The organism is Collinsella sp. LCP19S3_H3 (genome assembly GCF_052119145.1).
GTDB lineage: Bacteria > Actinomycetota > Coriobacteriia > Coriobacteriales > Coriobacteriaceae > Collinsella.
The window spans coordinates 1-57,671 of sequence record NZ_JBQKFW010000011.1 but is presented as its reverse complement, the minus strand read 5'-3'; the positions used below and the strand labels follow the sequence as shown (position 1 = coordinate 57,671).

The 57,671-nt window shown below is 59.2% G+C and carries 40 protein-coding genes, 4 tRNA genes and 1 pseudogene (1 of these 45 running past the window's edge); 15 read left to right on the top strand and 30 right to left on the bottom strand.

What is annotated here, in order from left to right; translation table 11 throughout:
* The 4 genes and pseudogenes from ACTQZF_RS07000 to dinD all read left to right on the top strand — a co-directional run.
* Positions 1-180 carry the 3' end of a GGGtGRT protein gene (locus tag ACTQZF_RS07000; RefSeq protein WP_154518278.1) on the top strand. 825 nt of this gene lie to the left of the window's left edge, so only the last 180 of its 1,005 coding nucleotides appear in the window; the start codon falls outside the window, past its left edge; its stop codon occupies positions 178-180.
* Between the two features lie 256 nt (positions 181-436).
* Entirely contained in the window at positions 437-1,963 is a 1,527-nt protein-coding gene (locus ACTQZF_RS06995) for an FAD-dependent oxidoreductase (protein ID WP_441554906.1), read from the top strand.
* Positions 1,964-2,124: 161 nt separating this feature from the next.
* Complete coding sequence (locus ACTQZF_RS06990; RefSeq protein ID WP_441554905.1) at positions 2,125-2,268, top strand: hypothetical protein; 144 nt, start codon at positions 2,125-2,127, stop codon at positions 2,266-2,268.
* A 60-nt stretch (positions 2,269-2,328) separates the two neighbouring features.
* Positions 2,329-3,051 (top strand): annotated as a pseudogene (gene dinD / locus ACTQZF_RS06985) (DNA damage-inducible protein D); the annotation flags it as partial.
* 193 nt (positions 3,052-3,244) lie between these two features.
* Here dinD and ACTQZF_RS06980 read toward each other — a convergent pair.
* The 3 genes from ACTQZF_RS06980 to ACTQZF_RS06970 all read right to left on the bottom strand — a co-directional run bounded on the left by ACTQZF_RS06980 (position 3,245) and on the right by ACTQZF_RS06970 (position 3,538).
* Positions 3,245-3,320, bottom strand: a tRNA-Lys gene (locus ACTQZF_RS06980).
* A 43-nt stretch (positions 3,321-3,363) separates the two neighbouring features.
* Positions 3,364-3,439: transfer RNA gene (locus ACTQZF_RS06975), tRNA-Lys, on the bottom strand.
* Positions 3,440-3,461: 22 nt separating this feature from the next.
* Positions 3,462-3,538 (bottom strand) — tRNA-His (locus tag ACTQZF_RS06970).
* Positions 3,539-3,703: 165 nt separating this feature from the next.
* On the opposite strand from ACTQZF_RS06970, the gene ACTQZF_RS06965 reads away from it, so the two are divergent.
* Positions 3,704-4,885: a pyridoxal phosphate-dependent aminotransferase gene (locus ACTQZF_RS06965; protein WP_441554904.1), complete on the top strand. Its 1,182-nt coding sequence runs from the start codon at positions 3,704-3,706 to the stop codon at positions 4,883-4,885.
* Between the two features lie 140 nt (positions 4,886-5,025).
* Positions 5,026-5,916, top strand: a complete 891-nt coding sequence (locus tag ACTQZF_RS06960) for an ROK family protein (protein WP_441554903.1) — start codon at positions 5,026-5,028, stop codon at positions 5,914-5,916.
* A 113-nt stretch (positions 5,917-6,029) separates the two neighbouring features.
* Here the strand turns inward: ACTQZF_RS06960 and ACTQZF_RS06955 are convergent, their stop codons facing one another.
* From ACTQZF_RS06955 to argS, 4 genes are all read right to left on the bottom strand, one after another.
* Entirely contained in the window at positions 6,030-6,479 is a 450-nt protein-coding gene (locus tag ACTQZF_RS06955) for a VanZ family protein (protein WP_427794116.1), read from the bottom strand.
* A gap of 6 nt (positions 6,480-6,485) precedes the next feature.
* The gene (locus ACTQZF_RS06950) at positions 6,486-7,934 is read right to left on the bottom strand and encodes a hypothetical protein (RefSeq protein ID WP_441554902.1); all 1,449 of its coding nucleotides are present in this window, start codon (positions 7,932-7,934) and stop codon (positions 6,486-6,488) included.
* A gap of 312 nt (positions 7,935-8,246) precedes the next feature.
* The gene (gene rho, locus ACTQZF_RS06945) at positions 8,247-10,817 is read right to left on the bottom strand and encodes a transcription termination factor Rho (protein ID WP_441554901.1); all 2,571 of its coding nucleotides are present in this window, start codon (positions 10,815-10,817) and stop codon (positions 8,247-8,249) included.
* Positions 10,818-11,605: 788 nt separating this feature from the next.
* On the bottom strand, positions 11,606-13,459 hold the full coding sequence (argS, locus tag ACTQZF_RS06940) for an arginine--tRNA ligase (protein WP_427796045.1): 1,854 nt from the start codon (positions 13,457-13,459) through the stop codon (positions 11,606-11,608).
* A 342-nt stretch (positions 13,460-13,801) separates the two neighbouring features.
* Between argS and ACTQZF_RS06935 the strand changes: the two genes are divergently transcribed.
* Complete coding sequence (locus tag ACTQZF_RS06935; protein WP_154518254.1) at positions 13,802-14,287, top strand: CarD family transcriptional regulator; 486 nt, start codon at positions 13,802-13,804, stop codon at positions 14,285-14,287.
* Positions 14,288-14,642: 355 nt separating this feature from the next.
* On the top strand, positions 14,643-15,401 hold the full coding sequence (locus tag ACTQZF_RS06930) for a transposase (RefSeq protein WP_441554900.1): 759 nt from the start codon (positions 14,643-14,645) through the stop codon (positions 15,399-15,401).
* Positions 15,402-15,571: 170 nt separating this feature from the next.
* Here ACTQZF_RS06930 and ACTQZF_RS06925 read toward each other — a convergent pair whose 3' ends face one another.
* Positions 15,572-16,171 carry an HD domain-containing protein gene (locus ACTQZF_RS06925; RefSeq protein WP_427747469.1) on the bottom strand — a complete coding sequence of 200 codons (600 nt, stop codon included), beginning with the start codon at positions 16,169-16,171 and terminating at the stop codon, positions 15,572-15,574.
* 171 nt (positions 16,172-16,342) lie between these two features.
* Positions 16,343-17,629 (bottom strand): glutamate-5-semialdehyde dehydrogenase, encoded by a 1,287-nt coding sequence (locus tag ACTQZF_RS06920; protein ID WP_441554899.1) that lies wholly within the window; start codon positions 17,627-17,629, stop codon positions 16,343-16,345.
* A 113-nt stretch (positions 17,630-17,742) separates the two neighbouring features.
* Here ACTQZF_RS06920 and ACTQZF_RS06915 point away from each other — a divergent pair, with 113 nt between their 5' ends.
* Positions 17,743-19,161: an alpha/beta fold hydrolase gene (locus ACTQZF_RS06915; RefSeq protein WP_441554898.1), complete on the top strand. Its 1,419-nt coding sequence runs from the start codon at positions 17,743-17,745 to the stop codon at positions 19,159-19,161.
* A 99-nt stretch (positions 19,162-19,260) separates the two neighbouring features.
* On the opposite strand, the gene proB is transcribed toward ACTQZF_RS06915, so the two are convergent.
* From proB to ACTQZF_RS06890, 5 genes are all read right to left on the bottom strand, one after another.
* The gene (proB, locus tag ACTQZF_RS06910) at positions 19,261-20,388 is read right to left on the bottom strand and encodes a glutamate 5-kinase (protein ID WP_441554897.1); all 1,128 of its coding nucleotides are present in this window, start codon (positions 20,386-20,388) and stop codon (positions 19,261-19,263) included.
* Positions 20,389-20,467: 79 nt separating this feature from the next.
* Complete coding sequence (locus tag ACTQZF_RS06905; RefSeq protein ID WP_441554896.1) at positions 20,468-21,973, bottom strand: nicotinate phosphoribosyltransferase; 1,506 nt, start codon at positions 21,971-21,973, stop codon at positions 20,468-20,470.
* An 84-nt stretch (positions 21,974-22,057) separates the two neighbouring features.
* Complete coding sequence (locus ACTQZF_RS06900) at positions 22,058-22,516, bottom strand: hypothetical protein (RefSeq protein ID WP_441554895.1); 459 nt, start codon at positions 22,514-22,516, stop codon at positions 22,058-22,060.
* A 65-nt stretch (positions 22,517-22,581) separates the two neighbouring features.
* A tRNA-Ala gene (locus ACTQZF_RS06895) sits at positions 22,582-22,654 on the bottom strand.
* Between the two features lie 232 nt (positions 22,655-22,886).
* On the bottom strand, positions 22,887-23,825 hold the full coding sequence (locus ACTQZF_RS06890) for a radical SAM protein (protein ID WP_441554894.1): 939 nt from the start codon (positions 23,823-23,825) through the stop codon (positions 22,887-22,889).
* Between the two features lie 533 nt (positions 23,826-24,358).
* Here ACTQZF_RS06890 and ACTQZF_RS06885 point away from each other — a divergent pair.
* From ACTQZF_RS06885 to ACTQZF_RS06875, 3 genes are all read left to right on the top strand, one after another.
* Positions 24,359-25,558: an MraY family glycosyltransferase gene (locus ACTQZF_RS06885; protein WP_441554893.1), complete on the top strand. Its 1,200-nt coding sequence runs from the start codon at positions 24,359-24,361 to the stop codon at positions 25,556-25,558.
* A gap of 159 nt (positions 25,559-25,717) precedes the next feature.
* Positions 25,718-26,767 carry a tryptophan--tRNA ligase gene (trpS, locus tag ACTQZF_RS06880; protein ID WP_441056267.1) on the top strand — a complete coding sequence of 350 codons (1,050 nt, stop codon included), beginning with the start codon at positions 25,718-25,720 and terminating at the stop codon, positions 26,765-26,767.
* Between the two features lie 221 nt (positions 26,768-26,988).
* Positions 26,989-27,282 (top strand): DUF6485 family protein, encoded by a 294-nt coding sequence (locus tag ACTQZF_RS06875; protein ID WP_195838532.1) that lies wholly within the window; start codon positions 26,989-26,991, stop codon positions 27,280-27,282.
* Positions 27,283-27,702: 420 nt separating this feature from the next.
* Here the strand turns inward: ACTQZF_RS06875 and ACTQZF_RS06870 are convergent, their stop codons facing one another.
* From ACTQZF_RS06870 to ACTQZF_RS06845, 6 genes are all read right to left on the bottom strand, one after another.
* A complete protein-coding gene (locus tag ACTQZF_RS06870) occupies positions 27,703-28,023 on the bottom strand; it encodes an MGMT family protein (protein WP_154515649.1) in 321 nt (106 codons plus the stop codon).
* Between the two features lie 193 nt (positions 28,024-28,216).
* Positions 28,217-29,071, bottom strand: coding sequence for a DegV family protein (locus tag ACTQZF_RS06865; protein WP_441554892.1), 855 nt, complete (start codon positions 29,069-29,071; stop codon positions 28,217-28,219).
* A gap of 119 nt (positions 29,072-29,190) precedes the next feature.
* Entirely contained in the window at positions 29,191-29,640 is a 450-nt protein-coding gene (locus ACTQZF_RS06860) for a MarR family winged helix-turn-helix transcriptional regulator (protein ID WP_154515655.1), read from the bottom strand.
* A 163-nt stretch (positions 29,641-29,803) separates the two neighbouring features.
* Positions 29,804-30,523, bottom strand: a complete 720-nt coding sequence (locus ACTQZF_RS06855) for a B3/B4 domain-containing protein (protein WP_441554891.1) — start codon at positions 30,521-30,523, stop codon at positions 29,804-29,806.
* Positions 30,524-30,747: 224 nt separating this feature from the next.
* Positions 30,748-32,418 carry a phosphoenolpyruvate carboxykinase (ATP) gene (pckA, locus tag ACTQZF_RS06850; RefSeq protein WP_441554890.1) on the bottom strand — a complete coding sequence of 557 codons (1,671 nt, stop codon included), beginning with the start codon at positions 32,416-32,418 and terminating at the stop codon, positions 30,748-30,750.
* Positions 32,419-32,680: 262 nt separating this feature from the next.
* The gene (locus ACTQZF_RS06845) at positions 32,681-34,252 is read right to left on the bottom strand and encodes an L-lactate permease (RefSeq protein WP_441554889.1); all 1,572 of its coding nucleotides are present in this window, start codon (positions 34,250-34,252) and stop codon (positions 32,681-32,683) included.
* 178 nt (positions 34,253-34,430) lie between these two features.
* Here ACTQZF_RS06845 and ACTQZF_RS06840 point away from each other — a divergent pair, with 178 nt between their 5' ends.
* A complete protein-coding gene (locus ACTQZF_RS06840; RefSeq protein ID WP_441554888.1) occupies positions 34,431-36,011 on the top strand; it encodes a lipopolysaccharide biosynthesis protein in 1,581 nt (526 codons plus the stop codon).
* 317 nt (positions 36,012-36,328) lie between these two features.
* On the opposite strand, the gene ACTQZF_RS06835 is transcribed toward ACTQZF_RS06840, so the two are convergent.
* Positions 36,329-37,168 carry a metallophosphoesterase gene (locus ACTQZF_RS06835; protein WP_441554887.1) on the bottom strand — a complete coding sequence of 280 codons (840 nt, stop codon included), beginning with the start codon at positions 37,166-37,168 and terminating at the stop codon, positions 36,329-36,331.
* A 325-nt stretch (positions 37,169-37,493) separates the two neighbouring features.
* On the opposite strand from ACTQZF_RS06835, the gene ACTQZF_RS06830 reads away from it, so the two are divergent.
* Positions 37,494-39,095: a potassium/proton antiporter gene (locus ACTQZF_RS06830; RefSeq protein WP_441554886.1), complete on the top strand. Its 1,602-nt coding sequence runs from the start codon at positions 37,494-37,496 to the stop codon at positions 39,093-39,095.
* A 114-nt stretch (positions 39,096-39,209) separates the two neighbouring features.
* Here ACTQZF_RS06830 and ACTQZF_RS06825 read toward each other — a convergent pair whose 3' ends face one another.
* From ACTQZF_RS06825 to ACTQZF_RS06800, 6 genes are all read right to left on the bottom strand, one after another.
* Positions 39,210-40,784, bottom strand: a complete 1,575-nt coding sequence (locus ACTQZF_RS06825; protein WP_441554885.1) for a hypothetical protein — start codon at positions 40,782-40,784, stop codon at positions 39,210-39,212.
* A gap of 349 nt (positions 40,785-41,133) precedes the next feature.
* Positions 41,134-41,358 carry a hypothetical protein gene (locus tag ACTQZF_RS06820; RefSeq protein WP_441554884.1) on the bottom strand — a complete coding sequence of 75 codons (225 nt, stop codon included), beginning with the start codon at positions 41,356-41,358 and terminating at the stop codon, positions 41,134-41,136.
* A 27-nt stretch (positions 41,359-41,385) separates the two neighbouring features.
* Positions 41,386-42,750 carry a hypothetical protein gene (locus ACTQZF_RS06815; RefSeq protein WP_441554883.1) on the bottom strand — a complete coding sequence of 455 codons (1,365 nt, stop codon included), beginning with the start codon at positions 42,748-42,750 and terminating at the stop codon, positions 41,386-41,388.
* 78 nt (positions 42,751-42,828) lie between these two features.
* Complete coding sequence (gene brxL / locus ACTQZF_RS06810) at positions 42,829-45,165, bottom strand: protease Lon-related BREX system protein BrxL (protein ID WP_441554882.1); 2,337 nt, start codon at positions 45,163-45,165, stop codon at positions 42,829-42,831.
* 11 nt (positions 45,166-45,176) lie between these two features.
* Positions 45,177-47,858 carry a BREX-1 system phosphatase PglZ type A gene (gene pglZ, locus ACTQZF_RS06805; protein WP_441554881.1) on the bottom strand — a complete coding sequence of 894 codons (2,682 nt, stop codon included), beginning with the start codon at positions 47,856-47,858 and terminating at the stop codon, positions 45,177-45,179.
* A gap of 60 nt (positions 47,859-47,918) precedes the next feature.
* Positions 47,919-48,887: a hypothetical protein gene (locus ACTQZF_RS06800; protein ID WP_441554880.1), complete on the bottom strand. Its 969-nt coding sequence runs from the start codon at positions 48,885-48,887 to the stop codon at positions 47,919-47,921.
* Between the two features lie 322 nt (positions 48,888-49,209).
* Between ACTQZF_RS06800 and ACTQZF_RS06795 the strand changes: the two genes are divergently transcribed.
* Positions 49,210-50,520 carry an AAA family ATPase gene (locus ACTQZF_RS06795; protein ID WP_441554879.1) on the top strand — a complete coding sequence of 437 codons (1,311 nt, stop codon included), beginning with the start codon at positions 49,210-49,212 and terminating at the stop codon, positions 50,518-50,520.
* A 143-nt stretch (positions 50,521-50,663) separates the two neighbouring features.
* On the opposite strand, the gene ACTQZF_RS06790 is transcribed toward ACTQZF_RS06795, so the two are convergent.
* The 3 genes from ACTQZF_RS06790 to ACTQZF_RS06780 form a co-directional block, all read right to left on the bottom strand.
* Positions 50,664-54,356, bottom strand: a complete 3,693-nt coding sequence (locus tag ACTQZF_RS06790) for a helicase-related protein (RefSeq protein WP_441554878.1) — start codon at positions 54,354-54,356, stop codon at positions 50,664-50,666.
* A gap of 320 nt (positions 54,357-54,676) precedes the next feature.
* A complete protein-coding gene (locus ACTQZF_RS06785) occupies positions 54,677-56,884 on the bottom strand; it encodes an AAA family ATPase (RefSeq protein WP_441554877.1) in 2,208 nt (735 codons plus the stop codon).
* Positions 56,885-56,893: 9 nt separating this feature from the next.
* On the bottom strand, positions 56,894-57,671 hold a 778-nt coding region (locus ACTQZF_RS06780; RefSeq protein ID WP_441554876.1), incomplete at its 5' end, for a hypothetical protein.

The following is a 57,671-nucleotide window of genomic DNA, read 5'->3' as shown; positions in this document are numbered from 1 at the left end:
CCTGCCTCTTACGGCATGACCGACACCATGGGCCGTATGCACTCCGACGCCCAGTTCGCCGGTTCTTCCTCCGTGCCTGCGCACGTCGACATGATGGGTCTCATCGGCATGGGCAACAACCCCATGGTCGGTGCCACCGTCGCCTGCGCTGTCGCCGTCGAGGAGGCCCTCAAGGCCTAATCGCGCCCGCGCGATGCTCATATAGTTGAGCTTTGGAGCCGCTATCCACCCGGGTAGCGGCTCTTTTTGTTTGCACTGCCGCAGGGTTGTTAATGCCGATATATCAGTTGGGACGAAATACGAGATGTGATGAGATGGAGCGTCAGAGCGTCCATAACGCCCATCTGCCATATTTGCCCTTTACCGATTTACCGAGTCTTTTCGGCCTCATTGCCGATCACCCGTGCGACAATGCGCCGGACGAGAAAGGAATCCGATGGAATCGACTGATGTACTGGTAATTGGATCTGGCATTGCGGGCCTTTGTGCCGCCATAGAAGCGGCACGCGCGGGCGCGACCGTTGCCGTCGCAAGCGCCGGCAAGACCATGAGCGGATCGAGCTTTTTCCCGGGCACCTGGGGCCTTGGCCTTATTGGCCCCATCGACGAAGACGACGAACAGGACCTCATCGACACCATCCAAGCCGTCGGCGGCGGCGTCGCCGACCCTACGCTCGTCCAGACGTTCGTCCACGGTATTCCCCAGGCCATCCAATGGCTCGAACAGGATCTAGGTGTTGAGCTCCAACGCCCGCAAAGCGCCGAGAGCGCCCAGCAAAAGCAATTTATCCCCTGCTTTGACCATAAGACACGCAATTGGCGCGGCCTCACCCGCAAGCCCCTTGAGGACGCGTGTACGGCCCAGATCAAGTCTCTCGGCATTCGCCTGTTCCCCCGCCACGAGCTAATCGATCTTGTTGAGGACACGACCGGAAAGATTATCGGCGCCGTACTCTACGACCGCACAAACAAGCATCTCGTACCTATGGCAGCCAAGGCCACCATCATCGCTGCGGGCGGCACGGGTGGCCTGTTCGAGCGAAGCCTCACTTCCGCCGACGTGCTCAGCTCCTCGCAGGCCATCGCGCTGGCACACGGCGCAACGCTCACTAATATAGAGTTCATGCAGATGATGCCGGGCTTCATCGAGCCCAAGCGCAACCTTGTCTTTAACGAGAAGACCTGGCGCTACGTACATGTAGACCAGCCGGTCGATATCGCCGACGACAAGCTGGACGATCTACTTGAGCAACGCTCCGAATATGGTCCCTTCACCTCGCGCTTGGCCTCCCGCGCCATCGATCTTGCCATCGATCAAGCGGGTGCTGAAGGTCTGGCGCTCCACTACGACTTCCCCCGCGAGGACGTCCCCGAGTTTGTGCAGACCTTTGCCACCTGGCTACAAGACGAGCACGGCATCGCGCCGACCGACGAGATGCGTGTGGCGATGTATGCCCACGCCGCCAATGGCGGCATCAAAATCGACAAGACCGCATACACGGGCGTTGAGGGCCTCTATGCCTGCGGCGAGGCGACAGGCGGCATGCACGGGGCCGATCGCATTGGTGGCCTGTCAAGCGCCAACGGCATCGTGTTTGGGCGCATCGCGGGCGCCTCGGCAGCCCAAGCAGCACAGAATGCACCTGAGGTGGCCCCAAAGGCGGATGTCGCCCTCCCCCAGCATGGCATTGCCACAACAGACGCCGAGCGCCTGACCCGCGGCCTTAAGCACACGATGAGTACCTATTGCATGATCAACCGCACCGAAGCAGGCCTCTCCAAGGCGCTGCGAGAGCTTGAAAGCCTGCAAGACGAGGCCACCATGCTGAGCAAGCCATATGTCAATGACAGCGAAATCGCGGCTTACGCCCGCCTGCACTCGCAGATTCAGCTGGCAGTTGAGATGGCCAAAGCCATGCGCAAGCGAACCGAAAGCCTCGGATCGCACTATCGAGCGGACTAAACTGGACACCCGTCTAAAGCAGAACACAACTAATCGATATCTATGGGCCCCGTGAGCTCGAGGTGGCACGGGGTCCATTCGTGTCCGCACGGCAGCGTATCCTTATTCTGAATACAGAGCAGGCAAAGCCCGCACAGACAATAGACCAGCGGGGAGGAGATATGGACAGTCGTGATATCGAGAAGTGGCGTGTCAAACTTGATAGCTCCGCCAATGTGGAAGACGGCGTTGAGTATTGGCTCGCACGCGATTTAATGGAACCCATGGGATACACTCGATGGGAGAACTTCGCCGAAGTTGTTTAGAGGGCAAAAGTCTCGTGCGAAACAAACAAAACTCCAGTTGATTCCCATTTTCGTGATACCACGAAAATGGTAACAGCCGGTGTCGCCGCTCGCGCGGTTAAAGACTACAAACTTACTCGCTATGCATGCTATTTAATCGCACAGAACGGAGATTCAAACAAGCCAGAGATCGCGCTCGCCCAGGCATACTTTGCCGTGCAGACGCGCCGCCAAGAGCTCATAGAACAGCGCTTCGCAGAGATTCAGCGCTTGCAGGCGCGCCACTCGCTATCCGATTCAGAGAAACAGCTCTCGAGTATTGCGTTCAAACGCGGCGTGGACTCCAAAGGATTCGCGATCATCAAGTCGAAGGGCGATGAAGCGTTATTCGGCGGCAGAAGCACGGCGGAAATGAAGCAGCAGCTCGGCGTACCCAAGAGCGCGGCATTGGCGGACAGATTAGCCGATGTCCTCATCAAAGCAAAGGACCTTACGAACTCGATGACGCCCTTCAACGCCGAGGAACACGACCTGTACGGTCTGGACCAGATCAAGCAAGAGCACGTCGAGAACAACACAAGCGTACGTGGCAGCCTCATCGACCGTGGAATTGTCCCCGAGAATCTACCGCCTGCCGAGGATACAAAGAAGCTCGAACGTCGCGTGAAAGCAGACGAGAAAAAACTCAAGGAGGCACAGACGGATTCACCGACCCCCAGGGCAGGCTCGACTTGTAAAGCGTCTGTGCCCTTTCGGGTTCGATCCCATGCGAGGTCAACAAAAAAGACGGCCAACTTTCGCTGACCGTCTTAACATGCTTTGGTGGGCCGTCAGGGGGTCAGCCTGCTGCGCAGGCGGCCGCTGCGGCGCTTCGCGCCTTGCGCGCTGCGCTGGCAAACGCTTACGCGTTTCCTCAGCTCCGCGCCCTTTCGGGTTCGACCCCATGCGAGGTCAACAAAAAAGACGGCCAACTTTCGCTGACCGTCTTAACATGCTTTGGTGGGCCGTCAGGGGGTCGAACCCTGGACCTTGGGATTAAGAGTCCCCTGCTCTACCAACTGAGCTAACGACCCAAAGCTAAAGTCCGTAGTAGCGGACTTTAGAGGAGATATCGTGTGGTGGGCCGTCAGGGGGTCGAACCCTGGACCTTGGGATTAAGAGTCCCCTGCTCTACCAACTGAGCTAACGACCCGATATCAACACGAAGCAAGAACTGGGGTGGGTAAAGGGACTCGAACCCTCGACCTACGGGACCACAACCCGTCGCTCTAGCCAACTGAGCTACACCCACCGTGTCCTGTGCGCTTCGCGCTCGACTATTATTGCAAGGAACGCCACGCGACGCAAGCCCCAATTTTCAAGAATTTTGAAAAGAGTTTTTCGGATCCATTTCGAACAAATCCCACCGGTTCCATAGGAGTAAACTTGCCCCACCCCGATGTTCGAAAGGACAAGCATGAAAGAACTCTCCAATCGCACGGCAACGTTTACCGATTCGGTCATCCGCCGCATGACGCGCATCTCCGATATGTACGGCGCCGTCAACCTCTCGCAGGGCTTCCCCGACTTTGATCCCCCAGCGCAGCTGTTCAAGAGCCTGAACACCATCGCCACCGATCCCAAACCGCTCTACCACCAGTACTCCATCACCTGGGGCTCCCAGGCCATGCGCGAGGCGCTTGCCGCCAAACAGGAGCACTTTATGGGCATGCCGATCGACCCCAACCAGAACATCGTGGTCACTTGCGGCTCCACCGAGGCCATGATGGCTGCCATGATGACGGCCACCAACCCCGGCGACAAGGTCGTCATCTTCTCGCCGTTCTACGAGAACTACGGCGCCGACACAATCCTTTCGGGTGCCGAGCCCATCTACGTGCCGCTCAACCCGCCCACATTCGACTTTGACCGCGAGACACTCGAGGCGGCCTTCCGCGACAACGACCCCAAGGCTATCGTCCTGTGCAACCCTTCCAATCCCTGCGGCAAGGTCTTTACGCGCGATGAGCTCACCTTTATCGCCGACCTCTGCAAAAAGTACGACGCCTACTGCATCACCGACGAGGTGTACGAGCACATCGTCTACGCGCCCCACGAGCACGTCTATATGGCCACGCTGCCCGGCATGTTCGAGCGCACCATCAGCTGCAGTTCGCTATCCAAGACGTACTCCATCACCGGCTGGCGTCTGGGTTACACCATCGCCCCGGCCCAGATTAGCGAGCGCATCAAGAAGGTCCACGACTTCCTCACCGTGGGTGCCGCCGCTCCCCTGCAGGAAGCCGTCGTCACCGCCCTCAACTTCGACGACAGCTATTACCAGGAGGTCCTCGATCTCTACACAGCCAAGCGCGATCTTTTCTGTCAGGGGCTCGATAGCATCGGTCTTGAGCATAACGTGCCGCAGGGCGCCTACTACGTCATGATGGACATCTCTGAGTTTGGCTATGACAGCGACCTCGACTTCTGCGAGGACCTCGCGTCTAAGGTGGGCGTGGGCGCCGTGCCCGGATCGAGCTTCTTCCGGGAGCCCGTCAACCATCTGATTCGCCTCCACTTTGCCAAGCGAGACGAGACGCTTAACGCGGCACTGGAGAACCTCAAGTCGCTACGCGATAAAATCAAGCCGCGCGGGTAAGGACGGCCCGGCAACTAAAGCACCCAAAGAAGCCCCGCACCGCACGCGCGTTGCGGGGCTTCTTTTTATAGCGCTTTCTTAATTTGTTTAAAGCGCTATACTTTAGTCACGGAGCAACTCGTCCCAGGGGGAGGAATACTATGGCAGAGCAGCAGCTTATCGGAGCGCTCGAGGCCGGCGGCACCAAGATGGTCTGTGCCACGGGCTATGCAGACGGTACGGTTCTGGAGCGTGAGCAGATCGCAACCACGACCCCGCAGGAGACCGTTGAGGCCGTCAACGCATGGTTTGCAAACAAGGGCATCGCCGCGCTGGGCATCGGCGCCTTTGGCCCCACCGCAGTCAACCCTGCCTCGCCCCAATACGGCAAGATCTTGGAGACGCCCAAGACGGCATGGCGCTACTTTGACCTGCTGGGCACCATCCAAAACGAGCTCAATATTCCCTGTGGCTACGACACCGACGTCAACGTCGCCTGCCTGGGCGAGGTCACCTTTGGTTGCGCCCAGGGCCTCACCGACGTGGTGTATCTGACCATCGGCACCGGTGTGGGCGCCGGCGTGCTCTCGGGCGGCCAGCTCGTTCATGGCATGATGCATCCCGAGGCAGGGCACATCCTGGTCACACGCGATCCGCGCGACACCATCGGCGAGCACAGCGGCTGTCCTTTCCACGACAACTGCCTCGAGGGCCTCATCGCAGGCCCCGGCATTAAAAAGCGCTGGGATGGCAAAAGCGCCGGAGACATGGCCGATGACCCGGAGGCCATGGACCTGCTCGCAGGCTACCTGGCACAGGCGCTCATGACCTACACGCTGTGCTATGCGCCGCAAAAGATCATCATCAGCGGCGGCGTGGCCGACCACACCCCCATCGTGCCTCTCGCCCGCAAAAAGTGCGCCGAGATGCTCAACGGCTATATCGTCACGCCCGAGGTCAACGACATCGATACCTACATTGTCAACAACAGCCTCGAGGGTAAGCAGGGCATCATGGGCTGTCTGGCCCTTGGCGCACAGGCGCTCCAGTAAAGGGTGCACCAACGACACACGGTATTGCCGGGCTCGTATAACGCGCAGACAACGCTATCGCGCCCTGCAGGGCCCCCAAACGCACAAGGCCGTCTAGGACCAAGCAAAACATCCTAGGCGGCCTTTTTGGTGCATACAAGCGATCGGAGGAGATATCGGAGCACGACGCCGGTAGCCGCTCCGCAGCAGTCAATCATCACGTCGGTGATCATGCCGGCGCGCCCCGGCACAAATAACTGAATCGTCTCGTCGATTGAGGGGACCAGCAACAGAAAAACCACCGTGGGAAGCAGTCTGTCAAAAGTGCGTCGACCCTCGATATCAAAGGCATGTGTCACCAAAACACCGAGCACCATATACTCGGTAAAGTGTGCGCACTTGCGGACGACAAAGTTGGTTACCCATTCATACGGCAGGCTCAAGCTATGCAAAAACCCGCGGACGTCCTCCATGATCGCCAAGCTCAGTGAGCCGGACCCCGTGCCGGGAACCAGTGAATTGCCCCAGATCAGCAACACCATGGCGCAGGCCGCAACCGCCCACTTACGATCGATCTTAATCATGCAGAACTAGGCCTCGGCACGAAGCGGCGTAAAACTGGCGGTACCGCCCTCGATAACACTCAAATAGGCACGGCCCGTACGCTTGGCGGTAGAGGACTGCAGGCGCTCGATCTCTTCCTCGAGGATCTGATTGACGCGCTCGTGGCGACGGTTTTCCATAACGCCGGCGGCGATAGCCTCGGCGCGCTCGATACTCTCGCGCGAGATACGCGCGGTATCCTCGGGAAACACGGAGCTGTGGCGGCCGACATAGACGGGAGCAACCGAGACAGGTGAGGCTGCAGGCGTGGGCATCGGCGCGGGGGCGGGCTCGGCGACCTCGGCCATGATCGCCATAGCGGCGGCCCACATGTTCTCGTGGCCCGAATAATCGGCCATGGGGATATCTTCCTCGAGGGAGGCATCGGGGAGACTGTCGGTATCCACGCGATTCTGGGCATCGATAGAGGCAGTGATGGCGGCGGGCTCGTCCAAATCGGCGAGATCCACACCCTTGCCATCGGAAATGATGGGCATGCTGGCGAGCTTGGCGTTGTACGGCACCGCCTCCGCGGCCTGCATTTGGGCCGAAGCGCCCCAAAGCGAGCTTTCGGCAGCACGACGAGCGGCGATGGTCTCCTCGTCGACAACCAGGGGCTCATCGGCAAAGGGGTCGGCGACAGGAGCCGGCTGAGCCGCGCCCTGCTGGCCGGTCGAAGCGGCCGCCGCGGCAGAGTCGTACGCAGCCGAAGAAGCACCGTTATAGGCGGCATTGTTGGCAGCGTTGGCCACAAGCGCCACGAAAGCTGCAGTGCTGCCCGCAGGGGCGGCATGAGAGCCCGAGACGGCACGTGCGGCAGCAGCGATGTCGTCGCGGTTATAGGAGCCAGTCTTTTCACCGTTTGTGAGCTCGTCAATTGCGACCTGGTAGACATCGCGCGAGCGAGCGGGATCGCAGCTAACCGGCGAATCGTCGTCGAGCATGCTATCGATCATAGCCCAGGCATCGGCCTCGTCCATGGCGTTGGCGGCACGGGCGATGGTCGGAACGCCATCATCGGCATGACGGCGCTGAAACGCGCCGGTCAGACCGGAAAGAAGCGAAGAGGATTGACCCTGCTCGTCCAAAGTGACAGGCGCAGCAGCCCGGGGAGCGGCCTCCTCCTGCTGAGCGGGAATCGAGGCGGTCTTGAACTCGTTGTAGGTCCGACTAAACTGAGCGGCGCCGCCCACGGCATCGGGCTCAAACAGGCGGCCATCGTGCTCCGCACGATACTCAGAGATACCCAGCGAGGCGGCATAGATACCCACGCCGGCCACTGCGCCCACGGCAAAGGGAACAGCACCCGCGACAACCGTCTCGTTGATTGACGAAAACGGCAGTGTAGCGGCATACACGACCACGGGTGCGGCAAGGCCGATCCCGCAGGAAAGTCCGGCAAGGACTGCTCGTTGTGTTGCATCAGAAGAAGCCATGAGCTCTCCCCATCTTCCAGCACCCAAATCGCGTCATTCAGTTGGCTGCGCGAGAGAAGATGAAGCGGGGCTATGCCCCAAAGCAACGGTATATGGTTCGTTTCATCTGCGTTTTCCGTCGCGAAGCTTAACTGCTATTATGCGAAACCCCCTTGGGGATTGCAAGCGACGAAGCGGAATTGAAACGGGAAAATCGCTGCTTGCCGGTCGTGAGGTCAATAATCGTTGGCGAGCGGCTATACGAAAAGGGCCAGGATCTAAACCCCGGCCCTTCTGGCATGTCTATGGTTGCTGTCGCGTGCAGCGGACGGACTAGAACGTCTGCTCGTAGTCGCTGTGCTTTTTTGCCGAACGCACCAAAAATTCCTGGTTGGTATTAGTGCCCTTAAGGCCCTTGATAAACGACGCTGCCGCGCGCTCGGTATTGTTCATGCCGGCGAGGATGCGGCGCAGGCCAAAGACAAACGGACGCATTTGCTCGTCGACCAGCAGGTCCTCGTTGCGCGTGCCCGAGGCAACGGGGTCGATGGCCGGGAAGATGCGGCGGTCGGCCAGATCGCGATCGAGCTTGAGCTCCATGTTGCCGGTGCCCTTGAACTCCTCAAAGATGACCTCGTCCATCTTGGAGCCGGTATCGATAAGGGCGGAAGCAAGGATGGTGAGTGAGCCGCCGTTTTCGATATTGCGGGCAGCACCCAGGAAGCGCTTGGGCGGATACAGGGCCGCCGAATCGACGCCGCCCGAAAGGATGCGGCCCGAGGCGGGCGCCGCCAGGTTGTACGCACGGGCAAGACGCGTGATGGAGTCGAGAACCACCACGACGTCGCCGCCCAGCTCCACGATGCGCTTGGCGCGTTCGATGACGAGCTCGGCCACGCGGGTATGGTTGTCGGCGGGCATATCGAAGGTGGAGGCCACGACCTCGCCCTCAATGGAGCGCTGCATATCGGTAACCTCTTCGGGGCGCTCGTCGACGAGCAGGCAGATGAGGTGCACTTCGGGGTTATTGATCGAGATGGATTGGCAGATTTTTTTGAGAATCGTAGTCTTACCGGCCTTGGGCGGTGACACGATCAGGCCACGCTGGCCCTTGCCGATCGGCGACACGATATCGATGGCGCGACCGGTAATGGAATCCTTGCCATGCTCCATGCGCAGCGGCTCATTGGGGTAGACCGGCGTGAGATCGCCGAACTTGGGGCGATTGCGAATCTGCTCAGGATCAAGACCGTTGACGGTCGTGATTTTGGCGAGACCGGCACGCTTGTCGCCGCCGCGCGAGGGACGAAGAGAACCCTCAATCACGTCGCCCGTGCGCAGACGCGCGGAGCGGATGAGGTAGGCGGGCACGAAGGCGTCGTCATTGGACTTCATGTAGCCGTGGGCATGGATGATGCCGGAGCTGTCCGGGCGAATCTGCAGGATGCCCTTAATATCGCGGAAGCCCTCGGCCTTCGCGGCTGTGGTGTAGATCTCTTCGACGAGCTCGGCCTTCTTCTTGCCGGTCGTCTCAATCTCGAACTCCTTGGCCTTCTCGCGCAGCTCGGCGACCTTCATGGCCGCGAGCTCCTCGCGCGAAAGCGTTGGCTCGGTCGGAGCTGCGCTGCGCTCCTTGTTGCGCTGTTTGCGATCGCGCTGACGGCTGCGGCGGTCGTTGTTACGATCATCCTTGCGCTCGCTGCGCTCATCGTTACGCTTGTGCTGACGACGGTTGGGGCGGGAACCCTCTTCGGCCTCAGCGCTCTCGACGACAGGCGTCGTGGGCGCATCGGCGGTCGCCGGGGTCTCGCCGTCCGACTTAGCGTCGGACTCGGGCTGTTGCTCAGCATCCCCCTGCTGTTCGGCAGACTTGGTCTTGGAAGATTTCTTGCGCGTGCGCTTGGGCTTCTCGCCTGCCGACCGATCGGCGCCCTCCGTCTCGGGAGTCGTGTCGACACTCGCCTCGGTAGACTCAGCTACCGCAGATTCGGCGCCGGACTTCGCCTCTGCCTTAGCTGGGCGTTTGGCTGCGGTGTGACGGCTGCGCCCGGGACGAACGTCGGCAGGCTCGGCAGCGGCAGAAACAGCGACCTCAGGAACATCAGCGCCCTCGGCCGAAACCACGACAGCCGCTGTAGGCTCGACGAACGCCGGGGCATCTTGGACAGAAGCCGCGGCAGCGGCCGCCTTCTCCGCCTCGACAAATGCCTTGGGCTTGCGGCCGCGGCGATGCGGGCGCAAAGCAGGATCGACGACAAATGCACCGCCGGCCTCGGCAGGCACGACAGACTCAGCAGAGGAAGCGTCCTCCTCCGCCGCAGAGCGAACCGGGGTCTCGGCGGCATCGGACGAAGCCTGCTCGGCAGCCTGCTGGACCTTGGCCGCCGTGCGACGGCGCGTGCGCGGAGCCGGCTTTTCTGCTGCCTGCTCGGGAGCCGGAGCCGAAGGCGCCTCGGGGGCGGACGGAGCCGCGAGTTCGGTCAGAGCCGCGGCATCGCGCTCTGCGGCACGACGGCGAGCACGAACAACCTGGGCTTCGCTGATCTGCGCAAGCGCGCGGGCCTGCGCAACCTCATCTGAAAGCGGCGCCGACACCTCGGCGGAAACCGGACGCTTGGCACGCGTCGTGCGCGTGGTGCGGCGTTTGGGCTTTGCAGCCTCATCGCCATCCGCAGCGGGCTTGGCCACACGACGCGTGCGCTTGGGCTTCACGGGCGCAGCCTCCTCCCCGGTAACAGGTGCGACGGGAACAGGGTTCTCACTCGAAGCCGAGGCAGCGTTCTGGTGTGTCTCGGGGACCGACGCCTGCGACGGTGCGGGTTTCGCGATCTGGTCCGACGAAACCGGTGCAGCAGGAGTGGTTTGTGCCGTGCTTATTTCATTTTCTTGCTGTTGATCAGACACAGTGTTTGCTCAACTTTCTTTTAAAGCCCTGTGATCACATGCTCCCTGCATAAACCTTCAGGGCGGCTAAACAGTCTAGCTCCGTTCAAAACACAACGGACATCATTGATCTGTATCGAGATGATTGCGTCAAATACGCAGCGTTAGTGTAACACAACCGCCACCACCTGCAACTTAGTCATTGGACGTTCTTATACAACTGGTCAAAAGGGACACTCTCCCTCAAAAGCGCTTCCTCTGTCGCACCAGAGGAGTGAAGCCGTGGCATCCGAAATAGCCGCGCCACGAAACGCGCCTATCTACTACGTTTGACCCGCGACCCCTGACCATCCCCTCGATCTTCCTAAAATCGCAAGCCCGCTACCTGCGGTTTTGATATCGTACTTTTCGGCATGGTTCGGGGTATGCGACTAAACGTAGTAGATAAGCCCGATTCGTGGCGGACGGTTTCGCACCGCTCTCCCACCGGACAAAAATGATCCGTTTTCCTCCGTCCCCAAGGGGTCGTTTTCAAAACGATCGCGGATTACGGTGCAAGAACGGCGTAAGCCAACCATACCCTGCATTTTTAATATTCGGCAAGCCGTCTACCTGCGATTTTATTTTCGCTGCTGTTGCTATGGTCGCCAGGCAGCGATTCAGCCCCGTAAACCGGTATAGTTGCGTTTTTGTAGCATTTTTCAACACGCCAAAAAGCCCCTCCAAACGCAAAAAGCCCGACCTCCGCATGGAGATCGGGCTTATAGGGCTCAGCAAAGCCAAACCTACACGGTCAAACGACCCGTAGATTACATCTGCTCGGGCGCAGAAACGCCAACCAGAGTGAGCACCAGGGCGAGCGTCACGCGGACGGCGTCGCAAGCGGCCAGACGGGCGCGCGAGAGCTCGGGGTCGACGGGACGGCCCTCGCTCGGAAGCACCTGGCAGGCAGCGTAGAAGCTGTGGAAGTCGCCGGCGAGCTCCTCGGCAAAGTGCGTCAGGCGGAACGGGGCACGGTCGCGAGCACAGCTGGCAATGAGGTCGGTGAGCTCGTTGAGCTTACGCGAAAGGGCAAGCTCGGTGGGGTCGGTCAGCAGCGAGTAGTCGACGTTCTCGCCGATGGCCTTGGCGGCGACGGCCTTCATGCCCATCTCGTCAGCCTGCTCGGGCGTAACGTCGGCAGCACGGCGCAGAATGGAGCACACGCGGGCGTGAGCGTACTGCACGTAGTAGACCGGGTTGGAGTTATCGCGCTTCTTAACGGCCTCGATGTCGAAGTCGACCATCTGGTTGGAGCTCTTGGAGATGAGCGTGTAACGGGCGGCGTCGGAGCCGACCTCGTCAACAAGCTCCTGCAGGGTCACCATGGTGCCCTTGCGCTTGGACATACGGACGGGCTTGCCGTTGCGCAGCAGGTTGACGAGCTGGCCCAGCAGAACCTCGAACTTGCCAGGATAGCCAAGAGCGTCGCAGACACAGCGGACGCGGTCGATGTAGCCATGGTGGTCGGCGCCCCAGATGTCGATGACGTGGTCGACGCGCTGGAACTTGTCCCAGTGATAGGCAACGTCGGAGGCGAAGTAGGTGTACTCGCCGTCGGACTTGATCAGGACGCGGTCCTTGTCGTCACCCAGGTCGGTGGAGCGGAACCACAGAGCGCCGTCCTTGGTGTAGAGGTAGCCCATCTTGTCGAGCTTCTCGAAAGCGCGGTCGACGGCGGAGGTGCCGGCGGTCTCGCCCTCGGTGTCCTTCACGTACAGCGAGCGCTCGGAGAACCAACGATCGAAGTCGCAGTTGACGGCATGGCAGAGGTCGCGCATGTTGTCGACCATCTTTACGTAGCCGCGCTCGCGGAAGCTCTCCATGCGCTCCTGCGGATCGGCGTCGACCCACTTGTCACCGTCGGTGCGCCAGAACTCGGCGGCCTCGTCGATGATGTAGTCGCCGCCGTAGGAATCCTTGCCCAGAGTCTCGGCAAAGTTGTCCTGATACGGATGGGTCTCGGGATGCTCGTCGTTCTCGTCGGCAACAAAGGCATCGCGGTCGGCAATCAGCAGCTTGTGAGCCTCGTCGATATCCACGCCCTGCTTGGCGATGATGTCGGCAAGCTGCATATAGCGCGTGCTGATGGAGTTGCCGAAGGTGTTCATCTGAGAGCCGTGGTCGTTGATATAGAACTCACGCTGGATATCGTAACCGGCATGGTCCATAACACGGCAGAGGGAGTCGCCCAGAGCGGCCCAACGGCCATGGCCAATATGCATGGGGCCGACGGGGTTGGCGGAGACAAACTCGACCTGGGTCTTCAGGCCACCGCCGACGTTGGACTTAGCGAAGTCCATACCCTTCTCGCGAGCCTCGCCGAAGATGGCGTTCTTGACGGCGACGGAGAGGTAGAAGTTGATGAAGCCAGGGCCGGCGATCTCGACCTTCTCGATCGCGGGATCCTCGGGCATATGGGCAACGACGGCCTCGGCGATCTTGCGCGGGGCGCAGTGAGCCAGCTTGGCAGACTTCAGGGCCATGGTGGAGGTCCACTCGCCATGAGAAGTGTCAGCCGGTCGCTCGATAGCGCAATCGTCAAGTTCAAATGCGGAAAGGTCGCCGGCCTCCTGGGCCGCAGCAAGCGCAGCGCGTACCAGCTCTTCAATCTTCTCGGGCATAGATCCTCCTTGTGTTAAAGCCCCCGAGCTCTTGGTCACTCGTAGGGCAAAAGCCAGAGTTTGCAGCACTCTATCACAAGCGGTAACTACTGTCGCAGGGTAAAGTCAATCGATAATGCATATGCACAAAATTGACTACAGTTGTCGCAAGGCCATTCAAAGATGCCGGTCTGCCTGCTGATTGTGCACCCGCCGAAAATGCATAAACATCTGCATGGGCAGCTCAGAATATCGAATACTCTTACCTATCGGATTTGTGTGCTTTTCCTGCATAAAGTAAGGGTTTGCGCACGTCAGCGTGGTATTCTAGACATACGTAAATTCGTATAAGTTGGAGGTAGCATGTTCTCAATCGGTCAACACGTCATTCATCCGGGTCAGGGAGTCTGCACCGTCGTCGGTTTTAGGGAAGACACACCGCAGCCCATGCTGCTGCTCGAGACCAAGCAGGGACATGCGCAGACGATCCTCATGTACCCCGTGGCGCAGGCCGACCGTCTGCATGCCGCCATCTCCCAGCAAGATGCCGAGCACCTACTGAGCCATTACGACGAGCTGGAGTGCGACACCTTTACCGAGCGCAACAGCTCGCTCGAGGAGACGCACTTTAAGCAGCAGCTCAAGCTGGGTGCGCCCGAGACGGTCCGCGTGGCAAAAACCATGATGCACCGTATTCGCCAGGCCGAGGAAGCAGATAAAAAACCCAGCTCTTACTACATGCGCGTACTCAAGGAAGCCAAGCGCCGCTCCATCGAGGAGATTGCCGTGGCCCTGGGCGTCACCGAGGAAGACGCCGAAGCCCGCCTAGCCCAAGCCGCCCTCAACTAACCTGCCAAAAAGGGACAGGTTTATTTTGGCAGGTTTTATCTGGCCAAACGTCAACAAACAATTGGTAAACGGCCGGGTGCTCCGTTTTGTTTGTAAGCCCCGGCCATTTTTCTATCGCCGCGAAAATGCGTGAAGCCCATTTGTGATGACATCACGCGAGGGCCGTCCAGATCGACGCAACCAACGCCCGTATCCGCAACAAGCGCACCCGTCTTGCTCAATTACCATTAAAAAGCATCAATTTGAAAACGCAATAACATTTCGGCAGGTAGCAGCTATAGTCGGTAAACTGAATCTCGACAACCGAAGCCTCCGAATGAGGTATCTTCAGCCCATCCAAGCTAAAGGAGGGACCATGCCGAGAAAACCTCGTTCAAAGTCACCAACCGGTTATTTCCACGTCACGTTGCGTGGAAACGGAGGGCAATTGCTGTTTGACGATACCGAGGACCGAATCGCTATGCTTCAGATCCTCGATGCAATCCTCCCCAAACACAATATCGAGCTTATCGCTTGGTGCCTTATGGGAAACCATATTCATCTGCTCATCGACGACCCGGACGACCGAAAAAGCGACGCGATGCACGCGGTAGCCGTATCGTATGCGGGCAGGTACAATGCGCGGACGGGGCATGTCGGCCACGTGTTTCAGGAGCGGTTTTGGGATTCGCCCATTAAGTCGGAAGCATATTTACTTGAGGCAATTCGATACATTCATCTGAATCCACAAAAAGCAGGACTGGCGGCATACGACGAATATCCCTGGAGCAGCCATCGCGAGTATCTAATGAGCGCCAGGTCACGGCCGCATGTCACCGGCAGCGTTGTCGGTGTTTTATTCCCAACGCCTCGCTCATACCTTCAGCTCATGGAAAGTGCGCCGTCGCTTCCCTATCGCCCCAGCGCAACAGCCAAGGTTCGCGAGGAAGATCTATGCGAATTTGGCACGGCAATCGTGCAGAGTGTCGCAGGATGCGATCCGACGGAACTCAAATCCGTCTCCAAGCCACTTCGCAACGAGGCGATTCTCGCGCTTCGAAAACAAGGGCTAACCGTTAAGCAGGTTCAGCTGTTGACAGGACTCGGAACATGGATTATCAAGAACGCGTCCTAGCGTCGCGTTTACCGAGTTACGGATACGGCGAAGCGCAGCTGCCTGCCGCGAGGCGCCGCCATTCGCAAGCGCCACCATGTTAAACAGAAAACGCTTCCGCTGAATAACGTTCAACGGGAGCGTTTTCCCAGATAAAACCTGCCAAAATAAACCTGTCCCTTTTTGGCAGGTTAAGCCTGGAAGGTGTCGCGGTCGGGCGCGAAGGACTGCATGGCCGCGATGGTGCGGTCGAAAAGCTCGGGGAGCTCCCAGCCCAGCATCTCGGCGCCCTGCGTAATCACGTCGCGCGAGCAGCCGGCGGCAAAGCGCTTGTCCTTGAACTTCTTCTTGAGCGACTTGGTCGTAAAGTCCATGACGCTCTTGCTCGGACGCATGATCACGGCAGCCCCGATCAGGCCGGTAAGTTCGTCGCAGGCAAACAGGATCTTTTCCATCTGCAGCTCGGGCTTGGGCAGCGAGGTGTTGAAGTCCGAGGTATGCGTCTGGATGGCGCGGATGAGCTCGGGCGATGCACCCTCGCCCTCGAGGATCTCGGCCGCATAGATGGTGTGGTTCACGGGGTCGTCCTCATGCTCCTCCCAATCCAAGTCGTGCAGCAGTCCGACGATGCCCCAAAACTCCTCGTTCTCGGGGTCGAACTCGCGCGCAAAGTAGCGCATGGTGCCCTCGACCGTCTCGCCGTGGGTGATGTGGAACGGGTCCTTGTTGTGCTCGTTGAGCAATTCGAACGCACGGTCGCGGGTGATTCCGGCGGAAAGCGTCTGAGACATGGCAATACCTCCAGGTGAGTCGGTGCTAAGACACGGTGTCACTATCGTATATCGCCGCGGCTCAAGCCGAAAGGCAGAAAAGGCATACGGAGAAAAAAGCCGGGCGAACGCGTCGCCCGGCAAAACCGCAGATAAAACCTGCCAAAATAAACCTGTCCCTTTTTGGTAGGTTTAGGGGCGGACCTGGCCGGTGCCGCGGAGCTTGTATTTGTAGGTGGTGAGGGCCTCGGCGGCAAAGGGGCCGCGGGCGTGGAGCTTTTGGGTCGAAATGCCGATCTCGGCGCCCAGGCCAAACTCGCCGCCGTCGGTAAAGCGCGTGCTGGCGTTGGCATACACGGCCGAGGCATCGATCTCATCCAAGAAGCGCTCGCAAGCGTCCGCGTCCTCGGCGATGATGGCCTCGGAATGCATAGTGCCATAGCGGTTGATGTGCGCGATGGCCTCGTCCTCGTTCGCCACGACCTTCACGCTCATCTCGAGCGCCAGGTACTCGCGGCCCCAGTCCTCCTCGGTTGCGGCAACAAAGTCATCGCCCTCGGCAAGACCGGCGTCGGCGCATGCGGCACACGCGGCCCCGTCGCCGTGAATCAGCACGCCGTGGTCGTGCAGCACGGCCACGACCGCCGGCAAAAACGAATCTGCCACGGCGCGGTCCACAAGCAGCGACTCGGCGGCGTTGCACACGCCCACGCGCTGAGTCTTAGCATTGACGATAATGTTGAGCGCTTTATCAAAGTCGGCGGATTCATGCACGTAGATGTGGCAGTTTCCCGTGCCCGTCTCGATAACCGGCACAAGCGACTCGCGCACGCAGCGCTGGATCAGGCCCGCACCGCCACGCGGAATAAGCACGTCGACGATACCGCGAAGCTTCATGAGCTCGCCGGTGGCCTCGCGATCGGTGGACTCGATCATCGAGATAGCCTCGCGCGGAAAACCCTTGGCCTCGAGCGCATCGGCCAGCAGTTCGGCAATCATGGCGCACGAGTGATAGGCCAGCGAACCGCCGCGCAGAATACAGGCGTTACCGGTGCGGATGCAGATGCCCGCGGCATCGGCCGTCACGTTGGGGCGCGCCTCATAGACCATGGCGACCAGGCCCAGCGGCACGCTCACGCGGGTGAGGTCCACACCACTTGCAAGTACACGGTGGTCGAGCACGCGGCCGACGGGATCGGGCAGCTCAGCGAGCTTCTCCAGGCCGGCGGCCATGCCCTCGACGCGCTCGGGCGTCAGCAGCAGACGGTCGAGGAGCCCCGCCGAGGTCCCCGCATCGCGCGCAGCGGACATATCGAGCTCGTTGGCGGCGACGATGGAATCGACGCCATCGCGCAGCGCCGCGGCCATGACGCGCACGGCCTCCTGGCGTTGCTCGTCGCTCGCCGTGGCAAGCGAGGCCGACGCTGCCTTGGCGGCAACGGCAAGATCGTGGACATACGTGGCTATATCGACCGACATGGGCGGCCCTTTCTCTTAGAAGTTTGCCAACCATGGTAGCCGATTTGTGCGCATCCTCGCTGGCGGCGGTAGAATTGGTCAACCCGAAACACCGCAACGAACGGAAGTACCGCATGGCCCTCATCACTTCGTACCACGTCCCCGGCCTCTATGTCGAGGACCACAGCATCGACGTCCCCTTGGATTGGCGCGGCCTGGAGCCAATGCTTTTGGCCTTCGGCAGCACCATGCGCCGCGGCGCCATGCCGGCGCCCATCGCCGGCGCACCCGAGAGCATCAAGCTTTTCTACCGCGTGGTTTGCGCTCCCGACCGTATCAACGACGACCTGCCACTCCTCCTCTTTTTGCAGGGCGGCCCCGGCGGAGAGAGCCCGCGTCCGCTGTCGCCCACAAGCGACGGCTGGATCGAGGAGGCCGTCAAGCACTTCCGCGTCGTCCTGCCCGACCAGCGCGGTACCGGGCGCAGCAGCTGTGTAGACGGGCGCACGATTGCCGCACTGGGCGAGCGCGCCGAGGCGGCAGGCTCCGATGCGGCCCGCTCGCAGGCGGACTTCCTCAAGCGCCACCTCGCCAGCTCCATCGTGCGCGACTTTGAGTACCTGCGCCTGGTGGGCTTTGGCGGCAAGCCCTGGGTCACACTCGGCCAGAGCTACGGCGGCTTTTTGACGTTGAGCTATCTGTCGCTCTTCCCCGAGGGCGTGGCGGCGAGCTTTACCTGCGGTGGCATTCCGCACGTGCCGGCGAGTGCCAGCGAGGTCTACGCGCACACCTTCCCGCGTATGGCGGCCAAGACTCAGCAGTATTACGACCGCTACCCCGCCGACGTCGAGCGCGTGGCGGCCCTGGCAGATGCCCTCGAGGAGCAAAAGCCCGCGCTGCCCGACGGCTCGCCGATGACGGTCGAGCGCCTGCAGCTCATGGGCAGCGACTTTGGCATGAAGCCGAGCTTTGAGCGCATGCACTGGATTATCGACCACGCGTTTGTTGACGGCGACGGCACGTTGAGCTGCGGATCCTCGGTATCAGACAGCTTTTTGATGCGCGCCTTCGAGCGCACCAACACGCGCACGAATCCGCTGTACTGGACGCTGCAGGAGTTCATCTACGCCGATGGCGACACGATGCCCATTGGCTGGGCAGCCGCCGAGGAAAAGGCCCATCGTGCCGAGTTCGACACCCTCGCGCGCCCACTCATGTTTACCGGCGAGGCCATGTTCCCGTGGATGTTTGAGCAGATGCCCGAGCTCAAGCCCTTCAAGCCCGCCATGGACCTGCTGATGGAAGACACCAGCTGGGACAAGATCTACGACCCGCAGCGCCTGGCCTGCAACGAGGTGCCGCTCCAAGCCGCGGTGTATTTCGACGACATGTACGTGGATTCGGGCCTGCAGCTCGACACGCTCAGCCGCGTGGGCAACTCACACGCCTGGGTGACCAACGAGTTCGAGCACGACGGCCTGCACGGCAGCATGGTGTTCAAGCACCTCTTCGACGAGGCCCTCAACCGCGGAGACCTGCGCCAGATCTTCTAGCAAAGGAGTGTCCCCACCTGCCGGCACATAAGAAACGTCCCCAAGTGCCGGCACGAGAAAGACAGCGCTGCGGGAAACGATCCGCAGCGCTGTCTTTCTTTATGCAAAGACGATCAAGTTGTCTCGGTGGATCGCGGGCTTCTCGGCCAAGTCTGCCAGCAAGCGGTTGCCGGCAATCTGGTCCTGGCGGCGTCCGGCTGCAAGCTCCAGCACGTCCGAATCGGTCTCGGCGATACCGCGGGCGACGACCATACCGCTCGGGTCGCACACGTCGAGCACATCGCCCTCGGCAAACGTGCCATCGACCTTGCGAATACCCACCGCAAGCAGGGAAGAACCGCGGCTGACCAGCGCCTTCGCGGCGCCGTCATCGACCGTCACCGAGCCATGCGCCTTGTCGCCCAGTGCAATCCACAGCTTGCGGGGCGCAATGTCCAGGCGCTCCGCCGGCGGATCGAACAGCGTACCCACGCTCTCGCCGCGGGCAAGGCGCACGAGCGCATCGGGCTCCTCGCCCGAGCAAATCACGCTCTGAATGCCCGCCGTCATCAGGATGCGGCTCGCGCGGATCTTGGTAATCATGCCGCCTGTGCCAACCGATGTGGAAGAATCGCCCGCCGAGGCGATAATCTTGGCATCGATCTTATGCACGACCGGGACGAACTCGGCCGTGGGGTCCTCGTGCGGATTGGCGGTATAGAGGCCATCGATATCCGAGAGCGTCACGCACAGGTCGGCAGAAACCAAGCAGCCCACAAGCGCCGCCAGCGTGTCGTTGTCGCCAAACTTGATCTCGTCGACGGTAACGGTGTCGTTCTCGTTGACGACCGGCACCACGCCCAGTTCCACCAGACGCAGCAGCGCGTCGCGCGCGTGCAGATAGGACGTGCGACGGGCCGTGTCGTGACGCGTGAGCAGCACGAGCGAGGTAAGCAGGTCGCGCGCATGGAACTCCTCGTCGTAGGCCGACGAGATGATGCACTGACCGGCCGAGGCGCAGGCCTGCAGGCTCGGCAGGTCACCGACCGGTTTGCGGTCAAAGCCCAGCACGGGATAGCCACAGGCAATGGCGCCCGAACTCACCACGACCAGACGCCAGCCGAGCTTGCGCAGGGCAGCAGCCTGATCGGCAAGCCCGCCGATAAAGGCGCGGTTGACCTTGCCATCGGCGCCCACCACCGTGGACGAACCGATCTTTACCACCATCGTTTTATAAGAAGTCGTCATACGTCAAACCAATCAACTGTTGAGGGTTCGGACGAGCTGACGGCCGAGGGAACGTAATTCCACCCTACACCCAACAAAATTAGCGAGCCCAGGGGAAGGCAGAAGCCGCGGCCATGTTCTTGCGCACGAGCTCGTCGCGCACCTGCGCCAAGCCCTGCTCCATGCCCACCACATAGGTCTGCGGGTACAGGAAGCGCTTGTAGACCGGATCCAGATGGTCCAGCGCCCAAGCGCAACGCTCGCGTGCGGCCTCGATGCTCTCGCGCGGGGCAACAGCGCTGCCATCGCGCACGATCGGCGCCAGCAGCTCGCGATACTCAAGCTCGGACACGTCGGTCACTAGAGCGGCATCGTTCACGGCCACGAGGGTATTGCCGCGCGCGGCGCCCTCCCCCGCCAGATGGTCCTCGTCATAGATCATGTCGCAGACCGGGCCGCCAAAGCCGTCGTAATAGCGGCGCACGCGCTGCACGCCCGGAATCGTGCGCTTGTAGGGCTGCTCGGAGAGCTTGACCACCGGCGTCCACGGGTCCGCCTCGCTCGCACGGCGGGCGGAAAGCTTGTACACGCCGCCCAGCGCCGGTTGGTCGTAGCAGGTCGCGAGCTTAGTGCCCACGCCAAAGCTATCGATGGGCGCGCCCTGGTCGAGCAGCGACTGAATCGTGTATTCATCCAGATCGTTGGAAACCGAGATCCCCACATAGGGCAAGCCCTCGGCATCAAAACGGCCGCGGACATACTTGGACAGCTTGGCAAGGTCGCCGGAATCGATGCGAATGGCCGACAGACGTTCGCCCGCCGCCTCCATCTCCTTGGCAACCGTAATGGCATGCTCGCAGCCCTCGCGCACATCATAAGTGTCGATGAGCAGCGTGCAGTTCTTGGGGCTCGACTTGGCAAAGGCACGGAAGGCCTCGAGCTCGGAATCGAAGCTCATCACCCAGCTGTGCGCATGCGTGCCAAAGACGGGAATACCGTAGCGGCGACCGGCGAGCACATTGGACGTAGAGGAACAGCCGGCAACGTAGCTCGCGCGCGCGACGGCCAGGCCGCCATCGGGACCCTGGGCGCGGCGCAGGCCAAACTCGGCCACGGGACGGCCGTCCGCCGCCAACACCACGCGCGCCGTCTTGGTGGCGACAAGCGTCTGGAAGCCGACGATGTTGAGCAGCGCCGTCTCGAGCAGCTGGCACTCCAGCGCGGGGCCGGTGACGCGCACCATGGGCTCGCGCGGAAAGACGAGCTCGCCCTCGGGGACGGCGTCGATGTTTACATGCGCACGAAAATCGCGCAGGTAGTCGAGGAATTCAGGCTTGAACATCGCGCCGCCGGCCGGGGCCTGGAGCGATGCGAGGTAGTCAATATCCTCGGGCGTAAAGCGAAGGTTCTCGACCAGCTCGGGCAGCTCGGCGGTGCCGCACATGACGGCGTAGGCGCTGCCAAACGGATGGTCACGGTAAAACGCGGTAAAACAGCCCTGATCATTGGCCTTGCCGCTCTCCCACAGGCCCTGGGCCATAGTGAGCTCGTACAGATCGGTGAGCATTGCAATGTCGGTGGGATGCGAGATGTCGGTCAAAGCCATGGGGCGACCTTTCGAATGCGTGGTGCGGAGGTTGAGGGTTGGACGAGAGCAGAGCATGCGGACATGATGCCCGATACAAATCGGTTAGAGCAGGCCCATGCTGGTCATGATCGTGTAGCCCATAAAGACGACAAACGCGACCAAGGCGAGCGCGATGATGATCTTTTGAGCCGGGGCCATACCAGGGATCTCGCCCTCGGCCGTGGGCTCCTTAGAAGTGACCATGCGCTGGGCAAACGTCATCTCATCACGGCTCGGCTTGGAATCGACGGGCTTGGGACGAGTGGCTTTCTTAGGCTGAGGCTTGGGTGCAGCAGGCGCAGGCTTCGCAGCGGCGGGCTTGAGCGCGGGCGCGGGCGCCGGCTCGGATGCGGCGCTCGCGGCAGCCTCCTCAGCCTTCGCATGCTCGGCACGCAAGGCAGCCAGCTCCTCACGCTCGCGACGGGCCTCTTCCTGGGCCTCGCGGCGGGCCTTCTCAGCGCGGAGCTCTTCCAACTCGGCGCGCTCCTCGTCGGACAATGGTTGGGAATCAAGCTCGGCCATAGTGCAGCCCTTTCTTTTTAAAAAAAGCCGCCGACACAATGTCAGCGGCTTATCAAATCCAAGGGTGGAGACGAAGGGAGTCGAACCCTCGGCCTCTGCCATGCGACGGCAGCGCTCTCCCAACTGAGCTACGTCCCCAGGACAAGTTGATATTTTACCTACGGCTCGCCAGCTGTCAACGCCCAATACCCAGTCTTTTTGGGACGGGGCTTTTTTGACTACTTTTCGGATGGTAGCTCGACCCCCACCGGGAGCAGTCTTTTTGGGACGGGGCTTTTTTAGCTACCCAGGCAGATAGCGAAAACGATTTGGACGATTAACGGCAGGGGCAGCTAAAATAGCCCCGTCCCAAAAAGACTGCTCAAAAGAGCTACTTTGCGCTGGTGAGGACGCCAGTGGTGTCGAACGCTGGGGTAAAGCTCTCGTCTACCGCGCCGCCCTCTTGCCAGAACATCGTCGTAAAGCCCAAGTCGTCGGCATGGTCGAGCACCCGCTCGTACTCCTCGCGCGTCACGGCGCGTGCCAGGTCGCCGCCCTGCTCACGCATGAGCGCGTTGGGCGTGTACTGGTTCATGACCGAGATCGGCACATCACCCACCGTCTGCCACACCAGGTCCAACACGCGACACGAATCGTCCGCATGCCCCGGCAACACCAGGTGACGCACGATCATGCCGCGCTTCATGAGCCCGTCCTCGTCCACCAGCTCTCCCCCACGGCGCTCAATCTCGCGCGCCATTTGCGCCAAACCCGACACGGCCACACGCGGGTAGTCCTTAATGTGGGAGAGCGACTGCGCAAGCCCCGCATCGGCATATTTAAAGTCGGTTAGCCACACATCGACCAGATCGCCGAGCGCCGCCACGGCACTCGCGCGCTCATAACCGCTCGTGTTGTAGACGATTGGAACAACCAGCCCGCGCGCCCGTGCCGCGGCAATCGCAGCCGGCAGCAGGTGCGCGTAGTGCGTCGCCGTCACCAGGTTAATATTGTTTGCACCCTGATCCTGCAGCTCCAACATAATCTCGACCAGGCGCTCAGGCGAAATTTCAAGCCCAAAATTGCCCGTCGAGATCTCGTGGTTCTGGCAATAGACGCATTTGAGCGAGCAGCCGCTAAAGAAGATCGTGCCCGAACCGGCCTCGCCCGAAATAGGCGGCTCCTCCCACATATGAAGCGCCGCACGGGCCACCTTGAGCGTGTCGTTAGCACCGCATACGCCGCGCGCACCCTCATCGCGCGCCACACCGCAACGGCGCGGACACAAATGGCAGGCGGGCGAAAAAAGTTCGGTCAACGACGTCGGCATAAAAACATGCTCCAAAACAACGATTCAGCAGCTCAAACGCAAAAGGACCAACCGCGCAGACGGCTCGAGCCCAAGGCGCCGTAATCGTCCGACACGATTTTTGTAATGTCAAGACTGGAATCGATAAAGTGCAGCTTTATGATATAGGTATTCCGCCCCCCGCGGAGCAACTGGGTGAACCGTCGCGTTTATTTAGGGAGCCCACACAGTCGTACGTAGTACAGGTATCCTTCGTTGTTAAGGACGCTGGAACGGTCGATGAGGGCACCCACCTGTTTTAGGTGGGTTCATTTTCGTAACGTGGGGGGTGGTTTTCTTTTGCCGTTTTTGCCAAAAATAGCCATCGCAGATCCCGTATGACACCCAACGGCACTCGGCAGAACCCCCGCCAACATCCCAATATCTGGTAAGCACGTGATTATCGATTGGCGCGATTCCCCGCACCCCTTTTGTCGAGTATCATGGGTCAGCTATACCCTTTGCGGCATGGCATCCTTTGACCTTTTCCTTCGACGCTTGGCGGTTTTTGATACATGGCTTCATCCACGAGCTACATACCGTTCCTTTGCGTGGCAGCCGCGGCATATATCACGACCTTCCTCACGGTGCCCCTGGTTAAACGTCTGGCAATCAAGCTCGACGCCGTTGACTATCCTTCAAAACGCCGTATCAACACCAAGCCCATCCCGCGCTTGGGAGGTACGGCGGTCTTTTTGGGCCTGGTCGTCGCCTGCATCGTTCAGATTATGGGCACCTGGCATCTGGGCTGGCCGCCCGTCTTGGTCCCGCATCCGCGCCTGCACATTAGCTACCCCATGCTGGCGCTTTCTTTTACCGTCATTTTTGCGACCGGCGCGATCGACGACGTCTTCCAGCTTAAGCCCAAGCAAAAGCTCGCCGGCCAGGTCCTCGCCGCGCTCATCGCCTGCGTGGGTGGCCTAAAAATCGGCGTCATCGTCAACCCGGTTGCCCCCGGCGAGATTATGCTCGGCTGGCTCGCCTATCCCATCACCGTGATCTACCTGGTGGCGTTCACCAACATTATCAACCTCATCGACGGCCTTGACGGCCTGGCGACGGGTATCTGCGGCATCGCATCGTTCACGATGTTCTCGATGGCCGTTCTCTCGGGCCGCATCGATGCCGCCGCGCTCTCCATCGCGTTGTTTGGCGCCTGCCTGGCCTTCTTGCGCTACAACTTCAACCCCGCGAGCATCTTTCTGGGCGACTCGGGGTCGCTGCTGCTGGGCTTTGCGCTGGGCTCCATTTCGCTGCTTAATGTGAGCCGCACTGCCGCGCTCACCTCGCTTATCATTCCGCTCATCGTTGCCGGTGTGCCCATCATCGACACGTTTAGCGCCATCGTGCGCCGCAAGCGCGCCCACATTAGCATTGGGCAGGCCGACAAAGGCCACATCCACCACCGCCTCATTCAAGAGGGCTATAACCAAAAGCAGGCTGTGCTGCTTATCTATGCCTGGTGTGTCCTGCTTTCGGCCGGTGCGGCCGCCATCAACCAGGTCGAAGTCCCCATGCGCGTGCTCATCTTTACCGTCCTTGGCATTGGCTCGGCAGCCTTCGCCAAGCACCTGCACCTGTTTGAGCCCGTGCTACGCCACCATTACAACAAGCGCACGCACGAAGACGAGCTGATAACCCCCGACGACCCCGCCTTTAAGCAGGAGGAGCAAGCGGCCGAGGAGCGTAAGGGAGAGCGCCACCACAGGCATTAAGGTTTGCTGCAGAAGGTCGCTCTGCTTACCGTCGGCCGCTCGTGACCGCGCCTCGACCGCCACGCATGTCTCGCCTTACCACCCCCTTGCCCACTTTCGCCCGCCCCTCTCAATAAACGCGTTATCATCTTGACCCATGAACATACGTTAGGAGCAATCATGCCAAACGAGAACAGCTACGAAGTCGCGCTGCAAAAGAGCAACGCCATTCGCGAGGGCCTGGCCAAGACGCCCGAGAAGTTCACCATGCTTTCCGGCGACCGCCCCACCGGCCGTCTGCACCTAGGCCACTACTTTGGCACCCTCAAGGGCCGCGTGGAGTTGCAGAATATGGGCGCCAAGACCAACGTGCTCATTGCCGACTACCAGGTCATCACCGACCGCGACACCACCGAGCACATCCAGGACAACGTGTATAACATGGTCATGGACTACCTTGCCTGCGGTATCGACCCCGACAAGACCATGATCTACACGCACTCCGCCGTGCCCGCCGCCAACCAGCTCATGCTGCCGTTCCTGTCGCTGGTCTCCGAGGCCGAGCTGGCGCGCAACCCCACCGTCAAGGCCGAGATGGAGGCCTCGGGCCACGAGCTCACCGGCCTTCTGCTCACCTATCCGGTACACCAGGCCTGCGACATCCTGTTCTGCAAGGGTAACGTTGTGCCCGTCGGTCGCGACCAGCTGCCGCACATCGAGCTCACCCGTACCATCGCCCGCCGCTTTAACAACCGCTACGGCAAGGTGTTCCCCGAGGTCGACGCGCTGCTGTCCGAGACCCCGCTGCTGCCCGGCCTGGACGGCCGCAAGATGAGCAAGAGCTACGGCAACGCCATCAATATCTCGATGACCGCCGAGGAGACGGCCAAGCGCATCAAGAAGAGCCAGACCGACTCCGAGCGCATGATTACGTTCGATCCCGAGAACCGCCCCGGCGTGTCCGGCCTGCTTTCGACCGCTGCCATCTGCACCGGCCGTTCCGAGGTCGAGATTGCCGAGGAGATTGGCATGGGCGGCTCTGGCCAACTCAAGAAGTACGTGACCGAGGCCGTCAACGGGTACTTCGCACCGATCCGCGAGCGTCGCCAGCGCTACGAGAACGACCTGGACTATGTGAAGGACGTCCTGCACGAGGGCAACCGTCGTGCCAACGAGATCGCCGAGCAGACCCTGGCAGAGGTTCAGGACGCCATGGGCATGGTGTACTAGTCGAGAGCAATAAACAACACTCAAGCTAAACCGCCGCGATTGGCACAATCCTCGTTGCGGCGGTTTTGTTTTCTTCAGAGGTCGGTCGCCGAGATATTCAGCCGCTTGGCAGAACCCCTAAGTCGCAAGCACCTTGAGGCTATATCCTGTTAAGCAATGACACCCTATTGTTTAACATGCGGCAGCTTTTACGGCAGACCCGACCGACCGGAAGGAGTCCCATGAGCTCAGTTGCGTTTTGTACCTGCAACGACCGGAAATGCCCATTTAACCCTGTCAACCACGAGAAGGGCTGCACACCGTGTATCGCTAAGAATCTGCACGAGCACGAGATTCCAACGTGCCTGTTCAACGCGATTTCTCCCGATCGGCTTGAGGCCGATAAAGACGAGTGGTCGTGGCAAGCGTTCGCGCGGCATGTAGAAGCATATCTGGGAAGCGACAGCCCAAGAATCCCCGCAGGCGAAGAAGCGCCGCAGGGATTTACCAAGATCGGTTGCTGTAAGCGGGACTAACAATCAAAGTTAGTGCCCCCCTAAAACCAAACGTCAGTACCTCATTATGGGATAACAGACCTGATGGGTTTGCCCCATGCTTACAGGAAAGCGCCCGCCGACCATGGCAGCCGACGGGCGCTTTCCTGAAGTACACCGTTGAATCGCACAGAGGGGAGGAATGCGAATCAAACTCAACAGGGCAGGCTTTTTCGTCGCCTACGGCCTGCTCCGTTGCTGCATACAATATAGTTCACCTTTGTTTACTTTGCAGCATCAAACCGCACCGTCACACCTTCTGCATAAGTTAACCGCGTTAAACCTGCCAATTAGGGACAGGTTTATTTTGGCAGGTTTTATCTGGGGAAACATCAATGGAGCCAGCGTTCCACCACAAAGAGGACAGCCAGCTTTGTGGTGGTTTTGGCCACGGCAGAGCCGCTAGAGCCCTGCTGGCCAACGACAGGCAGCCAAGTCGACGTGCATGGGGTCGACAAACGTCACGCCCTCCCCCAGCAGGAGCTCGCGCTGAGCGTCGGGACCGCCAAAGGCAAAGCCCTCGCAAATGCGACCATCGGCAAACACCACGCGGTGACAGGGAATCTCGCCGGGGCGCGGATTGCTATGCAGGGCATACCCCACGTACCGCGCACTTCGTGGACGGCCGGCGAGCAGCGCCACCTGGCCGTACGTGGCAACCATCCCCTCAGGGATCTGCTCGACTACCTCGTACACCCGCTCAAAAAAGCCCTCAGACGCCATCGATGCTCCTTTCCGCCCGCAACAGCATAAATCAAATGATCCCTCGGGGACGGCAGGGTTGCTGATCATTTGCGGCCTCCGTGAGGCCGATGGTCCGCAACCCCGTCATCGCCGAGGGATCACATGGCATGGCAGGTAGCGTTTGCCCAGATAAAACCTGCCAAAATAAACCTGTCCCTTTTTGGCAGGTCGGTTAGTTGGCAGGCTGGAAGAAGGCTACGGCTACGGCACCGGGGCCTACATGGGTGCCGATGGTGGCGCCGATGGTGTGAACGGGCAGCTCGCCCTCGGTGTGGCCAGCCCACAGCGCGGCGCTGTCCTCGATATACTTCTTGAGCACCGCATCCGAAAGGCCCGTATAGCCGAGCGCCAGCGGCATGGAAAAGTCGACGCCGCCCGCCTTTTCGACCTTTTGGTTCAGCAGGTTGCGACCGTTCTTGGAACCGCGCGCCTTGCCCAGCTGCACGATCAGACCGTCCTCGGCAGCCACCACGGGCTTTACGTTGAGCAGCGTACCCACGGCGCCGGCCGCAGCAGACAGGCGACCGCCGCGCACCAGGTACTCCAGCGTCTCGAGCAGGCCGATAACCACCACGCGGTCGCGCACGGCCTCGACCGCCGCCGCGATCTGGGCCGCGCTACGGCCCTCGTCCACCAAGCGCAGCGCATACTCGACCAGCACGCGCTCGCCCAGGGTGACGTTGTTGCTGTCCACCACGAACACATCGCCGCCCGGTGCCTCGGCAAGTGCGGTACGGGCACTCTGATTGGTGCCGGAAAGCTTAGCGCCCACGGTAATAATCACGGCCTCATCGCCGGCTTCACGAACCTCGGCGATAGCCTGCGAAAACGCGTACGGGTTGACCTGGCCGGTCTTGGGCAGCTCATCGCGCTCCACGAGCATCTCGTAAAAGCGCTGGTGATCGATGTCGACGCCATCCATGTACACATCGGTGCCAAAGGTAACGGACAGTGGCAAAACAGCCAGTGCCGGGTGCTCCGCCGGCGACACATCGCTTGCGGAATCGGTAATAATGCGGACGGACATAGCGAATCCTTTCTTGCACAGGTCCCGCGCAGGGAATTTTGACAGCAATGCCCCGGCACGGTATACGCGCTCAAACGGGACGATGCAGTTGTTAGTGGGAAGCAAATGCCTAGGCGGCCCTACAGCTCGCGCAGGGTGTCGAGAATCGTACGCAGCGACGCGTACATCTGCTCGCGCTGCTCCACGCCCATGGCCTTGCCGGTGGCGTCGAGCACCTCGCGAATAATGCGATCGGCCTCATTCATGCTCTCGCCGCCCAACGTGGTCAGGCGAACCGGGGCACGATACTTAACGGCGGCATCGCCCGAATCGTCGACCTCGACGTAGCCGCCCTCTTCCAGATGCGCCAGCGTACGCGAGACGGCAGCGCGGGTCACGCCTGCCATGCGGGCGAGGTCGGCACCAGTCAGGCCGTCCTTGCTGCGCTCAAGATAGTACAGGCACATGATATCGGAACCCTTAAGGCCCAGCCTTGCGCCCTCAGATGCCTTAATGCGCTGGATCTCCTTGTAGAGCCCGCTAATCAGTCCGACAAAGTCCTCAAAACGTGTCTCGTCGTTCTGCTGCATAGGAGACGACCGCCTTTCGCTTGCATGATGCTAACGGGTAAACATCTTAGCCGTACCCAGCGATCGCAAGCCCCGAACGCCCTAATTGTTAACTCATCAACATAAAAACCACCACAAAGGGGATAGCACCTTTGTGGTGGTTTGTGTGGTGGTTTGGCCCGAGCTAGAGTTCCACGCGCGGGTTATCGCGGGTCACAAGCGTCTTGACGACAACCGTCGCTCCCAGATAGCGCTCAAGCAGCTCGGCTAAGCGATCGATCGCGGCCTGACAGTCCCCCATCCGCTCGGGCTCAACACACTCAATCGCCAGGAACGCATCGGCAGAATCGTCGGACAGAGCCGTTCGAACGCCGTCGCGCCAGTTCCAGCAGCGGCACACGGCACCCGCATCATCGATGTAGGCGAGCTCGCCGGGCAGCGTCGGGTCATCCGCCTCCTCGCCAAGCGGCAGGAACGCATCGCCACCGTCGGTCACCTTCAAGCGAAGGTCTCCCTCAATCGCGTGCAAATCCTCGCCTCCCACGGGCAGCGCATAGGTCAGCGACACCGTGTTGTAAATATCCACCGCCGGTGTGATATGACCGACCGGCTTGCCCTTGAGCACGCGCTTGAGCAAGTTCTCGATCGAGCAGCGGGCGCCCTTTTTAGTCTTGAACAGGCGATAGGCCTCGCGCCAAGCCTTGACCGGCGCGTTCTCGCTGATGGTATCGCTTGTCAGATGACGCTCCGCATCGATATTGGCGCGATCGAGCAGCGCCGCAATCGCGTACACGTCCTCTTGAGGAATCTGAGCCGCGGGCTTCATGCCCTCCACGACCACAACACCGACCGCCGCCTGTGGAAATAGCTCCCAAAATGAATCCTCGGCAACAAAGCCCTTCATACGTGCTCCTTTCGCAATTCGCGCCAACGCGAGCGCCTAAACAAAAAGCGCCCTTACAACGGCCACCTTCAAAGTCCTACGGTGCCGTCACAAGAGCGCTTACGCTGCCCCCATCCGGAGAAGGGGACGATATGTCAGGCGCATTGTAACCCGAGTCATCCACACGAGCAAAACCACCACAAAGGCGCCTGCCTCTTTGTGGTGGATATGGACTCGAGGCGACGCTAGTGGCGGAGTCCCAGCAGGCCGCGGCCGCGATGGCGGGCCTCGGCGGACACCTGAGCGTGCGGGCCGGCGGCCTTGACGGACTCGGGCAGGTGCGAGTACTTCTTCTCGAAGTTCTCCTCGAACATCACCGCCAGGTTGTGCGCAGCCTCGTCGTAGCGCGCTGTGCTCTGCCAGTACTGGCGCGGCACCAGGATGCCGTCCGGCACACCGTGGCACGTGGTGGGAATGTCGACATTAAAGATATCGTCGTGCAAGAACTCGCTGTCCTCGATGGTACCGTCGAGGGCGCGTGCGACCAGGGCGCGCGTGTAGGCAAGCTCGATGCGATGGCCCACGCCATAACCGCCGCCAATCCAGCCGGTGTTGAGCAGATAGACGCGGGTGCGACCGTCGGCGATACGCTCGCCGAGCATCTTGGCGTAGACCATGGGATCGAGCGGCATAAACGGCTCTCCGAACAGCGAGGAGAACGTAGGCGTGGGCTCGGTGACGCCGACCTCGGTACCGGGGATCTTGGCGGTGAAGCCCGTCACAAAGTGATACATGGCGGCATCGGCCGTCAGGCGCGAGATAGGCGGCAGCACGCCAAAGGCATCGCAGGTCAAAAACAGCACGACGCTCGGGGTGGTGCCCATGCCCTTGGTCCACGCGTTGGGGATATGCTCGACGGGATAGGCAACGCGCGTGTTGTGCGTGATCGAGACGTCATCGTAGTTGGGCTTGCGGTTCTCGTCGAGCACCACGTTTTCGCAGATCGCGCCAAAGCGAACGGCGTTGAAGATCTCGGGCTCGTGAAACTCGTCCAGGCCCTCGCACTTGGCGTAGCAGCCGCCCTCGATGTTGAAGATGCCCATGTCGGACCAACCGTGCTCGTCGTCGCCGATCAGCAGGCGCGTGGGATTGGCCGAAAGCGTGGTCTTGCCGGTGCCGGACAGGCCAAAGAACACGGCGGTCTCGTGCGTGACGGGATCCATGCTGGCCGAGCAATGCATGGGCAGCACATCGTCCTCGACGGGCAGCAGGTAATTCATGACGCTGAAGATGGACTTTTTAATCTCACCGGAGTAGCCGGTGCCGGCAACCAGAATCACGCGATCCTGGAAGTTGATGACCACGGCGGCGCTGGAGTTGAGGCCCTTGATGGCGGGGTCGCACTGGTACCCAGGTGCCGCGAGCACGCAAAAGTCCGGTTCGCCGGTGCGCGCAATTTCGCGAGCGAGCGGACGGGCGAGCATCTGCTTAATGAAGAGCGCCTGGCTCGCGCGCTCGCAGGCAACGAGCAGGCGACGCGTGTGGTTGCGGTCGGCACCGGCCATGCCGCGGGTGACGAACACGTCGCGCTCGTTGAGGTAGTCAACGATGCCGGCCTTGATGGCCTCGTAGCTCTCAATCGAAAGCGGGCGGTTGACGGCGCCCCAGGCGATCTTGTCGTGAACATCGGGGGTGTCAACGATAAAGCGATCGTTGGGAGAACGGCCGGTGCGCTCCCCCGTCTCGATTACCAGCGCGCCGTTGGATGCCATGCGGCCCTCTTCACGGCGGATGGCGTGCTCGACGAGCTCCGCAGCAGGTAGATCGACCAGCAGACGCGGCTGATTCTCGGCGGGATCTTCGACCAGCGTAATACCAAAGTTGGACAGAACTTCTGCAGGGGTAACACCAGGCATGGGGCCTCCTTTAAAAGCGCGTCACGCGGGCGCGGCGCGCACTTTACTCACGTAAAGCCCGTTGTACCCGATATGCAAAAACGTTTTTGCGGCAAGGGCGGCAAGCCCGCCCAACGGTCAAAAATCGCAGGCAAGCGGCCTAGTCATTGGGTAGTCATTGGGGACGTTCTTAAACGACGAGTCGTTGGGGACACTCTTGAACAGGCAACATTCAAGGAGTGTCCCCGGATGCCGGCACAAAAGGAACGTCCCTAAGTGCCAACTATAGCGGCAAGCCTTGGCCAAGCATGGCGATGGCGCTCATAAGGACCAGCATGCCGGCGGCGTAGGGCAGGACCGCGCCCAAGAGCTCGGCATCCTTGCCGCGCACGTGCACAGCGGCCAGGCCGATGGCAAGCGTCTGCGGCGAGATCATCTTGCCGGCGGCGACGCCAAGCGCGTTCAGCGCGACCATCCAGTAGTCGCTCACGCCCAGCGCGGTGGCAGCCTGGCTCTGGATGGGACCAAACAGCATGCCAGAAGACGTGCCCGAACCGGTCACGAACGCACCGACCGCGCCGATCCACGGAGCCAGAATCGGGTACAGGCCACCGGCGACCGCAATGCAAAACGCGCTGATCGAAGAGATCATGCCCGCATAGCCCATAACCTTGGCACAGCCCAGAACCGAAAGCATGGTAATGACCGTCGGCATCATCTGCTTGACGGTCGCGGCCAGTACCTTGCCCATCAAGCGCGGCGAAGCACCCTGAATGGCGCCGCCGACAAACGCCGCCAGGAAAATCCAGACGCCCGGCGTGTTGATCCACGAAAACGTGAGCGTGCCGGGGTTCTCGCCGCAATACACCTGCACCTGGCTCGCAAACGGTGCGAGCGCAGCATGCACGGCAGGCACCAGGTTAGACGTTCCCAACAGCAGCACAAAGATCAGGATGAAGCACGACCAAGCCGAAAGCGCCGACTTAGCGGTGAGCTGCTCGCCGGCCTCGATATTCATGTGGAAGCGTGCGTCCAGATGCCCCGACTTCTCGGCACGCATGGCAAGCGCAGCTGTCAGCGCGAGCGAAACGATGGAACCGACGACGACGGCAAGCTCGGGACCCACAAACATAGCAACGACAAGAGCCGCACCGGCAAAGGACACGCCGGAGAGCACGGCGATGCCCGCCACGCCGTTCAGGCGCTCGGCAACGCCCGCAACATTACCCTGGTCATCGGCGACACGACCCGCAACCAGCACGATAAACAGCGGCATCATCACAAAGAAAGGCGCCAGCTGCACCATCTGAACGGTCGCCAAATGTAGCGGATCCAGGCCCACCAGACCGGCAACGGACACCGTGGGAATGCCAATGGAGCCGTAGGGCGTGGGCACGCCGTTGGCCAGCAGACAGATGAGCACGGCGGGCACGGCCTCAAAGCCCAGGCCCGCGAGCATGCCGGCGGGAATAGCGACGGCGGTGCCAAAACCGGCCATGCCCTCCATAAAGCCACCAAAGCACCAGGCCACAAGCAGCGCCAGCAGACGGCGATCGCTGCTGATGGAGGTGATCATGCTGCCGATTACGTCCATGGCGCCCGTGCGAACGCACAGGTTATACGTGAACACCGCGGCGATGATTACCAAAACGATGGGCCACAGGGCCATCAAAAAGCCTTCGAGCGAGGCGGTCGCGATCTGCGCTGCCGGCAGGTGCCACCATGCGAAGGCAAGCACGCACGAAAGGACAAACGATCCGATGGCGGCTTTCCAAGCTGGCCATTTAAAGCACAGCAGCATCACGACAAGCCAAATGATCGGCACAAGAGCCAGCAAGAATGCGGCGACGTCCATAGGTAGAAGCTCCTTGGTGCCGCGCGGGCGGCATCGTGGTATCACATAACTTCAACAGGATACCGCACGCTCACCGACAATTTACTGCCGCCCCCCGAAAATATTGAACAATCCGTTCAAAAACATGAGTGACACCGTCGCGTCTATACTAGAACGCAGCAATAGAAAGGACTCCGCCTTGAGCATCTCGCCCCTCGATAGCATCCGCCGCGCCATCGCCCGCCGCAACGGCATCGCCAACCCCGCTGTATCGAGAGGCGGCACCGCAAAGGCCCAGGGCGGCCGCATCGAGAACGGCCTGTTCCCCGCATCGCACACCGCCGAGGAGCTCGCGCGCATCCAAGAGCTAAGCCAGCGTAACGCCGGCGGTCCAAATAGCGGCCAAGCCACGCGTCGTCGGCGCGAGCGCGATCGCCAGCCCGGTCCCGTCCGCCGTATGGTCAACGCCTGGTGGAACCGCCTGCTCGGCGCCGTCTACGGCGGCGGTTTCTCCACGCAAGAAGCCGAATACGAGGAGCACGCCACCAGCCGCGACTACCTTTGGAATACCCTGGGCACCGCCGTGTGGGGCATGGCGTTTCCGCTGCTCACTATCGTGTCCACGCAACTCGTGGGCGCCGAGGAAGCCGGCAAGTTCTCCATCGCCTTTGTCACCGGCACGCTCATCATGATCGCGTGCAACTACGGCGTGCGCAATTTTCAGGTCTCGGACATCGACGAGAAGACGTCCTTTGCCTCCTACCAGCTCAACCGCTGGCTTTGCGGAGCTCTCGCCCTAGGCTGCGGCCTCATGTACAGCAGCGCCCGCGGCTATGACGCGCAGATGGCGACGATCGGCCTGGGCGTCTACCTCTATAAGGTGATCGACGGTATCGCCGACGTGTACGAGGGCCGCCTGCAGCAGGCCGACAAGCTCTATTTGGCCGGCATGAGCCAAACGCTGCGTTCCGCCGGCGTCATCGCGGTCTTTAGCGTGGCGCTGTTCCTTACGCGCAGCATGCCCATCGCGGCCATGGCCATGGGCGTCGCCGCCATTGCCTCACTCGTGCTGGTCACCGCCCCGCTCGCCCTGCTCGAAACCGAAAAATCGCGTCGCGTGAGCATACGCGAAGTCGGCCGCCTTTTTGCGCAGTGCGCCCCGCTCTTTGGCGCTCTCTTTTTGTTCAACCTTATCGAGAGCATGCCCAAATTTGTGATGGAAGGCACGCTGGCCTACAAATATCAGCTGTATTTTAATGCCTTGTTCTTTCCGGCGCAGGCCATTTTGCTGAGCGTTGGTTTTATCTATAAACCGCAGCTCTTGCGTTTGTCGAGCATTTGGGCTAACCCGCGCAAGCGTCGCCGCTTTGACTTAATTATTGTCGCCGTCATGGCGCTGATCGTGGTTATCACTGGCGCATGCGCCGCGTTTATGGCAGGCCCCGGCATTCCCCTTATGAGCTTTATGTACGGCCTCAACTTTGAGCGCTACCGCACATTGGCGCTGCTGATGGTCGTCGCCGGCGGCATCACCGCAGCCATCGATTTTATCTACGCCATTATCACAGTGCTGCGCCACGCCGGCGATGTCACCAAGATCTACCTCATTTGCTTTGCCGTGAGCGTGGTGGTACCGATGGTCCTCATCAACCTACTGGGGCTGATGGGTGCCGTCGTGAGCTACCTGGCTATCATGGCCCTACTGCTGGTGCTATTGATTGTCGAGTACGCCCACATTCGCCAGCGCATAGAACGAGCCCGCAACCCGTACGGTGTCTAATTAGCTGCCTCGGCCACCGGAATTTGCGATGGAATTACCCGGGCTGGGGTCTTGTTGCGGACAATATACATCACGCAAAACTAAGTGAGTAGACTTTTACCGAATCCCCGACCACACCGACAAAGCACAAGTCTGTGACCTGCGGTTTTATTGAGGCAAATATGTTGGGTGCTCGGCATTTCCAAAAAAGTCTACTCACTTAGCCAGCGGGCAGCCAAATGATTACTTAATCCACGTCCCAGAAAAATCATTTGATGGGCAGAAGGGCAAAAGTAGTCAAAAAAGCCCCGTCCCAAATTAACTACCCTTTGCACCGATTATTCGCCGGGCAGAATGTTCGCATAGAACTCCGCACCATCATCCAGGCGCAGGATGCCGACGCGGCCGAACTCGGAGCCGGTGGCGGCGGCACAGTCGATGTCGATGCGGTCGGGAACGCCGGCGGTATCCTCGCCGCCCAGGCGCACCATCTGTCCGCGGCCCGACTCCTCATCGAGCCCTGCCAGGCCGCCGACCTCGCAATAGCGCCCCAGCGACACCGTGGGCGTGTGGCCGCTCACCACGACCGGACCCTTGCCCTCGGCAGATAGCAGCCCCGTCGGGGCATCCCAATAGCCATGGCGAATCCAGAGCAAGTCATCGGACGACTGCACGGCGAGCATTTGCTGCAGCAACTCGCTATCGGCATCGACCGCTCCTCTGCCGTCACCGCAATCGACACCATGCTCAAGCAAAAACGCGCGCGCCGCCTCGGTCTGAATACCGGCGTGCACCAGCAGATACGGTCGCTCGGCAGTCTCTGCCACCGCATAGAGCGGCAGGGCGGCAGCCCAGCGCACCAGCTCCTCGTATGCCTCAAACTCCATTTCGTTGAGCTGCTGGCGCGTGGTCCAACCGCCGTTGATGTCCCAGGTCTCGGCATCAAGCGGGTCCTGGCCAATGATCGCGTCGAGCATAATCTGCTCGTGGTTGCCCTTAAGCACGTGAGCGTTGGGCAGCGATCGCACCAAGTTGATGACGCCGACCGGATCGGGACCGCGATCGATCATGTCGCCCAACACGTACAGCGTGTCGTCGGACGCCAGCGAGATCTTGGAAAGGGCCTCGTCCAGCGCGCGCACGTGCCCGTGAGCATCGGATGTCACATAGATCGCCATGGAACGCCTTTCCCTGCATTACGGCCGAAGCCCGGAGCCACAACTAAAACTTCAAGTTGAACTTAAACGTTACCCATTGTACTCCGTTGCAATAAAGCTGGGAAGAGCCCCGCGTCGCCAACGGTCGTTAGCGGCCGCACGCCCGCGCGCGCCGTTCTCGGTGCACCGCCGGCAGCTGATTCCCGACCAGCTTCGCACACGCCGCAGCCTCGTGTCGAAAACGCACACGCCCGTAATCCGCCCCCATAAACCCACCATCTTTGGGTACAAATAACCGCAGATAACTGACCGTGCCACGCCAGCCACCCAGGAGCGGACACTATCCATGAACCAGATACTTCTCTTTATAGGCCTCGTCATCATTTTGTGCCTGACCATCAAACCCGTCGGCAAAAAGCTCCCCTTCCCCACCCTGCTCATCTTCATCGCGCTGGGCATGCTGCTGGGCGTCAACGGTCCGGCGCACATCGACTTTAGCGACTACGCGCTCACCGAAACCGTCTGCAGCACGGCGCTGCTGTTCATCATGTTCTACGGCGGCTTTAACACCAATATCGACCGCGCCAAACCTGTCGCCGTGCCCGCGGTGCTGCTGAGCACGCTCGGCGTCGTCGTCACCGCCGGCATCACCGGCGCCTTTGCGCACTTCGCACTGGGCTTCGACTGGATCGGCGGCCTGCTGCTGGGCTCGGTCGTGTCGTCGACCGACGCAGCGAGCGTCTTTAGCGTGCTGCGCGAGCACAACCTTTCGCTGAGAGGTGGCACCGACTCGCTGCTCGAGGTCGAATCGGGCTCCAACGACCCCGTCGCTTACATGCTCACCGCCGTGCTTGCAACCCTTGCGGCCGGCGGCGACATCAACATCCCCGTGCTGCTGGCCAAGCAGATCATCCTGGGTGTGGGCCTGGGCCTTGTCATCGGCTGGGCATCGGGCCGCTTGATCGAGCGCGCACACGCAACGGCCGAGGGCGCGCAGACCATCTTTTTGTTCGCCGTGGCGATCGTCGCCTACGCGCTGCCGAGCTACCTAGGCGGCAACGGCTTTTTAGCCGTGTACCTTGCCGGCATTGTGCTGGGTGCGAGCGACATCACCGGTAAGGTCGAGCTGGCGCACTTCTTTGACACCCTCACCGAGATGGCAGAGATGACGATCTTCTTTTTGCTCGGCCTGCTCGTGACGCCCGCGCGCCTGCCGCAAGTGCTGCTACCGGGCCTGGCGCTCATGGCGTTTATGCTCTTTGTGAGCCGCCCCATCGCCGTCGGTCTGCTGTTGGCGCCCTTTAAGTCCAATCCTCGCCAGGTCGCACTCGTAAGCTGGGCGGGCCTGCGCGGCGCGGCTTCGGTCGTGTTTAGCCTCTTTACCGTGGTGGCCGGCGTTCCCGGTGGGCACGACCTGTTTGACCTGGTGTTTGTGATTGCCGTGGCGAGCATTGTGGTGCAGGGCTCGCTGCTGCCTGCGGTGGCAAAGAAGCTCGACATGATCGATGCGGCCGGCGACGTGCGCCGAACCTTTAACGATTACCGCGACGAGGACGGCATGTCGTTCGTCAAGCTCAAGGTGGGCGCGGGCCATCCGTTTGCCGGTCGCTCGCTCGCGGACATCGGCAGTGCCACGGACATGCTCGTAGCCCTGGTACTGCGCGACGGCGCGCACCCGGTGCTGCCCAACGGCGATACCGTCATCGAGGAAGGTGACCTGCTGGTGATGGCCGCGCCAACGTTTGAAGAACGTGCCGAGGTTACACTGCGCGAGGTCACCGTGACGCCCCACGGTCGCCTGGCCGGCCAGCGTCTCCGCGATGTGCCGCAAGGCAAGCACCCGTTCATTGTGGTAATGCTCAAACGCGACGGCCAAACGATCATCCCCGACGGCAACACCCTCATATACGCCGGCGACGAAGCCGTCATCGCCACGCTGGCATCGTAGCCACAGGCCGATTTCAGCGAACTCGAAAAGCATGGGGGGCGTGCATTGCCACCCCCCATATAACCCCAGGCAATCGCTCGGCATCGTCCCGCAGGGGCCGTTGCGTTCAACGCCCTAGCCTTTGTCGTAAACGCACTCCCCTGTGGTGAAATCCCACTTGAGGTCCCATGCGTTCTCGGTAAAGTCGTCATACATATCGATCGCGCTCCAGCCGGACACTCCGCCGTCGTCAAAACATGTGGGCTCATAGAACGTGTCAAGCTGCGGGTCGATGTCGGTCGTCACCGAAAAGTCTGGGCCGTATGTTCTTCCCAGCGCCACGATATTGTCAATCTGGTCGACGGATTCGACTGCCTTCAACCCTCGCGCAACATCGCCGAGCAAGCCGCAGAAAGCTTCCTTTTCCAGCGGCCTATTGGCGGTCTTAACAGTCTTGACCCACTCTGTGGAAGTGGGGAACATTACGCAGAGCGCGCGAACGACATCGTTGCCGGTTTTACAGAGGCCGAACAGCTTTTGGCGCGCTTCGTTTCTCTGCTTTGTCGCCTTGACGCCTATGTACTGCCAATAGTCAATCGTGCCATCCTTTAGAACCGTTCCGTCCTTTAGAGTCACGCGAACACCGAGGTACTGCGTTTCGGCCTCAAAATAGCCGGCACAGGGCTTTACCGGCTCAAGCGGATCCCTCAAATTGGGGTCGTCATAGCGTGCTTCCTCTTCTGGCAGCTCAAGGCGGTCGATAACAAGCTGCTTGGAGGCATTATCGGCATATTTGCGCAGCTCTTTGCAGATACCAGTTTTAGAACGCTTGCCTATAGAGACCTTATCAAGAATTACTTCGACGCTATCAATATCGTCGAGTGCAACAAAGTGCGCGAGCAGCAACCCGGGCTGCTTCATGGTCCGCTTTACATCCTTCAGCCTCAGTATTGTCATAGCTCCGTCGAAATGGCCTTTTTTGAAGAGCTTGTCCCATTCAATGTAGTCCTCAATAAACGCATAGTCGGGATCTTCCACAATGGCCGTAATCTTCTCGACATCGTTATCGGCAACCAGAGAGGCAAAGTAGGGCGGATCGACATGATCGCATTTTCCGAACAATAGCCGCGAGCAAAGGGCTGCAACGGCGTTGGCCCGATAGCCGTGAATAAGGTGTTTATCATATGCAAAACCTTTTTTATTCGCATGGCGGAGGTCATCGGGTGAAAACTTGACCTGAGCTAGCTCATTTGTCTGCCCATTATGAAAGAGAGGACTGTCGTACTTGGGACAGCCAGTGCAACAGTCATAGACATCGACGGCACAAGAAATGCCCTTCAAAACGTTTGGGAGGAGATTGACAACCTCTTCGATATCCAAATCGACGGCATTGCCATACCAATCGACTTTACATTCAATAAGCAGTTCAAGCCGTACGATATCGCCAAATTTGCGCTCCCGACCCTTCCACTCGGAAATGTAATCGTCACGTCCGAAATAAACGTTATGGGAATCGGGGCCAATGTGGTCAGTCTCGCTACAGCCCAAAAGATCAAACAATTGACGGCTATCACCAGAAAACGAAACCCCCGCCCGAGGATCCTCAGGAATCTCGAAAGATGCATTCAGGTTGTCAGCCATTTGCCCAAGAATAGCATCCCGAGCATCTTTCGTGCTGTAAATCAGAATACTTTGATGGGGTGTGTACATTGCTCGTCCTTTCGTGCTGAGACAAATCGAATGGTCGATAGGCCTTGTCCGGAAAAGCGCATAACGCCACATTCAGGATGCTTGTCACGTAATTAAGTGAGTTCACCCATGGCAGGCAGTCCCGCGACCAATGTCGACATGTGTTAACTTAGCCCAGCTGACCACGCCATTTGTTGAGCAACAAGTGCGAGCGGTACCTTTTGAGCCCCGAACGTTACCACAGACTTTAATAACGGCACAAATCAAAAAAGTAGCGGTGATGTAGGGACTGTTTATGCACTCCAAAGCGCAATTTAGTCCCTATTTCACCGCAAGTTATTGAGGGGATAAGGTTGAGGGGTGGCTGTGGCTACCAGCCGTCGTCCGCGCCGTAGTCGTAGTCCGTATCGTCGCCCGCGGCAAAGTCGCGGAGGTCGAGGCCTTCGCGTTCGGCTCGGGCTAGGAGCTCTTGGGGCGACTCGTCCTCGATATCCACTACGTCGAGCATGGCAGCCGGAAAGCCCACGCCTGCTGCACTCCCCGCGCGATCGAGCAGACTCTCGCGCAGCTGATCTACGTCCACATCGATCTTCATGGTGTAACCTCCTACCGAGCCAGGTCCCTACTCAGCAGCGCTAAGCTTATCCACAGCAGCAACAAAAGCCGCAATCTGCTTGTCGTCCATTTGAGTGGCCAAACGCCCCACGGGCTCATCGTAGGCGAACTGCACCTTATCGATAAAGCAATCCCAAGCGCGTTCGTCCACACGCACGGCGGCCTCGCAATACTGACTGAGCTTTTTGAGTCCATACCAAAACGCATTCACATGGCGCGTGGGGTCCTCATCCAGCACACCATCGTAGCGACGCCCGTTAAACTCCCGCATGCGCACCACGGCGACCTCGAGCGAATCGCCGCCCTCGGCCGAAGCCTCATCCACCAGCTCGGGAATCGGAACCTCACGCCGAACATCATGCCTGGTAGCGCCGTCGTACTCGCCCACCAGCACGTCTTCGTCAAGCCGAGAATCGTAGTCGAAATAGCTCGAGCCCCTGCAAATCCCATGCGGCGAGCCAGAGCCAAACGCACAGAACAACCCGCCGTCGGCAACAATACGACGGTAGGTCTCAAACGACTTCTTAACCTGAGCGAGCAACTCGAAAAGCAAACCGGCATCGCACGCCGCCTCGCACGCAACGCACGCAGGCTCGGGCAGCCCCGAAGGCTCCACCGTGCTCCCCGCAACGCGGGCGGCACGCTCGGCCCGATATGCCTGCGCCGCCAAGCGCGCTCGCTGCGCAGCGCCGCGCACGTTGGTAAGCTCGCGCTCCAACGCCACGTCACCAGCAACATCGCCAGCAACATCACTCGCAGACCCGCCAGCGCCCTGCGACCCTGTCGCACTCAGCTCGGACTCAAACGTCGCTGTGATCATACCCGCAAGGTCCGTCGCATCGGCGGCACAACGCAACTGTTCCAGCTGCGTACACAGCAGGTCGGCATCCAAAGGCACAGCATCCACAACGCGCACGCCATTCAGGCGCGCCACGTCCCGTAGCACCATAGCCCCCGCAGCATCGTACGCCGCACGAACCTTGTCCGCCGTATTCGCACGCAGCTTTACCTCGATAAACGCAAGCGTCTGCTCCAAACGGGCCAGCAGCTCGGCCTTGTCCTCCATGCGCAAAAAGGCAGCATAGCGGCGCTCCATCTGCAGCGGACCGACAATGCCCGCCTGCTTACGAGCCCGCGCAAGGGCCGCACCCTCAACACGGCGCACGTACGTATCAACAGCCCGCACGGCAGAGTCGCGCGCAGCGTGCTCGGCAGCCTCGACGCCCCTAAGCACGCTCAGCAGCTCGCGGGAGCGCGCCTTGCGCACCAGCTCCCCGCGATCGTACTGCTCAAGCGCCGTCTGACGCTTGGCTACCGACTCAAAGCCAAACAGCTCGTCGAGCAGCTCACCAACAGAACGCTCGCCCGCCATAGCAAGGCCTCCTCACGCACTACGCACCCACATGCCCGCGGGGCACCCGAACACCGGACGCCCCGCTCGCCCGCACTCCTACAGATCCAGAGCCTTTTTCGCGGCGTCGACCGGGTCGCCATCCATGTAGAACACCGGGCTCAGGCCCGAGATAATCTCGGACGAAACACTCTGCAAACCCGCAATAGCACTCAGCGGCAAAATCACGCGCTTGGCGCCGGCGTTTTTGGCCACGCGCATAATGTCCTCGAGCCCACGGATCTCGTCCATAGAGCCCGACATGCGCAAGATTCCCGGAATCGCCAGCGCAGGCATCACCGGGCGGTTGCACGCCGCGGAGCACAGGCCCACAAACTCGGCGAGCGAAACTTCCTCGGACAGGCCCTTGCTCTGCAGGTCGTTATAGAACAGCAGGTAATCCTTGGAGCCAATGTGCATGCCCGGCGCCACGCGGTTCGCCAGGTTCACAAAGTTGTCGAACGCGGCCTCCAGGGTATCGCGCACCGGCTTGTTAAAGGCCACGCCCTCGTGCTTAAACTTGCACTCGCCGGCAACGGCCTTGTTCTCCAGCTTGTACACGGCAACCTCACCGCCCTGCGATCTGCCCACGCCAAACACATGACCGGACAGCAGCGGCCCGTCGGGAATCAGCGTGTCCTCGCTCTGCTCGGGCACGCGCACCACGTGCACGTCCTGCGGGTTGTCGGCATCCATATAGCCCAGGTTGACGTCGATAAACTCAACGCCCGCCATAATCTTGAGCTGCTCCTTTACGCGGCGACGACCCTCGATGGCGTAGTCCAGCAGCCAGCGCACGTCGTCCTTGTCCATGGCCTCGTCGGGAAACAGCAGCTTGGCCAGGCCGCTAAAGGTCTTGCGCACGGCGATCTCGTCGCGCTTGTTAAAGTCGCTGTTAAAGCGGAAGTAACGGTCGATATGGTGCGTAAAGTCCTTGCGGCGCATCTCCTTGCAAAACTCCGACAGGCAGTCGGTAATCAAGCCATAATGCCCGGTCAGCAGGCTCGAGCGCATCTTGGGAATCTCCCAGCCCGGCAGGTAATAGTGGATACGGTCGAAGAAGGCCGAATCGTTGTTAAACTCCGGCGGAAACGGATCAAACAGGTGCGTGGTCTTAAGGACGTTTTGCACGGTGTCGTTGATGTTGCCCTCAAAGACCATGGAGGCATCGGCGTTAATCTGGTCGCGGCCGCGCGCATAGCTGCCGCTCGCCATGTAGTCCTTCATGATCTGCACGGCATTGGTGTCCTTAAAGCGCATGCCGGCGACCTCGTCGAACGTCACGCAATCCCAGTGGCCCACCAGGCCCACGCGATCGGCGCGCATGGAGTTCATGCGGCCGAACAGGTTGGCCGTGGTGGTCTGGCCGCCAGAGAGCAAGATGGCGTAGGGCGAGACCTCTTTGTAGATATGGCTCTTGCCGGTGCCGCGGGGACCCAGCTCGCACAGGTTGTAGTTGCGTTCGATGAGCGGCACCATACGCTCGATAAAGTGCAGGCGCTCTTTCTCGGAAAGCTCGCTGGGTTCGTAGCCAGCTGAGCGCAGCAGCATGTTGAGCCACTCGTCGCGCGAGAAATACTGGCGCTCGTCGATCATGGCATCCAGGTCCAGGTTGGGCATCTGGATGGGCGTGAGCGACGCCACACTAAACGGAGAGTCCTCTGGGCCGCGCTTTTTGCGCTTGGCCTTGGAGCGGCGCGGCGCATCGTCGCCAAAGACCTCCATGCCAAACTCGTCTTCCTCATCCACGGGATGACGATACTCGATGCTCATAATGCACCAAATGCCACCCTGCAGAATCTTGGAATAGTCGCGCACGTACTCGGCCGGCATCACAAACGGCTCGATGGTCAGGTTGGCAAACGACGCCACGTAGATATCTTTGTACTCGTCGAGCTTGGCCGTCACCTTATCGATGATGGTAAAGCGGCCCAGTTCGCGAATCTTGGACTTAATGCGCTCGGACTCGTCGGGACGCACGTAGTTATCGGTGAGGATCCTGCGGATGCGATCCAGGCCCTCTGCCACGGCTTCCTCGTCATCGGTTGAGCAGTACATGCCCAGCAGATACTCAAGCACAAAGGTTGGCACGTTTGCGCCGCGCTTCATAAGGGCCGTCAGGTCCTTGCGCACGATCTTGCCAGCAAAGTGCTCGAGCAGCTTGCCGTCCAGCCCATCCATGTCGTAGCCGTCGTCCTCGGGGGCCTCGGCCGCAGCTTGGTCATAGCCATCGCTTGAGGATTCACCCTCGGCGGGCGCGGCAGCCTCAACGGGCGCGACGGCCTCCACCGGCTCCGGGGCAGGCGCCGCAGCCTCAACGGACGCCGCAGCCTCCACGGGCACATCCACATCAATCGAGGGAACTTCCCACAGATTGTCGTCATGGCTATCAATCATAGGGCACACTCCTAAAAACCAAAGTCAGCAACAGGGGCAAACGAAACAGCGATGGTATACGTCTCGCGCCAAACGATCTTGCCCGACTGGGCATCGCGGCAAACCAGCAAATGGGACGAGCCGGACCCAAACGACACACCCGTCTTAAGCGTAAAGCGAGCCTCGACCACGCGGTCCTGCGGGTTGGGCGAGGTCATGTCCGCATGCACGCGAGCAACGTCGCTCACCTCGTTGCCGGTCTCGTCGGTAAACACCAGCTCGTACTCGCACGGCAGCACCTTGCCCGTAGCGGCCTCCTCCTGCAGCAACTTAATGCCAAACAGCGAGTTGGTAACGCGGCGGCTCTCGCTCAGCACGCGCAGCTTCGCAGTCTGCGTATCAACGAATTCCTTTGAGGACGCACTCAGGCGGCGATACCCGACCACCGGCACCACGAGCTCCTGCAGGCTCACGCCGCCATGCACGTAGCGCTTGGTTCCGCCGGGTCGCTTGTAGTGCACGATCCCGCGCGGAGCCAAGCCAACGTAGCCGCCGCCCGGCACCACATGGTCCATGTTCATGGCTAAACACGGGCTACCGTCCGCGCCGTTAGCGATATCGGCCAAGGTGTCGCCCTGAGCGACCACCGCATGGCGCTTGCCAAACAGCACCGGATCGTCGGGCAGGTCGTTCTTGCCCAGGAACAAGCATTCCGGCAGTTCGTTGGCCGTGTACAAAAAGCCATGGTCGGATGTGATCGTCACGCGGGCGCCTGGCGCGTCGGTGCACACGCGCTTGGCGATCGAGACCAGCTCATCCACGCTCTCGGCGCACGCATCGAACACATCGCTTTCGGTGGCGAGTTTCTCCCCCGTCGCGTCGATCTTGTTGTGATACAGGTACACGATCTCGCTGGACTTGAGCAGCTCCTTGCGGTCGGCGGCAGACATATCCAGATACGCCGCGGCACTCAGGGCACGAGCCGTAGGCGCGGCCTTCTGCAGCACCGCCTGGCGCTCGACCGTAGAGCTCGTCGGCATATCATCGAGCAGCACGGCGCCCGTTTCCATGTTGAGCGTCATGGCCTGATGCGGCAACAGCGCCGGCATGCCCATCTCGGTAATTGAGGGAAACATCGCCTGCACGCTACCCATGCGCACCTCGCCGCCGCGCTCGCGCTCCAAAGCGGCAGCCACGTCCTGCGCCACCTCGTAGCGAAGCGCATCGCTAATCAGGACCACCTTGGCCTTGGCACTACCGGTATACGTGGGCAGCGTCTCCCAATAGAACAGGTCTTGGCGAGCGACACCCTCAACATAGCCGGCATCGCGCCACTGCGCCTGGGCGGCATTGGCCCAGCACGCGTTGCTCTCGGTCAGATACCAGTTAACGTAGTTGTTCTCGGCCCATTCGACCGCGCGGCGCTCGGGCTCCTCCAACAGGTCGACACCACGAAGCTTGCAGCGCTCGTTGGCCTGGCGCAGCGCGCGGTATGCCGCATCCATGCGCCACCAATCTGTGGTATAGGCCTCCCATACCTCGGCCGCCTGGGCAATATGGAATCCACCCGCATGGTCGCGCTTAAAGGCTGCCATGTCGGCCAGCGCCAAAAGCACCTGGTAGTAGCAGGCGACATCGTCGTACCAGCACAGGTCGCGACGGGCCGCGGCAACACGACGCGCCTCGTCAACGCGATCGGCACCCTGCGCCAGCGAGGCGAGCAGGTCGCTCAAAATGGCCTCGTCAACGCACGGGAATACATCCAGGCGCAGCAGATCGTCGGTAGGCAGAGCACCAAACACATGGCGCAGGCCGCACGCGTCCTGGACCAGCTCGCAAATCTCGCGCAGGTCATCAGACGCCGCAGCATCGCCCGCCCATTCGCGGACAACGGCAATGCAATACGGCGCATAGGCAGGCGCAATATGGTTGGAGAGCTTTTGCAGCGCAGCCGCCGGCACCAACGAGGCCGCGGCCGTCAGCAGCACATGGGCGGCAAAATCCTGGAGCGAATCGCGCTCGAACAGCGTACCCTCAAAGCCCGTGCGCTGACGCACAAAGGCAGCAAGGCTGTCGGCGGCCTCAAACTTTTGCGCCAGCTCCGACAGCGCCTCCGGGCCATCGCGCAGCAGCATAGTCAGGCATGCGCGCACAATAAACGGCATGGTGGCAGCGCTGGGATCGGAGCCTCCAAACATGGCGGCCAGCAGGCCCAGCTCAACATCGGCCGCACACGCAGGCGCGGGCATGCACTTAGAAAACTTGGCGACGCGGCCCTTGGCGGCAAAGAACGACTTGTGCGCCTGCAGAGCCTTGCGAATATCCCTCGCGTTGGAGGCGCCCAGCTGATCGGCCAGCAGCGACAGATAGTCCGCCGAGAACTGATCGGCATACAGCTCAACATCGGCCAGCCAATCGCCCTCAAGGCCACCACGCCCCTGCTGGCGATACACCAGCATGTCGCTCGTGGTGTCCTCGCGGGCGATAAGGCGCTTGACCTCAAACATATGCCCGTCGCAAGCCTCCACAAAGCGCACCGGACGCGGCAGGCGCTGCTCTACCGCTTCGCCAAAGCCGCCCTCGGCAAGCTCGGCAAACGTGGCGGCAAACTCGCCTTCCGCGTCGTGCCACACCACCACGCGGCGCTCACGGCAATCGGGCAGCGGCTGTTCAAAGCGCGCCGCCAGCTCTTCAATTACATCGAACTTTGCCATCTAACAATCCCACTGTCATACCGGTCAAAACAATTCGCGTAACGCGTAATCACGTGTGCATTATTTTATCTTTGCCAGCACATCCTGGAACTTGGCATAGTTGACCTTAACGCCGTCGTCCAGGTCAATCTTGATCATCTGGTCGGCCAGGTGATGCAGCTTTTCCTCGTAGGCAACGGTCTCGGTCAGCTGATCCTTCAGCTTTTTGATGCGCTTGGTCAGCGCGACCTTCTCGCCGCGCTCGGCCGTGGCCAGCGCGTCCTCGGCGTCGGCAATCTGCGAGCGATAGCGCTCCTGCTGCTCGTGCACGTAGTCGGTACGAATGCGCGCCAACAGGTCGGGTGTGTAGCGGTGCATGTAGACCAGGGCCATAAAGCCGTTCTTTTTGCCCGAGTCGAACAGCCAGTAGATGGGACGCTTCTTGTAGGTCTGGCAGTGGTCCTTAAAGAAGTCCTTCAAAAAGTAGGTGCGAATCACCTCGCGCGAGGTGCCCTTGCCGCCGAGCGCCTCGGCAATAAAGGCCAGGTTCTGCTCGAGCGTCTCCTCGCCGTACACGGTGCGCACAAAGTCGATAAAGTAGCGAACGATGTCGTCGTCAAAGTACTCGTCGTCGGTAATGGGCAGCACATTGTCGCCGTCGGGCATAAAGGTCACGTGATCGGGGTCGGGCATCTTGGCCAGGTAGTCGTTGACCGTGGCACCCTGATCGGCCAAAATCAGACCGTCCACATCCAGCGAGTAGCGGCCAAACATGCAGCCCACGGCATAGCTTATGAGCGAGGTAATCTCGTCGCGCTTGGTGCGCACGTACTTGTTGCCCTTGTAGCTCTCGGGAATCTCGTCGGCGGTGTCGAAGATGCGCGCCACCGATACGTACTTGTCCTCGACCTCGATGGGCACCTCGCCCTCCATGTTGTAGATCTTGGCAAAGATTCGGTTGAGCTCCTCCTCGTTAGCGCGAAGCTGCTCAAAGCGAGCATTGACCTCGGCCTTGCGAGCCTCGTATTTATCGGCGAGCAACGTTGCCATATCTCTATCCCATCCAATCAGGACCGATTAAAAGCCCAATAAAACTAGCTAAGTCAACATAGACAAGTCTACCCGACAGCAAAGCTTATGGCGCCCTATGCAGAGCATTCACGAGCACCATTTTCAGGACCCGCCCATTACAGACGAACCAAGCTTTGCAGCCAGTATGTATTAACTTACTCCACCAGCTCCACCATTTGTTGAGCAACAAGTGCGAGCGGTAGCACAAATGGCATAGATGTCACTATTTTCCGTAATATTGTGACTATTCCACAAAAAAGCGTATAGTATGTTGCTTACAACCAACTAGGAGGTGCTCCTTATGTTGTTAGAGTTCAGCTTTAAAAACTTCCGCTCCATTAAGGACGAGGCCGTATTGTCAATGCTGCCCGTCAATTCCTACAAGGAGCATCAGGAGAATGTCCACCCCTGCAGCATTCCCGGCACCGGCACGGACGGAGTGCTTACCGCGGCGGCCATCTACGGCCCCAATGCTTCCGGAAAAACCAATCTGTTGCGAGCGGTTCACTTCTCTCGCAACCTCGTTTTAGGTATTACGCATCCGGCCCATCTGCCCCGACGTCAAAGCTTTGTCGGCAACAGCGACCCATCGAGCTTTAGCTATACGTTCTACACCGACGGCACTCGCTACGAGTACGAATTCACCCTAGACGACGATGGCGCCCTCAGTGAGAGACTCAGCGTAAGCCCCAAGGCCAAACGTCTTGTCTACGAAAGATCCCGCAATGACGATGGCACGTACTCCGTCAAGCAAGGCTCCAAATATCCCGGCATCGTAACCAAGCTCAAGGGTTATACGGATCCGGGGTTTGTCCTTGGCATGCTCGCAAACTACGGTTTTGAACCCTGCGTTAAGGCGATGCGCTGGTTTGCCGACGACCTGGTTGTAGCCAATCGCGAAGCCCCCATTCCCGATGCGGAGCTTATGGACAAGCTTGCTACGTTGGGCGAGGCTAAATTCAAAAAGGTCATCAAGGCCATTAGCTCCGCAGACCTGGGCATTACCGGGGTGCAGCTTAAAGTCGACGACATGACCGAAGACGAAAAGAGCGCCCAGAAGGAAAACGCCGACAAACTCGCCGCCGTATTCGAAGCGCTCACGGGCCAAAAACCCAACGGCGTCGAGATACCCGATAAAAAGGTCGCCATGCAGTTCCGTCACGAAATTGACGGCCGAAGCGTTGGCTTTGGCCTTGACGACGAATCCCTGGGCACAAGGACCATGCTCGACCTGGCAGTCGACTTTATCGATGCCATCGATGCCGGCCGAACCTTGTTCGTAGACGAAGTCGAACGCAGCCTCCACCCGTTGCTCCTCGAAAGCCTTGTGGCACTTTTCTTCGATCCAGACCTCAACGAACACGGAGCACAGCTCATCTTTACAACCAACGAGCTTCTCTTCCTGAAGAACGATACGCTTCGTCGCGATCAGATATGGTTCATCGAGAAGAACCTGCAGAGCGGTTCCTCAGACATCTACCCGCTCTCTTCTTTCTCCCCACGAAAGGACGAAAGCTTAATCAACCGCTACCTCCATGGTGCTTACGGTGCCGTTCCTTACGCTGATCAGCTCATGGGCGCCATCTGCGAGACTGGCGGAATCAACCTTTAGCGTGCACGAAACGGGCACGTCACTCCCACTTGGATCGGACGCCCGTCTCGTGGTATAAAGATATCGGTACCCTCGAATAGAGGGACCTCCAAGAGCCGGGGGATGTCCCCCGGCATTTTTTATGCGTAAAGTCGCCGCGACTCCTATTTCGCTTCTTTCGGGGCGTTTTCGAGTGCGTCGGCAATCGCCTCTATGCCCTCTCCCTGGCCTAGAATGAAGCACTTCCAGTCGATGTCCTGGGTGCGGGCAAACTCATCGGCACGCGAGGCACTAAAGAGCATCACGCGGCTCTTCTTCCACAACAGGGCGGGATGCAGCTTAAAGTCGGTGCTCTCAATACAGACCACCGCGTCTTTGCGAGGCATCTCGAGCTTGCTGCTCTTGACCAACTCTTTCAGCTTTTGGACGTCGGTGATCTCCTGACCCACAGAACAGCTGTTGAGCAGGTCCTTCCACACGCGGAAGTACGGCTTGCCCTCATAGGAAGCCCCTTCAGCCACAACGGATGTCGAGAGGCCGACAGGCCGCTTTGCAACCGCATGCCTAACCTTGGGAGCCGCCTTGGCAGACTCGTCCGCCGGCTTCTCATCGATGCCCAGAACCTGAGCAACGTAGTCGTCATTGCCCAAGAAGTACTCCTCGACTACGTCCCATCGCTCGGCATCGCTCATGGTGGAGCGGAAGAAGCCCCTAATAACCTTGGACGAATACTCGTGGCGATCGTTAAGCTCGCGCAGCACGCCATTGGAATATCTGCTGTCCGAAGCCAACGCCTTGACCTTCGAGGCATCGTTGAGACGAATAAAAATCTCCGGGTTGTCGCCGCCCTTTACCGTGTACGTGGCAAGCTTGAGAATCTCTAAGATCTCGGCCAGCGCATAGCGAGCGTCGAGAGCCTTGTTGTCCAGATAGCGCCTGCAATGTTTGCTACCTTCGGGAGGCTGCAACCTTCCCAGCGTCTGGGTCAGATTGCTCATGGCTGCCTGAAGCTCGCGCCCGATTACGCCATAGCGAACATCCTGCGCGCGGCTATAGGTATTCCTCGAAGACTTATTGAATCGTTTGATGCATTTAAAGGACCGGTCGGATCCAAAGTGCCGGCCACCATCGACGGGACGAACAAACGCATTCAGCAGCGCAGACGGCTTCTTGACCTCCAAAGACGTCCCCTCAAGCTGATGGGTAAGCTCTTTCGTAAACTCCTTCTCCGAAAAATCGCCCTCACGCGCAAGGCTCATAAACGTCTTGCGCAGCGCCTCGGCAAACGCAGACAGCGTCGACGTGGCCCCATCAAACGGCATGGAGTAATTGATGTCGAGCGCCAGGCGGTTCGAAAGCGCAGGCTCCCCCGTCGGCGAACAAATCTTGCCCGTGAACAGCTGGCGCTTAAAATCGGCAAAGGTCAGGTCGCTAAACTCGTTAGCCCACATGTCGCCTACGTTGAGCTCATAGATTGCGCCCATGTCCGAGATCTTGACGGCATGCTGCCCCGCACGATTCTCGTAGCGCGTATGGGCCTCGCTGATCTTTCGTAAATACTTGCCGTAGGACGTGGTAAAGCTACGCTCGGCAACCTGCTCAATGCAAACAAACTGCTTGGTATACGACACCTTGGGGCGCACGACGATAACCGGGAAGTTGAACTTATCCTCAAGGTCGCGCGAGATCATCATGAGGGCCGATTTAACGCGATTGGTCTTGCGGTCCTCATCCTTCTCGTTTGTAAACAGGTAGGAGAACGTATTGGGCGATACCAGGAAGTTCTGGCTACGGTCTTTTTGCGGCGCAGAAGCATAGACCTCGTACAGCTTGGCCATGATCTCCTTAAGCTGCCACTGGCTAAACTTGGAGAGCGCATACAGCGTCTCGGAATAGCGAACGTCCTGCATAAAGAAGTCGATGCAGGCCTTGGCCCCCAAGCCGCGCTTGCGACCGCCACGACCAATTTCCTGAATATAGTCGGACAGATTGCCCGTCGGCGCATAGTGGTACACGGCATCGATGTCGTCGATGTCGATACCCATGCCAAACGCCTTGGTGCTCACGAGCACCCTGCAGCTGCCCGACGCAAACGCGTCTTGAACGATCTTCTTGTACGCGGCATCTTTGCCGCCGTGATAGCCCAAAACCTTAGAATTAGAAACGCTGCGTTGATCGATGATTGCATTGACATGACTCTGGTACGGGCAATACACAATCGCATGGCGATTGTCGCGCACGGCCTTATCAATCCACTGCTCGGCGAGGTCGGTTTTTACCTCCTCGATGGGACCGGGCAGCTCGCTTTTGCTTCTCCAGACGATGTCGAAGGAGATGTCGTTACGACGAGGGTTGCCCAGGAACGTCTTGCAGTTGCCAAGCTCCAGGTCGGCGATCGTATGCGAAACGACATCATCGCGCCCGCCGTAGACAGCCGTGGCGGTAAGGCAAAAGATCGGAAAGCTCATACCGTTTTTGCGGAGCTTAGACAGATACGGCCCCAGATACCAGTAGTCCGGGCGGAAATCTTTACCCCAAGAAGTAACGGTGTGGACCTCGTCGATGACGACAAGGCCGAGCTCGCGGCCGTTAAGGATCGCCCGGATCGAGGACTCCAGCAGAAGTTCCGGTGACAGGTAGATGATGGAGGCCTCGCCGCTTTTAACACGGTCGAGGGATTCAAGACGCTCGCCATAGGGAATGTCCGAGTTAATGGCAACGACATTCTTAACGCCACGTTTCCGCAAGTTAGCGACCTGGTCGATCATCAGGGCCTTCAGCGGCTCAATAACCAGCGTGACCAGCTGATATTTCCGAGCAAGATACAGCGCCGGAATCTGGAACAGAATGGACTTGCCCGCACCCGTGGGCGCCGTTACAAACACATTCCTGTAATCGACGGAGCCCGCATGGGCAGCCTCGGCCTGCTTTACGACAAACTCAGAGATAGCACCCTGAGACACCGTTTCCATTTCGTTGTCAAAGTCGGGGTTCTTATAAAAACGAAGCTTCCTAAACGAGGCCTCCTTGCCCCAGTAATGTTGAAGCACCGAAAGCAGGCGGTCCGACTCCTCGATCTTTTCCTCTTGGTCTTGCTGCGCTACAAAGGAAACGGATAGACCCAGCGCATGGGTAACAGAAGCGACCGCCTCCAGAGCGGACCTATAGCTCTCAAGTTCCCGAGCGTTCACCAAAACAGAAGCAGGGCCAGCCGTGCCATCTAGCAAGCCCAGACGGTATTCCAAAAACGCAGCCGACGAAACAGGGACGACGCCCTCAGAAATTGCCGAAGCATCACCCAGCGCAAAAGAAGCACGATCAAACAGATCGACAACTTCCCACTCAGAAAACTCGTCCGGAATAATCGGCGTTACAAGGTGCGCACTTCCAACCCTTACCGACTTGGCATAGTACTTAGAAAGTCCCGTCGTATCGGGCGTCATATCGTCAAAGGATGACTCAAAGTCGTTAAGCAGCCCAGGATCAACGGGAGAAGGAACGCCCTCACCATCAAGGAACAGGTTGTTCTGCACAACAACGATCTTGCCATCGAACAGTTCCTTAATCGTCCCGCGCAACTCAAGAAGCTGCTCAAACAGCATCAAGACTGGGCCATCTGCCGAAAGAATCTGAGCCACGGCTAGTCTCTTTTGGCGGGCAAATTCGGACGGAGAAAAGAACGGAGCGGCATCGCTGGCTACGACCCCGGGAATCGAGCGCTCATTGTGCGCAACGGATTCCGCGAGACGAGGAGACAGGCCGCAGAAGGCGAATATCGTAGGTTGCGAACAATCCCTCAAGAGCTCGTCGATTTTACTATCGGGCGCCAAACTATTGCCATCGCAGTACTCGGTCATATTCTCCTCCTCCAACCAAACACTGCCATCAACTTAGCCCATCAACCTCGCCATTTGTTGAGCAACAAGTGCGAGCGGTGGATATTGAGCTACGACCGTTAGGGATTGAATAAATGAAGCACAACAAGAAAGCAACACCCGAGTCGAATCAGCTCCACACTCGCCGAAAGTCACACCACATGCCGTCCAAAAAAGCATGCAGAGAATGGCGCACAAACCGGACAATTCAAATTGGAGGACATAGCGGTGGCGCCTCGTCGTTGGCAGCCATCATCAGAGCAATCCAATTAGTTAACAATAATCAGGCTGAGTATCGTTCATCACTCGCTGTCGGAGAGAGGGCCTGTCGCAACGGACTCAAGCTCGATACCACAGCGCTCCGCCATGTAATCAAAGTGAGCAGCCTGGTTATTTGCTTCAAAAATGCACCGCATAACATTTAAATAGTGAAGTAAATAGTCACCAGAATCGGTGCATTCAGCGTCATCGGTCAAAAGATGAGAGCCAGAGTGCGTCCACAAAAGCAATGACCTCCCCAAAGGACGATCGGATGGAGACAGCTTGGCAATTGTTTCTTCAAGATTCAATCCATTGACAAAATTGAAATAAGTTTCAAGGATTCGACGAATGCTATTGCGGACGGACGTTGACCGATTTCCCACACGAAGCTCCTGCCACAGCGCCTCGTAACCCGTACTTACTGGATTATCCGAACCAAAGGCCTCGACAATGGAGCTGCTAGCCGTTTTTCTAATTACGAAATACGCGCTGTTCGATAGAGAGTAACCAGCCGAGGGGTATGTAATTTCGTGATGGAAACTGGCATTGTGCGTTAATACAAACAGTTGGCTTACGTCGGCACTGTCCTTCCGCCGCGCTTCGGAAGCCAGGTCTCGCACTAAAGAATTAACAAAGTAAAGAACGTTCGCATCCAGGCTGGAAATAGGATCATCAATAAATACAACTGGATGATCGGACGACCTGCTCTCGACGTAGCTTAGGAAATACAAGAAGGTAACGATGGTTTTTTCGCCCTCGCTAAGGGTTTCATTCGCACGTTCGCCACTGCGACGAATAAATGCATAGTCTTTTCCATCGTTAGCTTCATCGAGAGAAAAATTATCAAAGCACAAGTCCCTAAGAATTCGATTGATACGCTCAATAGTAGGCTTTGAACTAGTGAGCCGAGACATCAACTCCTCCCGCTCGGCATTCTTTTTTTCAATCGCATTAGAACAGCTGAAAAGTTTAGATTCGAGCCCCTTTTTGGCGCCGTTGTAAGCACGCTCAGCTTTTAGGAATTGTCTCTTTTCTGCATCCAACCTTGTTACACATTGCCAACGGATGCAGGAATTAGTCTCTTCTTTAAACTCATTAAAATGAAGAGCGCGTTCGTTGTGCACGGCAATTTGTTCATTTAGCTTTTCAAGCGAAATAGTCAAGTTCTCACGAGCATCAATCGTATCTTCAATAATTACCGAGCTTCCCAAATCATTTTGTTTAGCTTTCATGCGCTCAAGATTAGTCGAAGCTAAAGCATCAAAGTCAATCAAATCATTACTCACCTGAATAATGTCGAAGCCATGATTTCGATAAATGGATAGATCTTCCCTCAGCTGACGTATTTCGCTGAGAGAAGTTTCATAAATAGAAACAGCATCAGCCAGCAACCTCTGAGCTCCTCGGTAATCATCATCAAAATAGTATTCAATACTCCCAGCAAGGGCCTCGCTCGTTTGTTGCTGGCAAAAAGGACACGTTGCCCGTTCTTTTAGTCGAAAGTACCGCAAGCCTCTTTCAACCCAGCCGGCATTATTGAGCTCATGGATTAGTTTTGCTGTATCGACATCGCCGCTCCCTACAACGGGGCGTGAAAAAGCCTCGCAAGATTCAGCTTGTTCAAACGATTCAAAATCTGGAATAGTAATCGGTTGAAGCTGTTGCAAGGGTGCTCCTGATGCTTTTTTGGCAAGGGATTCCAAATCATCATTAGCAAGTGGCTTAAAGTCTCTTGGCGCGTCTAACGTCAGAATTCGCTGAAAAAATGATTCTTTTTTTGAAAGGCATCCACGAAAAGCAATCTTCTGAGCGTCAGAAAGGGAGTTGCGCACATCCCAGCACTTCTGCTTAAACAACTCCTCGGCATCGCTATATTTAGACTCCTCCCCCTTTAAAACCTCCTCATAACCTTCTATCAGTTTTTCAAGATTATTGATTTCTTCTCCCAAAGCGCTAACGCTCTGTTTAATTTCAATATTGTCTTCACCCAAAGTGAAAACGCCCGGTACACTGCCGTTTTGAAATATGCCATTAATGTAGTGCTGGTTGTACACCAAAACCGGGCGTGATGGGCCCGACCACTCTACGCGAGACTCGTCGCCCGCCATTCCGGTTCGTAAAAACTCGCTAATAGTAGTTTTTCCACTGCCATTGGAGCCAAAAATATAATTAACAGATTTCAGGTTATCCAGCGACGCGTTATCGCTGCCATATGGCCCCAAGCCGGAAATATTAATACGAGATATCATTCAAACCACCTACAACAAAGGATGACGGCTGAAGTCTAGGGAAGTTTCAAACGAATCATAATCCGCTTTGGACAACGTAATACACTCGTCCGTTACAGCCAAAGCTCCTTCAGCGGAGTTCAAAAAATCAGGAAGAGTCTTCATTATTCCGCATTTATAGTTAAGTGTAGGCATTAACAAATCGGCAATTGCTTTAGCGAAAGACGAATTAAGGAAGCCGATTGCCTCCTTGCATTTCTCCCCAACAACAACTTGACCGCCAGCATCAAATAGGCAGCCGCTGGGGAAAAAGCGAATCCCGAGATTTCCGCTTGAAACAGCAGTCCACGTTCCGCCCTCTTTAAACCATAGGCCTTGACTTGGCCAGACACATCCCGGCAGCTTCCTCATTTCACTTCGGTGAAGATCATTAAACGCAATAACCCACTCCAAATTTCCGTACCATTTTCTAAACTCACCGCCCTTGCAGTAGGGAACATAAGACCCTTTGGAATCCACATCAGCAAGAGACACTGCGTTCGTCACTATCTCACTATCCGACGCTTCCCACCAATAACGCAAGAAACGTGCATTGTCCGCGGTATGAATTCCCTCCCTAAATGCCAGAGACTCCCCCAGACTCGGACAGTCGCTGAAAGCGTACACGATACCGTCGCTGGCCCAATAGGCAATAGGTGTGCCGGGGATCTGCTTGAAGGTCTCGGCGTCGCGGCGGTAGAACCAGCCGCAGCCGGGGTTTTTGATCGCCTCGAGGGCCTTCTGGCGCTTGGCCTCGCTGCCGTTGATG

Bases quoted from the DNA above. Each gene is read 5' to 3' on its own strand.
- ACTQZF_RS06995 (WP_441554906.1), top strand. From the start codon at position 437: ATGGAATCGACTGATGTACTGGTAATTGGATCTGGCATTGCGGGCCTT.
- ACTQZF_RS06990 (WP_441554905.1), top strand. From the start codon at position 2,125: ATGGACAGTCGTGATATCGAGAAGTGGCGTGTCAAACTTGATAGCTCC.
- ACTQZF_RS06965 (WP_441554904.1), top strand. From the start codon at position 3,704: ATGAAAGAACTCTCCAATCGCACGGCAACGTTTACCGATTCGGTCATC.
- ACTQZF_RS06960 (WP_441554903.1), top strand. From the start codon at position 5,026: ATGGCAGAGCAGCAGCTTATCGGAGCGCTCGAGGCCGGCGGCACCAAG.
- ACTQZF_RS06955 (WP_427794116.1), bottom strand. From the start codon at position 6,479: ATGATTAAGATCGATCGTAAGTGGGCGGTTGCGGCCTGCGCCATGGTG.
- ACTQZF_RS06950 (WP_441554902.1), bottom strand. From the start codon at position 7,934: ATGGCTTCTTCTGATGCAACACAACGAGCAGTCCTTGCCGGACTTTCC.
- argS (WP_427796045.1), bottom strand. From the start codon at position 13,459: ATGCCCGAGAAGATTGAAGAGCTGGTACGCGCTGCGCTTGCTGCGGCC.
- ACTQZF_RS06935 (WP_154518254.1), top strand. From the start codon at position 13,802: ATGTTCTCAATCGGTCAACACGTCATTCATCCGGGTCAGGGAGTCTGC.
- ACTQZF_RS06930 (WP_441554900.1), top strand. From the start codon at position 14,643: ATGCCGAGAAAACCTCGTTCAAAGTCACCAACCGGTTATTTCCACGTC.
- ACTQZF_RS06925 (WP_427747469.1), bottom strand. From the start codon at position 16,171: ATGTCTCAGACGCTTTCCGCCGGAATCACCCGCGACCGTGCGTTCGAA.
- ACTQZF_RS06920 (WP_441554899.1), bottom strand. From the start codon at position 17,629: ATGTCGGTCGATATAGCCACGTATGTCCACGATCTTGCCGTTGCCGCC.
- ACTQZF_RS06915 (WP_441554898.1), top strand. From the start codon at position 17,743: ATGGCCCTCATCACTTCGTACCACGTCCCCGGCCTCTATGTCGAGGAC.
- proB (WP_441554897.1), bottom strand. From the start codon at position 20,388: ATGACGACTTCTTATAAAACGATGGTGGTAAAGATCGGTTCGTCCACG.
- ACTQZF_RS06905 (WP_441554896.1), bottom strand. From the start codon at position 21,973: ATGGCTTTGACCGACATCTCGCATCCCACCGACATTGCAATGCTCACC.
- ACTQZF_RS06900 (WP_441554895.1), bottom strand. From the start codon at position 22,516: ATGGCCGAGCTTGATTCCCAACCATTGTCCGACGAGGAGCGCGCCGAG.
- ACTQZF_RS06890 (WP_441554894.1), bottom strand. From the start codon at position 23,825: ATGCCGACGTCGTTGACCGAACTTTTTTCGCCCGCCTGCCATTTGTGT.
- ACTQZF_RS06885 (WP_441554893.1), top strand. From the start codon at position 24,359: ATGGCTTCATCCACGAGCTACATACCGTTCCTTTGCGTGGCAGCCGCG.
- trpS (WP_441056267.1), top strand. From the start codon at position 25,718: ATGCCAAACGAGAACAGCTACGAAGTCGCGCTGCAAAAGAGCAACGCC.
- ACTQZF_RS06875 (WP_195838532.1), top strand. From the start codon at position 26,989: ATGAGCTCAGTTGCGTTTTGTACCTGCAACGACCGGAAATGCCCATTT.
- ACTQZF_RS06870 (WP_154515649.1), bottom strand. From the start codon at position 28,023: ATGGCGTCTGAGGGCTTTTTTGAGCGGGTGTACGAGGTAGTCGAGCAG.
- ACTQZF_RS06865 (WP_441554892.1), bottom strand. From the start codon at position 29,071: ATGTCCGTCCGCATTATTACCGATTCCGCAAGCGATGTGTCGCCGGCG.
- ACTQZF_RS06860 (WP_154515655.1), bottom strand. From the start codon at position 29,640: ATGCAGCAGAACGACGAGACACGTTTTGAGGACTTTGTCGGACTGATT.
- ACTQZF_RS06855 (WP_441554891.1), bottom strand. From the start codon at position 30,523: ATGAAGGGCTTTGTTGCCGAGGATTCATTTTGGGAGCTATTTCCACAG.
- pckA (WP_441554890.1), bottom strand. From the start codon at position 32,418: ATGCCTGGTGTTACCCCTGCAGAAGTTCTGTCCAACTTTGGTATTACG.
- ACTQZF_RS06845 (WP_441554889.1), bottom strand. From the start codon at position 34,252: ATGGACGTCGCCGCATTCTTGCTGGCTCTTGTGCCGATCATTTGGCTT.
- ACTQZF_RS06835 (WP_441554887.1), bottom strand. From the start codon at position 37,168: ATGGCGATCTATGTGACATCCGATGCTCACGGGCACGTGCGCGCGCTG.
- ACTQZF_RS06830 (WP_441554886.1), top strand. From the start codon at position 37,494: ATGAACCAGATACTTCTCTTTATAGGCCTCGTCATCATTTTGTGCCTG.
- ACTQZF_RS06825 (WP_441554885.1), bottom strand. From the start codon at position 40,784: ATGTACACACCCCATCAAAGTATTCTGATTTACAGCACGAAAGATGCT.
- ACTQZF_RS06820 (WP_441554884.1), bottom strand. From the start codon at position 41,358: ATGAAGATCGATGTGGACGTAGATCAGCTGCGCGAGAGTCTGCTCGAT.
- ACTQZF_RS06815 (WP_441554883.1), bottom strand. From the start codon at position 42,750: ATGGCGGGCGAGCGTTCTGTTGGTGAGCTGCTCGACGAGCTGTTTGGC.
- brxL (WP_441554882.1), bottom strand. From the start codon at position 45,165: ATGATTGATAGCCATGACGACAATCTGTGGGAAGTTCCCTCGATTGAT.
- pglZ (WP_441554881.1), bottom strand. From the start codon at position 47,858: ATGGCAAAGTTCGATGTAATTGAAGAGCTGGCGGCGCGCTTTGAACAG.
- ACTQZF_RS06800 (WP_441554880.1), bottom strand. From the start codon at position 48,887: ATGGCAACGTTGCTCGCCGATAAATACGAGGCTCGCAAGGCCGAGGTC.
- ACTQZF_RS06795 (WP_441554879.1), top strand. From the start codon at position 49,210: ATGTTGTTAGAGTTCAGCTTTAAAAACTTCCGCTCCATTAAGGACGAG.
- ACTQZF_RS06790 (WP_441554878.1), bottom strand. From the start codon at position 54,356: ATGACCGAGTACTGCGATGGCAATAGTTTGGCGCCCGATAGTAAAATC.
- ACTQZF_RS06785 (WP_441554877.1), bottom strand. From the start codon at position 56,884: ATGATATCTCGTATTAATATTTCCGGCTTGGGGCCATATGGCAGCGAT.